Here is a 56,305-nt window from a genome sequence, read left to right as displayed (position 1 = left end):
CCGCAAGCTATCAGTTCTGATTTAATGGCCAGACAAAACCAAGGGAGCCATAAGGCTCCCTTTTTTGTCTGCCTGAGCATCGCGCTCCCCGGCGCCTGAGCTACAGGTTGCAGGTAGCCCGTCCAGGCGAAGCGTCGCCGGGACCAGCCCCCATCCGTCAGATGTAAAAAAGGCAGCCATTCGGCTGCCTTAGTCTCCCCAAATTTTCGACTTCGAAATAACTTAGTTATTGCGAATATAGTCGTCCATCTCGGTTTTCAGGTTATCGGATTTGGTCCCGAAAATCGCCTGAACGCCGGAACCTGCGACAACCACACCCGCAGCGCCCAGTTTCTTCAGGCCAGCCTGATCCACTTTGGCGACGTCGGCTACGCTCACGCGCAGACGGGTGATACAAGCGTCGAGGTTGGTGATGTTTTCTTTACCGCCGAAGGCTGCAATCAGCGCCGGAGCCATTTCACTGGTTGCGCCCGCTTTGGATTCTTCAGTGGTGTCTTCACGACCCGGCGTTTTCAGATCCAGTGCTTTAATCAGCACGCGGAAGATAACGTAGTACACGATCGCATAGCAGATACCGACAATCGGGAACAGCCACAGCTTGCTGCTGTTACCGGACAGAACGATAAAGTCGATCAGACCGTGAGAGAAGGAAGTACCGTCACGCATACCCAGCAGGATACAGATCGGGAACGCCAGGCCAGCCAGAATCGCGTGGATAACGTACAGGATCGGCGCAACGAACATGAAGGAGAACTCGATCGGCTCGGTGATACCGGTCAGGAACGAGGTCAGCGCTGCGGAGATCATGATACCGCCCACTTTGGCGCGGTTTTCTGGTTTAGCAGAGTGCCAGATAGCGATAGCGGCTGCCGGCAGACCGTACATTTTGAACAGGAAGCCACCGGACAGTTTGCCCGCAGTCGGGTCGCCCGCCATGTAACGCGGGATATCGCCGTGGAAGACCTGACCTGCTGCGTTGGTGTATTCGCCAATCTGCATCTGGAAAGGAACGTTCCAGATATGGTGCAGACCGAACGGCACCAGGCAACGCTCGATGAAGCCGTAGATACCGAACGCGACAACCGGGTTCTGGTAAGCAGCCCACTGAGAGAAGGTCTGGATAGCAGTACCGATTGGCGGCCAGATGAAGGACAGGATCACGCCAGTGAAGATAGCGGCCAGACCGGAGATAATCGGTACAAAGCGCTTGCCCGCGAAGAAGCCCAGGTATTCTGGCAGCTTGATGCGGTAGAAGCGGTTGAACATGTACGCAGCGATGGCACCGGAGATGATACCGCCGAGAACACCGGTATCAGCCAGGTGTTTAGCAGCAATTTCTTCAGCCGGTAAGTGCAGTACCAGCGGCGCAACCACAGCCATGGTTTTCACCATGATGCCATAAGCGACGACTGAGGCCAGTGCGGATACGCCATCGTTATTGGTGAAGCCTAACGCCACACCGATAGCGAAGATAAGCGGCATGTTAGCAAAAACAGAACCGCCTGCTTCTGCCATAACATGAGAAACGACGGCTGGCAGCCAGCTGAAGTTTGCGGAACCGACGCCCAGCAGGATACCTGCGATAGGCAGCACGGAAACCGGCAGCATCAGCGATTTACCGACCTTCTGCAGGTTAGCAAATGCATTCTTAAACATAATAAGGAGTGCTCCTGAGTTTTTTGTACTTTTATCTACGTTTTCACGCATCGGTGAGAGGGGAGGAACTCACCAGGGACAGGACATCTAAGTGCCCTTTTTATTTATTACACAGAGTAAAATAATTCCCTGTGATTTTGTTTGACGGCTATCACGTTTCAAAGAGCTATGGCGCAAAAACTGAATAATCTTTACATAAAACATGTCCGCATGTTGCAAGATTAACATTCACCGCCACTTTTACGGCGGTGAACTGTACTCGCTTTAACCATTAATTACGAGCATTAAAATAAGCTCTGAAATCAGGCGGATTGCAGACGGGCGGGATCAATATGGAAGAGCGTCGAGAAGTTCTCGGTGGTCTGCTGCGCCAGCTGTTCAACGCTAACGCCTTTCAGTACCGCCATGTATTCAGCGACGTCACGCACCATCGCCGGCTGGTTCTCTTTACCGCGATGCGGCACCGGCGCCAGATAAGGCGAATCGGTCTCAACCAGCAGCCTGTCCAGCGGGACATAGCGTGCGGCTTCGCGCAGTTGCTCCGCGTTACGGAAGGTCACAATCCCGGAAAACGAGATATAGAAACCCATATCCAACAGCTTTCCTGCCGTCTCCACGTCTTCAGTGAAACAGTGTAGTACACCGCCGCAATCCGTCACTTTTTCTTCCCGCAGGATTGCCAGCGTATCGGCGCGGGCATCGCGGGTATGGACGATCACCGGCTTATTCAGCTCACGGCCAATTTGAATATGGTGACGGAACGACAGCTGCTGCTGCGGTTTGGTTTCTGGCGTATAGAAGTAATCAAGGCCGGTTTCGCCCATCGCCACCACGCCCTCTTCTGCCGCCAGACGGCGCAGCTCTTCAACATCGTACGGTTCATCCTGATTGAGCGGATGCACACCGCAGGAGAAGACCACTTCCGGGCGATTGCCCACCAGCTCACGCATACGATGATAGCCAGGCAGCGTCGTCGCCACCGCCAGGGCAAAACGGACGTCACGCGCGGCGGCTTTCGCCATCACGTCATCCACGTCTTTATGCAGGGATTGATAATCAAGGCCATCGAGATGGCAGTGCGAGTCGACTAAAAACATAATGTCTCTCTTAGAGGTGGGATACCGGCAGCACCGCACCAGGTTGCAGATATTGTTCCCAGCGCAGAAGGCGCTCGGTGAGAATAAGTTCGCGGTTCAGCCCCGTGACGCTTTGCAGCTGTTCACGACAGGCGCAAGCATCGGCGACAATCGCCTGCAGGCGCGCGGCGGACAGCGCTTGCGCCAGCTGGGCGACCAGCGGCAGGCTATCGGCATTGGTCAGCCGCGTAATGCGCTGCTGATATTTGAGGGCATCGAGCAGTAATGACGACAGCCAGTGTAAACGCTGCACGACTGAATCATGGTTCAGCGAGGGCAAAAACGCCAGCCAGTCGCCGCTGTTGAGCGTCACGCCCAGCGCCTGACAAAATTTTTCGCGCGTGGCCCAGGTCTCAGGCGCCAACAGCTCCAGCGCCGCGGCGGGCGCATGATCGGACAAACGCAGCGCCGTCAGCAGCGTATCGCGCGAGGCGCTGTTTTCTCGCTCCAGCCACGCCAGCGCGTACTGTTCGCTCGGCGGCGCCAGATGGAAAAAACGACAGCGGCTACGCAGCGTTGCCAGCAGCCGCGCAGGCTCCTGACAAGCAAGGAAAAACCAGGTATTTTTCGGCGGTTCTTCCAGCGTTTTCAGCAGCGCGTTGGCGGCGGCTTCGGTCAGCAGCGTGGCATCCGCTATCCACACCACCTTTGCGCCGCCCAGGCGAGAATGCTCATACAGCTTTTCGCTCACCTCGCGTACCGCGTCGATGCCTAACGTACTTTTGCCCTTCTCGGGCTGCAGCGCGTAGTAGTCAGGGTGCGTTCCCGCCTGCATCAGCTGACAGCTATGGCATTGCCCGCAGCTTTTATGGCCGTCCGGGTTCTGGCACATCAGAAAACGGGTGATGGCGTAGACCAGCGAGTCAGCCCCCATTCCGCTGCGCGCCTGAACCAGCAGCGCATGGTGACCACGTCCGGCCTGATAGCTCGTGACGAGCTGTTCAAACGGCGGGCGTAACCACGGATACCATTTCATGCCTGCTGCTCCGCTACCCACGCGGTGACCGCGGCGCGGATATCGCGCATCACTTTCTCCAGCGGTTGGGTCGCGTCAACGGTGATAATGCTGTCATCCGCCGCCGCCAGTTCAAGATAGCGCGCGCGGGTGCGGTTAAAGAAGTTCAGCGACTCTTGCTCGATGCGATCGAGATCGCCACGAGCGCGGGCGCGCTTGAGGCCCACTTCCGGCGTCACGTCGAGATAAATGGTCAGATTCGGGCGAAAATCCCCGAGCACCGCGTCGCGCAGGGTCGCCAGCATCGTGCGATCGATACCGCGGCCGCCGCCCTGGTAGGCCTGGGTGGAAAGGTCATGACGATCGCCAATCACCCACTGCCCGCTTGCCAGCGCCGGTTTGATCACCGTTTCAACCAGCTGCACGCGGGCGGCGTAGAACATCAGCACTTCCGCTTTATCGGTAATCACTTCGTCGCCGACCGATTTAATGTCCAGCACCAGGCTGCGCAGCTTTTCCGCCAGCACGGTGCCGCCCGGCTCGCGGGTAAACAGCAGGTCGTTCACGCCGAGGTCGCGCAGTGTTTCCACAACCACATCCCGCGCGGTGGTTTTGCCCGCCCCTTCCAGTCCTTCAATGACGATGTAATTACTGCGCATTTTTATCCTTTAGCACTTTCAGGTAACCCTGCACCGACCGGTTATGGTCTGCAAGATTGGTATTAAACGTATGCCCGCCTTTACCATCGGCCACAAAATACAGATATGGCGTTTTAGCCGGATGCGCGGCCGCATTCAGCGACGCTTCGCCCGGGCAGGCAATCGCCCCCGGCGGCAGACCGGAAATGGTGTAGGTATTATACGCGGTTGGGGTCTCAAGATCTTTACGCGAAATCTTGCCGTCGTAGCTCTCCCCCATCCCGTAGATGACCGTTGGGTCCGTCTGCAGGCGCATGCCGAGGCGTAATCGATTGATAAACACCGACGCCACGCGATCGCGCTCCTCTGGCACCGCCGTCTCTTTTTCAATAATCGACGCCATGGTCACCAGCTGGTTTTTATCCTGATACGGCAGGTTGTCCATGCGGCCTTCCCAGACTTTATCGACCTGGGTCACCATCTTCTGATGCGCGCGTTTGAGGATGGCCACGTCGGTGGTATTGGCGGTATACATCCAGGTATCCGGCCAGAACCAGCCTTCAATCCACTCAGGATTATCCAGCGCCAACGCTTTCGCGACGGTGGCGTAGCTGTCATCGCTGAGCGTGTGCTTGATATAAGGCGCCTCACGCAGCTGCTTCAGGTAATCGCTCAGGCGCATCCCTTCCACGAAGCGCAGCGGGAACTGGGCTTCTTTGCCGCTTGCCAGCAGTTGCAGCATCTCACGGACGGTCATCTGTGGGGTAAAGCGATAGGTACCGGCCTTAAAATGCGAGAGTTCTGGCTCCAGGCGCAGCAGCCACTGGAAAACGCGCGGACGGTTTATCACCTTGTCGGCATACAGCTGGTCGCCCAGCGCCAGGCGACCGGTCCCCGCTTTCAGCGTAAAGACAGTATCTTCTTTAATCAGCAGCGCGCTATCCGCCATCTGACGCACCTTCCACATACCGACGCCAGCGGCAATGCCGAGACCAATCAATACCAACAGAACAAAGCGTAACAGTTTCATCATGCTAATCAGACGACTCACAAATTGGGGCTAAAAATTGGTAAAGCTCGCGGGCTGACCAGTGCAAATCCGCATAGCGTTGAACGGGGACTACCGGCATCAGCGCGTTGCAAATCAGCACTTCATCCGCCTGTTCCAGCGCCGACAGCGGCGCATTCACTTCGACCACGCGATAGGCCGTCGGTGCCAGTTGGGCGATAATAAATTGCCGCATAATACCGTTCACCCCCGCCTGGTCGAGGCGCGGGGTATACACATCGCTGCCGCAGCGCCAGAACAGATTGGCGGCACAGCATTCCGTAAGCCACCCGTCGCTGTCAAGGACAAGGGCCTCATCGGCGTTTGTCTGCTCAAGATGAGAACGAATCAGCACCTGTTCAAGGCGATTGAGGTGTTTAAGCCCGGCCAGGTAAGGATTACGCCCGAGCGGAACCAGGCTCAACGCCAGCGTCGCCCCTGTCTCCTTCCAGCGGGCATAGTGGGCAGGAGCGGCAGAAATGCTGAGAATTCGTGTCGGCTGCTGGCAGTCTGCCGAGCTATAGCCGCGACCACCCGCGCCGCGGGTGAGCGTCACCTTCAGCACCCCGTCCGCATGCGGCAACGCCATGCGCCGCATCTCTTCATCAAGCATCTCCCACGCGTCGAACGGAATTGCCAGCCGAGCGCAGGCCTGCTGTAGCCGCGCGAGATGTGCGGCCAGCAAAGCGATGCGCCCTTCCCTCACCCGCGCCGTTGTAAAACAGCCATCGCCAAACTGTAGCCCACGGTCGGCGACGGGTAAGAGGTCAGAGGCTTTACCGTTGATCAAATACATTTGCGCTCCTGATTTTTAATATAAGGGTATCAGGCGGGGTGAATAATTCACAGCCCGTCCGGACCTTTACGGCACAGAACCGCTCGTTCTGCGTTCGGCGCACCCTACACACAGTCATAACAGGATTAGGTCATTGCCGAGAAATATTTCAGCCACTGATTACAAAACAAACAATTTTACAAAAAAATATTTTACTCTATTCGTTCCCTATAGACATATTCTCCCGAATGCTTCAGAATCGAATTAAATAATTTTAAATTAAAGACATGATTTCATCCATTCAATTTAATCATTAAGTTACCAACCATTCACGCCACCCTCCACATAATTAACACATCAATATAATTATCAGCATGGATTTATTAACCCTAATTTAATATACCTTTTAGATTAAATTAATTGTTGTCAATAACATATTCATTAAATATTCCCGCCGAGTTAATTCGTTTATCAACAACGATTAATCTCATTCACAATTAATACGTCAAAAATGTTATCACTCTTATTAAATATATTAAGAGTGGAAGTATGCTACCTCATGTAATAGGGAATATGTAATGAAAGGAAAATTGGCCGCAGTCGCATTTTTCACCTCTATGGGCATTGCTTCTTCAGTCATGGCTCAGGATGGTACCGTTAATTTTACCGGTAAAATCATCGAAGCCGGTTGCCAGGTTAACAGCACCGTCGCCAACCCGCAGACCGTTGAGCTGGGCGAAGTGGCGAAAACCGCTTTTGCTGCGCCAGGCGATACGGCAGCCACGACCGAATTCACCCTGGTGTTAAGCGGCTGCCCAGCTGATCTGCTGGGCAAACCGGTTTCCGTTAAATACGACGGTAAGCCAGATACCATCAATAACGACTACCTGCAGTTGACCGGCTATGGCACCGCGAGCGTTGCCAAAGGCGTCGCCATCCAGTTGCTGAACGCGGACAGCTCCGCGCTGCCGCTGGGCGCCAAATCCAATGAAGTCACCATCAAAGGAACGGCCGAGGCACCGGCTGACACCAGCCTCGACTTCTTCGCTCGCTATATTGCTACCGAAGCCACCATTAACGGTGGTGACGCGAATGGTTCCGTTAACTTTACGCTGACCTACAACTAATCCTCTGAGTACGGCATGACTCGTTATTAATAATGAATAAAGCCGGGTATTTCCGGCTTTATTTTTCGAGGTATAAGCAATGAATAAATATATTCCAATCGTTGTCGTCTCGTTGCTATCAGCATCCGTGCAGGCAGGCGTTATTGTCGGGGGGACCCGTGTCATTTATAACGGTGAAAAAAAAGAAACCTCGATTAGCGTCAAAAATCCCGACAAGTCATCCTTTTTAATTCAGTCATGGAGCGATGCCGGAGAATCCAGCGCGGATAAATCACCGTTTATGGTCACGCCACCGCTATTTCGCCTGGGCGGCGGGCAAGAAAACACCCTGCGGATTATTCGCACCGGCGGCAATCTTGCCGAAGACCGTGAATCGCTTTACTGGCTGAATATTAAATCGATCCCGGCGACTGAAAAGAAAGATAACGTCAACACCCTGCAAATAGCGGTGAAAACGCGCATCAAATTAATTTATCGCCCGCAGTCTCTGACGCAACAACCGGAAGATCTTACCGGGAAACTCAGCTGGCAGCGCAGCGGCAACAAGCTCACCGTCAGCAACCCTACAGCCTATTACATGAACTTCAGCACGTTAAAGGTCGGCGCCAGTACGGTGAAGGATGCTACCTACGTGGCGCCCATGAGCTCCGCCAGTTTTAGCATCCCCAACGGCGCCAGCGGCGATGTGAGCTGGACGCTGATTAACGACTTTGGCTCCATCGGCAGCGAGCACCGCGCGCGCCTTTAACACCAGCACCGAAAGGAAATCGGGATGAATGCAGACGCATACAAAAAAAGAATGACGCTGAGTCAGATCGCCTGCTTTATTGCCTTACAGTGCGCCTTACCGCTGTGCAGCAGCGCGCTGGCCCGCGAATACTTTAACCCGGCGCTGCTGGGGATTGACGGGCCGGGGAAAGATCTGACCGACCTCTCCGCCTTTGAAGAAGGCGTCGGCCAGATGCCCGGCACCTACCGGGTTAACGTCATGCTCAACAAAACCGCCCTCGGCGTGTATAACGTTGAGTTTGTCACGCAAAAAGACGCCGCAGGAAATACCACGCTGCAACCGTGTCTGAGCGTCGCCACGCTGAAGGAATTTGGCGTTCGCACCGACCAGTTTCCCCGCCTTGCGGGTGACTGCGCCGATCTAAGCGCCATCCCACAGGCGAGAGCGGAATTTATCTTTGAGCGTCAATTGCTGCAGCTTTCGGTGCCACAGGCCGCTGTCAGCAATCACGCTCGCGGCTACGTCGCGCCGGAACGGCTGGATGAAGGCATCAACGCTCTGCTGCTCAACTACAGCTTCAGCGGCGATAACACTGAAGCCCGCCATAGCGGCATGTCGGACTCCGACAGTTACTATTTGAGCCTGCGTCCAGGATTGAACGTGGGCCCGTGGCGTATTCGTAACTACAGCACCTGGAACCGTAGCGACAACGGCGGCAATGCGCAGGAGAGCTGGGATTCGCTCTATACCTACGCGCAGCGCAACATTATCGCGCTTAAAAGCCAATTGACGCTGGGCGACAGCACCGCGCCGTCGGATATGTTCGACAGCGTGCCGTTTCGCGGCGCGCAGTTGGCCTCCGACGACGATATGCTACCGGACAGCCTGCGCGGCTATGCCCCGGTAGTGCGCGGCATCGCCCGAACCAACGCGCAGGTGATCGTCAAACAAAACGGCTACACCATTTACCAGAGCTATGTCTCGCCTGGCGCTTTTGAAATTACCGATATGTACCCAACCGGCAGCTCCGGCGACCTCGACGTCACCATTAAAGAGGCCGACGGCAGCGAGCAGCATCAGACGGTGGCCTTCGCATCCTTGCCGGTGTTGCAGCGTGAAGGACGGTTCAAGTACAGCCTCACCAGCGGCCAGTATCGCCCCTATGACGGCGATATCGACAAAGCGATGTTTACCCAGGGCACCGCGATTTACGGCCTGCCCGCAGGTTTCACGCTCTATGGCGGCGGACAATTCTCTCAACATTATCAGGCGTTGCTCGGCGGCGTGGGGAAAAACTTCGGCGAGCTGGGCGCGGTATCGATTGACGGTACGCAAGCGTGGTCGACGCAGAAAGACCGGGATAAAGAAGGCGGTCAATCCTGGCGCGTGCGCTACAGCAAAAACATCCTTGAAACCGGGACCAACGTCTCTATCGCGGGCTATCGTTACTCCACTTCCGGCTACTACACGCTGTCGGAAGTACTGGACACCTGGCGCGAAGATGAATGGCGCACCAACGATGACCGTCGTCGCAACCGCGCCGAGTTCCAGCTCAACCAGAATATCGGCGAGCACTTTGGATCGCTGTCATTGACCGCCATGAGCGAAGACTACTGGAACAGCGACCGCCAGATGCGCTCTATCGGCGTGGGTTACAGCAATAGCTGGGCAGGCGTGACCTATAACCTGAACTACAGCTATAACCGCAATACCACCGATACCGACAGCGATAAGGTCTACGCCGAAGATCAGATCTTCTCATTAAGCATCAACGTGCCGCTCGACCGCTGGCTCAGCAACAGCTACGCCTCCTACAGCCTGAATGCCAGCAAGCGCGGCGACACCAGCCATAACGTGGGTTTAAACGGTTCGCTACTGGAAGACCGTAACCTCAACTGGAACGTGCAGCAGAGCGAAACCAACCACGGCGAAGGCAGTGGCGGCTACGCCAGCCTGGATTATCAGGGCACTTACGCGCGGCTCAACACCGCCTACAGCTATGACCACGATCAAAAGCGCGTCAACTACGGCATTGAAGGCGGCGTCGTGGCGCATGCGCACGGCGTAACGTTAAGCCAGGCGCTGGGTGAAACCGCTGCATTGGTGGAAGCGCCCGGTGCCGGCGGTGTGACCGTCAGTAACCAAACCGGGGTCAGAACCGATTTTCGCGGCTACACCGTAGTGCCGTACGTCACGCCCTATCGTGAATCAACGGTATCGCTGGACACCGCCACCCTGCCCGACGGCGCCGACGTCGAACTGACCAGCAAAATCATTACGCCAACCCGCGGTGCGATTGTGCGCGCGCATTTTGATACTCGCGTGGGCAAACGGGTGCTGATGACGTTAACGCGCAGTAACGGCGAACCCGTACCATTTGGGGCGATAGTCTCTGATAGTACCGCAGGTAGTGCCATTGTTGGCGACGGTGGGCAAGTTTATTTGACAGGGATGGCTGATAAAACGGCGCTGCAGGTGCGTTGGGGCCAGCAGGATGGTCAACATTGCATGGCTAATTTACAACTTCAGAGCACCGTTCCGGAAAGCGGAATTATTGAGCTGAATTCAGTGTGCCGATAACATAAAAATAAGGATATTAAATTTATGAGAGCACTTTTATTAAGTCTCATCATTACCCATTTAATAGTCAATAATGCAAATGCGCATTACTTTAGCAATATCAACATCCGTGACATGGGCTATGATCTTGATAACTTTACCATCCCAGCCAACGTTGGTGAAAATACTGGGGGATTTCATGATAATAGTTCCATTAGTTATAGCGTAGCAGCTAGCAGTGGCACCACGGCCTATGTTGAACTGTCGATCAACGGTACGCTGCTAAGCGACAACAAAACCTGGGCTACCAGCAATCCAGGTATCGGGATCCAGTATCGTTTCGAGGGAACGGGTGATTATGTACCATCAGTAAGCGAAACCGCACCAACTTATCGTTTGGATATGCCCCACGATCCTGGCGTTACATATTCGTACTTTCATTTGCGCTATCGGCTCGTCAGATTACTGGAAAAAATCCCCGCGGGAAAAATAACCAGCCTGCCGCAAGTCACGTTAATGGCGCATAACCCTGAGGGGGAAGGCACCAGTCTGATATCAGGGATTATCCTTTCAAAAATTACCAGTGATATCAAGGTAACTGCGTGTGGTATTGACGCCCCCACTGAAATCACGCTGCCCACGCTTTATGGTAATACGATCCAAAATGGAGCCCTTAATGTAACAGAAGCGCCTGTCGTAACGTTGACCAATTGCCCCGGTGCTGTTGACCGTATCTCTTACAATTTTTCAGCTGTGTACGGTACTCATAACGCTGCCAATGGTGTGCTCAATACGGTGAGTGGCGATGGTTATGCGCAAAATGTGTATATCCAGATACAAAACGCCGACGGCACGCCTCATAGGGTAAATGGCTCCATCCCAGTGAGCAATTACGATGGCTCCGGCGACTATCCCCTACCCAATTTTAAAGTGGCCTATTTCGTTGACGATGCCAATACCGTCAGGCCTGGCAACGTCAAATCAGCCATTGAACTCAAAGTGACCTACAACTAATAAGGACAATTTATGCACATCGTAAACGGAAACAAAATGGCGCTAAGTCTGCTGGTCTGCGCAGGGTTGTTCTCAGCGGCCAGTCAGGCAGTGAATATCGATATTACAGGTAAGGTTGTCGCTTCCCCCTGCATCGTCAACGGCAATAACGACTCTCTGGCCGTCAGCTTAGGCGAAAATATTCAGGCGGACTCGCTGGCGACTAGCGGCAGCGCCACCACGTGGGCTGACGTGACGCTCAGGCTCACCAGTTGCCCGGCCTCTACGACCTCGTTTAGCGTGGCATTCGCCGGGACCGCCGACACCGACACCAACTACTACAAAAATACCGGCACTGCCACCAATCTGAAGCTGGAACTGACGGACAGCAGCAGCAACAGCGCCTATAAGAATGGGGCAAAGCTAGAAAACGTCGCGATTCCCACCGCCACTCATGCCTATGACCTGGTGATGCGCGCCCGTGCGGTATCGAACGGCAGCGTGATGCCAGGGACCATTGTCGGTCAGGTACAAGCCACCTTTACCTATCAGTAATTCAGGAGAGACAATGGCGCACCGGATAAGCAAACTGCTGCCTGCCCTGGCCTGCCTGTGGGCGGTGAGCGGCCTTCATGCTGTACAGGCTACCGATATTAATCTGAGCGGCACCGTGGTGGCTTCCGCCTGTACGGTGGATACGGGAACCAAAGAACAGACGGTCACCTTTGAACAGGCGCGCGCCGTTGACTACCCAAACGTTGGCGATACCAGCGAATGGCAGGATTTTACGCTGACGCTCTCCGCTTGCCCGCCGTCAACCACCCAGGTCACGGCGCTGTTCAGCGGCGATGCCGATTCCGTTGACACGACCAAGTTCGCCAACGCCCAGGGCAGCGCCAGCGGCATGGCGCTGCAAATTATGACCCGCGACCACCTCAGCGAGATATCACCGGCAGGAAGACTGGTAACGCCCATCGATAGCACCAGCCGCCGGGCGGTGTTCCCGCTCTCGGCGCGCATGTATACCCCGACGGGCGCGGTCACCGCCGGTGAGTTTAAGGCCACCGTTCAGCTCACCTTTACTTACCAGTAGCCGTATTCAAGGCATAAAAAAACGGAGCGCTAAGCGCTCCGTTTTTATTGGCTTTGCGACCAACTACACGCGTTTGAAAATCAGCGAGCCGTTGGTGCCACCGAAGCCGAAGGAGTTACACAGCGTGTACTCCATGCCGCTTACCTGGCGCGCTTCGTGAGGTACGAAGTCCAGGTCGCAACCTTCATCCGGGTTATCCAGGTTGATGGTTGGCGGAACGGCCTGATCGCGCAGCGCGAGGATAGAGTAGATAGATTCTACTGCACCCGCCGCGCCCAGCAGGTGGCCGGTCATGGATTTGGTGGAGCTGACCAGTACGCGGCTGGCGGCGTCGCCGAAGACAGACTTCACGGCCTGCGCTTCTGCTTTATCGCCCGCTGGCGTAGAGGTACCGTGGGCGTTGACGTAGCCAATCTGGCCCGCTTCAATACCCGCGTCACGAATAGCGTTAACCATCGCCAACGCTGCGCCCGCGCCGTTTTCCGGCGGTGACGTCATGTGGTACGCATCGCTGCTCATACCAAAACCAACGATTTCAGCATAGATTTTCGCACCGCGTTTTTTCGCGTGCTCGTACTCTTCGAGTACCACCATGCCCGCGCCGTCACCCAGCACGAAGCCATCGCGATCTTTATCCCACGGACGGCTTGCCGCCTGCGGGTTATCGTTACGCGTAGACAGCGCACGCGCGGCACCAAAGCCACCGACACCCAGCGGGGTACTGGCTTTTTCTGCACCGCCGGCAACCATCGCATCCGCATCGCCATAAGCGATAATACGTGCTGCCTGACCGATGTTATGCACACCAGAAGTACAGGCGGTCGCGATAGAGATGCTTGGCCCACGCAGACCGAACATGATGGTCAGGTGACCCGCCACCATGTTAACAATCGTGGACGGAACGAAGAAGGGGCTGATCTTACGCGGCCCGCCGTTTACCAGCGAACTGTGGTTTTCTTCGATCAAGCCGAGGCCGCCAATACCGGAGCCGATAGCGGCGCCAATACGGTGAGCGTTCTCTTCCGTCACTTCAAGGCCAGAATCCTGCATGGCCTGAACGCCAGCGACAATTCCATATTGAATGAAGGCATCCATCTTGCGCTGTTCTTTGCGCGAGATAATGTCATCACAGTTAAAATCCTTTACTAAGCCAGCAAATTTGGTTGCATAGGCGCTAGTATCGAAATGGTCGATCAGGCTGATGCCACTCTGACCGGCAAGGAGAGCTTTCCAGGTAGACTCTACGGTATTGCCGACAGGAGACAACATGCCCAGTCCGGTCACAACTACACGACGCTTAGACACGTTTGTCCTCCAGGGAGGGATTAAATAGATACTTGTGGGACAAAAGGATAAAACTCAGGCGGTCGAATGACCGCCTGGAGATGTTCACTTACGCCTGGTGACCGTTGATGTAATCAATGGCAGCCTGAACGGTGGTGATTTTCTCAGCTTCTTCGTCCGGAATCTCAGTATCAAACTCTTCTTCCAGAGCCATTACCAGCTCAACGGTGTCAAGAGAATCTGCGCCCAGGTCTTCAACGAAGGAAGCATTGTTGGTCACTTCTTCCTGCTTAACGCCCAGCTGTTCGCCGATGATTTTCTTAACGCGTTCTTCGATAGTGCTCATACTCTTAAATTTCCTATCAAAACTCGCTTTCGCGATGGTTTTCGTAGTGTATAAAATGTTGAAAAATTTGCAACTAAATCCCGGCAGGTCATACCACGATTTTACGCTATTTTGCGGGTTTTTGCCCTCATAACGCAAATGATTTTGCACTAATCATACTCAGACATACGTAGATTGCCCGTTGTCTGAGCACTTTGTGCAAAACACGATCAGACCATGTACATCCCGCCGTTTACGTGCAACGTTTCACCAGTGATGTAACTTGCTTCGTCGGAGGCCAAAAATGCAACCGCACTGGCGATTTCATTTGGAGAGCCGAGGCGCCCCGCAGGAACTGCCGCCAGTGTACCCGCACGCTGCTCATCGGTCAGCGCACGCGTCATGTCCGTTTCAATAAAGCCCGGAGCAACAACGTTCACAGTAATTCCGCGTGACGCAACTTCACGCGCCAGTGATTTACTGAAGCCGATCAGACCTGCTTTCGCCGCAGCGTAGTTAGCCTGACCCGCATTTCCCATGGTACCAACCACAGAACCGATAGTGATGATACGCCCATGACGCTTTTTCATCATAGCGCGCATTACCGCTTTTGACAGACGGAAAACAGATGACAGGTTGGTTTCGAGGATATCGTTCCACTCGTCATCTTTCATGCGCATTAACAGGTTATCACGAGTAATCCCGGCATTATTGACCAGAATGTCGACTTCGCCAAATTCCGCGCGGATATTTCCCAGAACAGATTCAATAGATGCCGGGTCGGTCACATTCAACATCAGACCTTTACCATTGGCACCCAGATAGTCGCTGATCGCCTGCGCGCCGCTTTCGCTGGTCGCAGTGCCGATAACTTTTGCGCCGCGAGCGACGAGAGTTTCAGCGATTGCGCGGCCAATACCGCGGCTTGCACCTGTTACCAGGGCAATTTTTCCTTCAAAGCTCATGCTTTCCTCTTTTATTGCGCAAGTGCCGCTGACAGGGCAGCCGGCTCATTGATGGCCGATGCAGTCAGGGTATCTACAATACGTTTGGTCAGGCCGGTGAGAACTTTACCCGGGCCAACTTCATACAGATGCTCTACGCCCTGGGATGCCATAAACTCAACGGTTTTGGTCCACTGAACCGGGCTGTACAGCTGGCGAACCAGCGCGTCGCGAATCGCGTCGCCGTCGGTTTCGCACTTCACGTCGACGTTGTTCACTACCGGAACGGTCGGCGCGTTAAAGGTGATTTTCTGCAGCTCAACCGCCAGTTTCTCCGCGGCTGGCTTCATCAGCGCGCAGTGAGACGGCACGCTGACCGGCAGCGGCAGCGCACGCTTAGCGCCAGCGGCTTTACATGCGGCACCTGCACGTTCAACCGCTTCTTTATGACCGGCGATAACCACCTGGCCAGGCGAGTTGAAGTTAACCGGAGAAACAACCTGCCCTTCAGCTGATTCTTCACACGCTTTAGCGATAGAGGCATCGTCGAGGCCGATGATCGCCGACATGCCGCCGGTGCCTTCCGGAACCGCTTCCTGCATGAATTTGCCGCGCATCTCAACCAGACGTACCGCGTCAGCGAAAGCAATTACGCCCGCGCAGACCAGCGCGGAGTATTCGCCCAGGCTATGACCGGCCATCAGCGCCGGTGCTTTACCGCCCTGCTGCTGCCATAAACGGTACAGCGCAACGGAAGCCGTCAGCAGCGCAGGCTGAGTCTGCCAGGTTTTGTTTAGCTCTTCAGCAGGACCCTGCTGGGTCAGCGCCCACAGATCATAGCCCAGGGCTGCGGAAGCTTCATGAAAAGTTTCTTCGATAACCGGGTAGGTCGCTGCCAGTTCAGACAGCATGCCTACCGCCTGTGAACCCTGCCCCGGGAACACGAAAGCGAATTGCGTCATGTTTTTTATCCTTATACTTAGAAACGAACCAGCGCAGAGCCCCAGGTGAAACCGCCGCCGAAGGCCTCCAGCAGCACCAGTTGACCGCGCTTAATACGGCCGTCGCGGACAGCTTCGTCAAACGCGCACGGCACGGAAGCGGCCGAGGTATTACCGTGACGGTCAAGGGTCACGACGACGTTGTCCATGGACATGCCGAGCTTTTTCGCCGTCGCGCTGATAATACGTAAGTTCGCCTGGTGCGGCACCAGCCAATCCAGCTCAGAACGGTCGAGGTTGTTAGCTTCCAGCGTTTCATCAACGATGTGCGCCAGCTCGGTCACCGCGACTTTAAAGACTTCGTTACCGGCCATCGTCAGATGGATGGAGTTTTCCGGGTGGACGCGATCGGCGTTCGGCAGCGTCAGCAGCTTACCGTAGCTACCGTCTGCATGCAGATGGGTAGAGATAATCCCCGGCTCTTCGGATGCGCCCAGCACGACGGCGCCCGCGCCGTCACCGAAGATAATGATCGTGCCGCGATCGGTTGGATCGCAAGTACGCGCCAGCGTATCCGCACCGACAACCAGCGCGTATTTCACCGCACCGGACTTCACGTACTGATCGGCCACGCTCAGCGCATAGGTAAAGCCTGCGCATGCCGCAGCGATATCAAATGCCGGCGCGCCTTTCACACCCAGCATGTCCTGAATCTGGCAGGCCGCGCTCGGGAACGCATGGGTAGCGGAAGTGGTCGCAACCACAATCAGCCCCAGTTCGCTTGCCTCGATGCCCGCCATATCCAGCGCGCGTTTGGCCGCTTCGTAACCCAGCGTAGACACGTTTTCATCAGGGCCAGCAATACGGCGCTCACGGATACCTGTACGGGTGACAATCCACTCGTCAGACGTATCAACCATTTTTTCCAGATCGGCGTTAGTCCGCACTTGCTCAGGCAGATAGCTGCCGGTACCAATAATCTTCGTATACATGTACGCTCAGTCACTTTTCGCTAATATAGCCGCCCAATTTGACTCACGGCGCTGCTGGCTTGATTACCTGCCAGATTCCGCTCTGTCAAACCCTGCGGGGTATACGGATTCCAGGCGAGCGGCAATTCGCTGAGGAACTTGTCGCTGCACCGCCTGCACTGCCTGTTCAATGGCGATCGCAAAGGCACGCTGATTAGCAGCGCCGTGGCTCTTAATCACCGTGCCGCGCAATCCTAACAGACAGGCGCCATTATACTGGTCGGGGTTGAGGTGACTGAATCGCCTTGTCAGGCTTTTTTGTAACCAACGCTTTAATAAAATCAGCCACCACGACCGTTTTTTCCCCTCGCTCTGCGATTTCAGCAGCGAAAGGAACATACGCACTACCCCTTCCATCGTCTTTAAGGTGACGTTTCCTGTAAAGCCGTCGCAAACCAGAACGTCGGTTTTGCCCGTTAACAGCTCATTGGCTTCAAGATAGCCGATATAGTTCAGAGAAGAGATTGTTTTTAGCACTAATGAGGCGTCACGAATACTATCATGACCCTTAATCTCTTCTTCGCCGATGTTAAGCAAGGCCACGCGCGGGTTAGCAATCCCTAGCACTTCCTCCGCCATCACCGACCCCATGACGGCAAACTGCACCAGCATGGTACTGTCACAGTCGACGTTAGCGCCGAGATCCAGCACTACCGTCTTGCCCTTCTGCTGATGCGGTAACACCGTCACCAGCGCCGGGCGCTCAATTCCCTGAATGGGCTTGAGCAGCAACTTAGCGAGCCCCATCAGCGCGCCGGTATTTCCTGCACTGACACAGGCTTCAGCCCGCCCTTCTTTCACCATCTCCAGCGCCACACGCATTGAACTACCGCGACTGTGGCGGATAGCATGCGATGGCCGCTCATCACTGGCAATAACCGACTGGGCAGGAATAATCTGCAAACGCGAACGTTGTTCGAAGTCAGCTCTGGCAAGTAATGGCGTAATGTCGTCGGGATTACCGACTAATAGAAGTGAGAGTTGCGGATTAGAACTCAGTGCCTGCAATGCTGCAGGCACCGTCACGGAAGGGCCAAAATCGCCCCCCATGACATCTAACGCCAGGGTTAGACGTGTCAAGGTATCTTCGCCGCCTGGTTCGGTGTTTCCCCGCGTGAACGGGGAAATTCCTCACTAAGCATAATCACGCTTGCGCGTGATTACTTAGCGATTACCTTACGGCCACGGTAGTAACCGTCGGCAGTGATGTGGTGACGCAGGTGTTGTTCACCAGAAGTTTTGTCTACAGACAGGCTGGTGACTGCGGTCAGAGCGTCATGAGAACGACGCATGCCACGTTTGGAACGGGTTGGTTTATTCTGTTGTACGGCCATGGACCTTACTCCTCAATTACTTTTGCTTTAAGCTGGCTAATACGGCAAATGGGTTTGGTTTCTTCGCCTCTTCAGGCAGTTCGCCAAAGACCATGTCCGCCTCGGACACTTCACAGTGTTCAGAATCATGCACCGGAACTACCGGCAAGGAGAGGATGATTTCATCTTCAACCAACGCCAGCAGATCGATTTCACCGAATTCGTTAACCTCAATCGGCTCATACGCTTCCGGGAGTGCCTCAACCTGATCGTCATTCTTGACCGGGCTGAAACAATACTTTGTGTAAACATGATGAGTAAACGGTTTCCCGCAACGCTGACATTCCAACGATACCGTGACCTTCGCATCACCGGTAATGACCGCGAGGCGTTGGTTATCGATAGCGAAGGACATTTCGCATTCCACATCACTGTCTACACTGACTACGGACGCGGCGACGCGCTCCGCCTGATCGGGGGTATAGATACCCTGGTAATCAAGGCGTTTTTGAGCCGTACGAACCGGATCGAGAGTCAGGGGTAATTTTACCTTTTGCATAGGGCGCGCATATTAACTTTGTAACGTCATAGAGTCAAAGAAAAAGGCAGCCTCAGGTTGCCTTTTGCCAATAATTCGCACACATTGCGGCCTATAGTTTAAAATGTCGGAATCTAATTCGCTACAGTCTATTTGAAAAATTATGCCTGATTTGATTCTTGCCTCCACCTCCCCCTATCGCAAACAGCTGCTTGAGAAGCTCGGTATCACCTTCGAATGCGCCGCACCGGAGGTTGATGAACTGCCGCTGCCTGGCGAAACCCCGCGCAGCTTGGTGCTGCGGCTGGCGCAGTTAAAAGCGCAGGCGCTGGCGGAACGCTTTCCGAACCATCTCATTATTGGTTCCGATCAGGTCTGTATGCTGGAAGGCGAAATTACCGGCAAACCGCATACCGAGGAAAATGCGCGCTTACAATTAAAAAAGGCCAGCGGTAATGTGGTGACTTTTTATACCGGGTTGGCGCTGTATAATTCAGCAAATGGTCATCTCCAGACGGAATGTGAACCGTTCGATGTGCATTTTCGCCATCTGAGTGAACAAGAAATCCTCACCTATATTCGCAAAGAAAATCCGCTTAACTGCGCCGGCAGTTTTAAAAGTGAAGGACTGGGCATTGCCCTCTTTGACCGTCTTGAAGGGCGCGACCCGAATACCCTGGTCGGTTTACCGCTAATAGCCTTGTGCAAAATGTTACGGCGGGAAAATCATAATCCGCTGTTAGATTAGCGTCACATCTGGCGTCGCGACGTTCTGTCGGATTACGCGACGCCGGCCTTTCCCCCTATTGTTGCTTATTCCTTCTGCGATCACAGTTTATTTTCCCGGCACCGTTACAATCCCCACTCCATATTGAAACATTGTTTTGATTTAAGGAGTAAGGATGCGTGGCAACCGTAAGATATTATTTATTCTGGCAATGCTAACCGCAATTCAGGCCACTGCCGCTGATGACTGGCAGAAACAAGGGGTGGTTGAAGGCAACCTTCCTGCCAGCTGGCAACAAATGAAAACCCAGATGCAATATCCGGACTCATGGCTTTCCGGGCACTATTCTGATTTTAAGAGCTGGCAGCAGCACGCGCGCCAGGAATTCCGCCAGGCGTTGCTGACGCCGGATGCCACCAAACCGTTCGATGAGCAGATTATCGCCAGCGAAGACCGTGGCAGCTACACCGCTGAAAAACTCGCGCTCAACATTACCGACGATAACCGCATCTCCGCCCTGATGCTCACGCCAAAAACGCCCGGCCCACATCCGGCTATCGTCCTGCTTCATGACCATGGCTCAAAGTTTGATATCGGTAAGGAGAAGCTGATTCGTCCGTGGGGTAATGCCGAGCAGCTCGCCAGCGCCCAGGCGTGGGCCGATAAGTTCTTTACCGGACGTTTTATCGGTGACGAGCTGGCGAAGCGAGGCTACGTGGTGATCGCCATCGACAGCCCCGGCTGGGGCGACCGTGGCCCAATGGTTTACGAACAGCAGCAGGCGCTGGCCAGCAACTATTTCAATCTCGGCCGCTCACTGGCCGGTGAAGTCGCCTATGAGGATATGCGTACCGTCGACTTTGTCGCGTCGTTGAAAGGCGTTGATAGCAAACGCATCGGCGTGCTGGGCTTCTCAATGGGCGGCTTCCGCGCCTGGCAGTTAGCGGCGCTTTCCGAGAAGGTGGCCGCCACGGCGGTGATTTCCTGGTTTGGCACCTATGACGGCCTGATGACGCCGGGTAACAACGTGCTGCGCGGGCAATCGGCCTTTTATATGCTGCATCCGGGAATGCCCGCGAAAATGGATATCCCCGATATTGCCAGCATTGCCGCACCAAAACCGATGCTGATTTTCAGCGGCGGACAGGACAAGCTGTTCCCGGCGAAAGCGGTAAGCGACGCCTTTGCCAAAGTCCACAAAGTGTGGGCCTCGCAAAAAGCCGACGATATGCTGGTGACGAAGAGCTGGCCAGAGCTTGGACACGTCTTTTACCAGCAACAGCAGGAGGAAGTCTTCCCCTGGCTGGATAAATGGTTAAAACCTTAACCTTTTTCCCTCAGCTCACCGCGACGGCGGGCTGAGGGGACGTAGCTTTTTAACGTCGCCCTCAGTACTCTCTTGTCATTGATAACAATGACAACAGGAGTGCATCGTGCGCACCCCATCGCAATCCGCTTCTTCTCTATGGCTGCCGATAACGCTCGCCAGCGTGATCCTGATGATCACCATGGGCATCCGCCAGACCGTGGGTCTGTTCGTCCACCCGATCGTCATGCAAACCTCGATGAGTATTGCCGAAATCAGCATGGCTCTGGCTATCGGCCAGCTAATGTGGGGCGCTTTCCAGCCGCTGTTTGGCGCATGGGCGGATAAACGCGGCGCATTCAGCGTGCTGGTACTCGGGGCAGTGATGATTGCGCTGGGGCAGTTGGGCACGCTGTGGGCCGCCTCGTTCCTGCCGTTAACGCTAGCCCAGGGGCTTCTCAGCCCGGCAGGCGCAGCGGCAGGCAGCTTTTCCGTCCTGATTGGCGTCGTGGCCAGCCGGCTGCCCACGGATAAAGGCTCAATGGCCAGCGGACTGATTAACGCCGGCGGCTCCGTTGGCCAGTTTATCTTTGCGCCGCTGGTACAATTGATTATTGGCCTGCGTGGGATGGCCTCCGGGCTGGTCTTTCTGGCAATGGCCGCGCTGGCCACCATTTTCCCGTCATGGCTGTTGTGCCGCGGCGCAAAGCGTCAGGCGGCAGCGCCCACCGTCCATGTTGCCGCCGATGCGGGATTAAAGCAGCAGATCGCCCTCGCCTTTCGCAATCCCAGCTACTTGCTGCTGCACGCAGGCTTTCTAACCTGCGGTTTTCACGTGGCGTTTCTGACAACCCACCTGCCTACAGAAGCGGCCCTGTGCGGCCACGACGCCACGGTGCCCGCCATCAGCCTGTCGTTGATTGGACTGTGCAATATTGTCGGCAGCATCGTGGCTGGGTTTCTCGGCAAGCGCTATCGGATGAAGTACATTCTGGCGGTACTTTACGCCTCGCGCGCGGTGATGATCGCCCTCTTCCTGCTGTCGTCAAAGTCCGAGACGGCTTTTTATCTCTTTGCTTGCGCCATCGGTTTTACCTGGCTGGCCACCGTACCGCCCACCGCGGGTATCATCGGCAAGCTGTTTGGCACGCGCTACCTGGCCACGCTGTTTGGCTTTACGCTGTTTAGCCATCAGATCGGCGCCTTCTTCGGTGCGTGGCTGGGTGGCGTAGCGATGCAATATGAAGGCAGCCTGACGTGGGTGTGGTATGCAGATATCGCGCTGGCGCTGCTGGCGGCACTGGTGAATCTGCCGATTAAAGAGAAAAGCGTTGCCGTTCGCCTTCGCGAAGCGGCATAAAAAAACGGGCCGCATGGCCCGTTTTTGCTTACTTCTGGTTGCGTAGCACCTGGAGACAGCGCTTGAGCTGGTCATCCATCGGCGCTTCCACGCGCATCACTTCGCCGGTCCCCGGGTGGGTAAACTTCAGCGCCGCCGCGTGCAAAAACAGACGATTCAGCCCGGTACCCGCCAGTTGCTTATCAAACTCGCGGTCGCCGTAGCGATCGTCAAAAGCGATCGGGTGCCCCGCATGCTGGGTATGCACGCGGATCTGGTGCGTACGTCCGGTCACCGGGCTACAGCGCACCAGCGTGGCGAACGCGTAACGTTCTTCTATTTTAAAGCGGGTTTCCGATGGCTTGCCTTCCTGGCTGACGCGTACGATACGCTCACCGCTCTGCAGAATATTTTTCAGCAGCGGGGCTTGTACAGCCTTCACGTGGGACTGCCACTGCCCGCGCACCAGCGCCAGGTAGTCTTTCTGCATCCCCTTCTCGCGCAACTGCTCATGCAGCGAACGCAGCGCCGAACGCTTCTTCGCCACCAGCAGCACGCCGGAGGTATCGCGGTCAAGACGGTGGACCAGCTCCAGGAAGCGTGCTTCCGGGCGCAGGGCGCGCAGCCCTTCAATCACGCCGAAACTTAAGCCGCTACCGCCATGTACCGCCGTGCCGGAGGGCTTGTTCAGCACGAGGATGTGATCGTCTTCGTACAGGATCACGTCGCTCAGCGCAGCCACTTTTTGCAGATGCGGCGAAACCGCGTCCTCTTCACGCTCGGCGACGCGCACCGGCGGGATTCGCACCTCATCGCCGGCTTCCAGCTTGTATTCAGGCTTAATGCGCTTTTTATTTACCCGCACCTCGCCCTTACGCAAGATGCGATAAATCATACTCTTCGGTACCCCTTTTAGCTGGGTACGCAAAAAGTTGTCGATTCGTTGCCCGGCTTCGTCAGCGCTGATGGCAACCATTTTTACAGTCGGAGTCTCAGTTTTCATGGTGCGCGATTCTAAATATCCAGGCTCATTAGCGCCACTCATTTTTCTATGCTTATATTTATCATACCCCGTTTACCGCTGTTGCTTTTCCCAGCGAGCTGTTTGTTATTAGAACAATCTCAACGGACTGGTGAAGAAACTGTGAGTAACCGGGTGATAAAAGGTGAAAGTCAACTTGCTATAACCGGGTTACCAAGGAATAATGAAACTGTTTTCCGTGGTGAACCTGGAATAACAAGGATATATACACCAAATCATTCAAGCGGCATCAAGGCGGCAAGCGAGTGAGCCCGCAGGAACGTACCCGAGTACGTGACTAAGGTGAGCGAGTTCAGCCAACGCCGAGGCAGCCTGAAAGATGAAGTGTATGACGGAATGACCAGTTTTGTCTGTTCGATCATCCACGCAGCAATGGCGTAAGACGTATTGATCCCTCAGACAGTTAGCGGGCTGCGAGTTGCAGTCCTTACCGGTACATATACTGTACGAATTTTAGATGGCAGAAAAATAACGCAACGGGAAACATCCGTGCCAATCTCTACCTTCTGAAAGATGACGAGTATAAATGGAATCTTCTCTGGAGAGTTATCCCAGGCTGTTCCCCTAATAATTGCGCTGTGTTTCCGTTTGAAACACAGGCTACCGACACTCTGCGCCTCTTAAGCGAGCGACAACCGTGAGGTTGGCGACGTGAATAGTCACGAGGCCATCGGTTTACCCCGGAAAGGCAACACTCTGCTCGCAGCTTAGTCGTCAATGTAAGAATAATGAGTAAGTTACGATGAAAAGAATGTTAATCAACGCAACTCAGCAGGAAGAGTTGCGTGTCGCCCTCGTTGATGGGCAGCGTCTGTACGATCTGGATATTGAAAGCCCAGGACACGAACAGAAAAAAGCGAACATCTACAAAGGCAAAATTACCCGTATTGAACCGAGTCTCGAAGCCGCATTTGTTGATTACGGCGCCGAGCGTCATGGTTTCCTCCCCCTCAAAGAAATCGCTCGCGAATATTTCCCAGCCAACTACAGCTCTCACGGTCGTCCAAACATCAAAGATGTGCTGCGTGAAGGCCAGGAAGTCATCGTCCAGATTGATAAAGAAGAACGCGGCAATAAAGGCGCTGCGCTGACGACCTTTATCAGCCTCGCGGGTAGCTACCTGGTGCTGATGCCGAACAACCCGCGTGCGGGCGGTATCTCTCGCCGTATCGAAGGCGACGATCGCACCGAACTGAAAGAAGCGCTGGCTAGCCTCGAGCTACCGGACGGCATGGGCTTAATCGTGCGTACCGCGGGCGTCGGCAAATCAGCCGAAGCGCTGCAGTGGGACTTAAGCTTCCGTCTGAAGCACTGGGAAGCTATTCAGAAAGCCGCTGAAAGCCGCCCTGCTCCGTTCCTGATTCACCAGGAAAGCAACGTGATCGTGCGTGCCTTCCGCGACTATCTGCGCCAGGATATTGGCGAAATCCTCATCGACAACCCGAAAGTGATGGAAATGGCGCGTCAGCACATTTCTGCGCTGGGCCGTCCGGATTTCAGCAGCAAAATCAAACTGTACACCGGTGAAATCCCGCTGTTCAGCCACTACCAGATTGAATCGCAGATCGAGTCCGCGTTCCAGCGTGAAGTGCGTCTGCCTTCCGGCGGTTCTATCGTTATCGATAGCACCGAAGCGCTGACCGCTATCGACATCAACTCCGCGCGTGCAACCCGCGGCGGCGATATCGAAGAAACCGCGTTCAACACCAACCTCGAAGCGGCTGATGAAATTGCTCGCCAGCTGCGTCTGCGCGACCTTGGTGGCCTGATCGTTATCGACTTTATCGATATGACCCCGGTTCGCCACCAGCGTGCGGTAGAAAATCGTCTGCGCGAGGCCGTCCGTCAGGACCGTGCGCGTATCCAGATTAGCCACATTTCCCGCTTTGGCCTGCTGGAGATGTCTCGCCAGCGTCTGAGCCCGTCGCTGGGCGAATCCAGCCACCACGTCTGCCCGCGCTGCTCCGGCACCGGCACCGTGCGTGACAACGAATCGCTGTCGCTCTCCATTCTGCGTCTGATTGAAGAAGAAGCGCTGAAAGAGAACACCAAAGAAGTCCACGCCATTGTTCCGGTGCCGATTGCCTCTTACCTGCTGAACGAAAAACGTGCTGCGGTAAGCGCCATTGAATCCCGCCAGGGCGGCGTGCGTTGCATCATCGTCCCGAACGACGAGATGGAAACCCCGCACTACTCCGTGCTGCGCGTGCGTAAAGGCGAAGAAACCACCACGCTGAGCTACCTGCTGCCGAAGCTGCACGAAGAAGCCATGGCGCTGCCGGTTGAAGAAGAGTTTGTTGAGCGTAAGCTGCCTGAGCAGCCGGCGCTGGCGACCTTCGTGATGCCGGAAGTGCCTGAGCCTACCGCAGAGAAAGCCGCGCCAGCTGCCGCTCAGCCGAAAGCCGCTGCAGTTGCCGCGCCGGCGGCTCCAGGCCTGCTCTCTCGTTTCTTTGCTGCGCTGAAAAGCCTGTTTGCCGGTAGCCCGGAGAAAGCGGTTGAAGCACAGCCGGAGAAACAAGAAGCAAAACCTGAGCGTCAGCAGGAACGCCGCAAGCCGCGTCAGAATAACCGTCGCGACCGTAACGAGCGTAGCGATCGTCGTAATGACCGCAACGAGCGCAATGACCGTAACGAAAACGCCGAAGGCCGCGAACCGCGTGAAAGCCGTGAAGGTCGCGACGATAACCGTCGTAACCGTCGCGAGAAACCGCAGCAGTCTGAAGCACGCGAAAACCGCCAGCAGAACGTCGTGGATGACGCGGAGAAATCCCGCTCACGTGACGAACAGCAGCAGCCACGCCGTGAACGTAACCGCCGCCGTAGCGACGATAAACGTCAGCAGCCGCAGGAAGCGAAACCGCAGGTTCGTGAAGAACAGGCCGTTGCCGCACCGGAAGCCGCACAGGAAGAACGCGTACAGACTATGCCGCGCCGCAAACCGCGTCAGCTGGCACAGAAAGTCCGCATCGAAACCCCTGAGCAGACTGCCGCTCGTGAACTGATTGCGGATGAACCGCAGCAGCAGGAAGCGCCGCGTACCGCGCTGGCGAAAGTCGATCTGCCGGCGGTTGTTGATGCGCCAGTACAGGGCGAGCAGGATGAAAATACGGAAGGTCGTGATAACAACGGCATGCCGCGTCGTTCCCGCCGTTCTCCGCGTCATCTGCGCGTGAGCGGTCAGCGTCGTCGTCGTTACCGTGACGAGCGTTACCCGACCCAGTCACCGATGCCGCTGACCGTCGCCTGTGCGTCGCCAGAACTGGCTTCCGGTAAAGTATGGATTACCTATCCGATCGCTCAGGTTCAGACCGAAGCGGAAGCACCGGTAGAGCAGGAAGTAACAGAACAGCCAATCGTAGCGCAAGCTGCTGAACAGGCGGTCGTTGCCGAGCCAGCAGTTGTTGAAACCGTCGTTGAAGCGCCTGAAGTTGCCTCCCCGGCAGCCGTCGCCGAAACGGTTATCGTGGCGCAGGAAACGGCGCCAGCGCAGGAAGAAGCTCCAGCGTCGGCAGTGGAAGAAGCGCCTGCCGCAGTGGTTGAAGAAACCGTTGCACAAGAGGTGGTTGTCGATGAAGCACCGGTTGTCGCTGAAGAAGTGAAAGCCGAGGCCGAAACGCCGGTTGTTGAAACCGCGCCAGTGGTTGAGGCCGCGCCGGTGATTGACAGTGCGCCTGTGGCAGAAGAACCGGTTGTTGAAGAGGCTCCGGTCGAGGAAACGCCAGTGGTTGTCGCGCCAGTCGTTGCTGAACCGGTTGTGACCGCACCGGCACCGGCTGCGAAATCTTCCGATGCCAACCGTGCCTCAGCGCCGATGACCCGAGCGCCGGCACCGGCATACGTGCCAGAAGCACCGCGCCACAGCGACTGGGTTCGTCCGTCCTTTAACTTCGACGGTAAAGGTTCCGCTGGCGGCCATAGTGCGACGCACACGGCTACCGCTGAACCTACCCGCCCGCAGTCGGTTGAATAAACCGCCAGCGTGAAGTAAAAAATCGGCCCAAGTGGCCGATTTTTTTTACCTGACGCGATGCGTTTATCCATTCTGCTCGGGCTGCCGCATCCCGGCGATTTGCGGCATGACCTCGCGCATCAGATCGAGAAACTTACGCAGCCGGGTCGGATAATAACGCGCCCATGGATAAACCAGATGAACCGGCAGCGGCGTCGTCTGCCACTCCGGTAGCAGCTCCACTAACGTGCCATTGGCCAACTCCTCCTCCACCGTCCAGCTTGAAACCACCGCGGCCCCCACGTTCGCGAGCGCGGCATTTTTTGCCACATACAGGCTGTCGGTGCTCAGCCGCGCGGCAATACTCACGCTCTCCGTCTGGCCGAGAGTCGGATGATGTAGCACCACTTCGTGCTGATAGAAGGTACTGATTGCAATCCATGGAAGCGCCGAGAGCTGTTCAGGTGTCGTCACCTGAGGATAGCGCGCCACAACCTGCGGTGAAGCGACAATACAGCGCGGCACCTCCGCCAGAAGCACCGACACCGTCGCCGGATCCACCTCCGCGCCAACGCGAATCGCGCAATCAACGTTGTCGCTGATAAAGTCCACCGCCCTGTCGTGCAGCATCCACTCGACGGAGAGCTGCGGGTAGCGCGCGAGGAAGCCCACCAACGGCATCAGTAATTGCTGCTGGCCGAAAGCATGCGGAGCACGTACACGTAACGTGCCCACCGGCTGTTCGTCGGTCAACTGTAAGGCATCCTCCAGCGCCAGCCAGCTATCCACCACCTGACGCGCATGCTGGTAGCAGCGCTCGCCGTCGTCGGTCAGCTTCATTGCGTGCGTTGAACGCAGCAGCAGCTTGGCCCCCAGCATCTCCTCAAGGGACTGCAATCGGCGGCTAATGGTTGCCTGGGTGGTCTCAAGCTGGCGCGCGGCGGCAGACAACGAGCCTGCCTCAACGATACGGATAAACGTGCGCATCAGTTCAACGCGATCTATACGCTCTGCTCTTTTCATCAACTCATTGCCTATACGTGAAACGTATAACTGTTTTACCACCGCGACGGCTACCGCGCCACCGCGAAGACGCAGAGAATAGCGGCATACACCGTTGAGGATGAAACCATGAACACTGATAACCTTTCTTCCCGGGCCACCAGCCTGCTGATCTTTGTCCTGGCGCTCGGCGCCGGGTTCAGCGTTGCCGCCATCTATTACGCCCAGCCGCTGCTGCCGCTGATGGGTTCAACCCTGAATCTGAGCGTGGAAGGTATGGGGCTGATTCCCACCCTGACTCAGGCTGGCTATGCGCTGGGGATCCTGTTTTTACTGCCGTTAGGCGACCGTTACGACCGCCGCACGCTGATTCTGCTGAAAAGCCTGACGCTGGCGGTTTTATTACTGCTTTATAGCCTGACTCAGCAATTTCCTTCCCTGCTGGCGATCAGTTTGCTGATCGGTATGGCCGCCACCATGGCGCAGGACATCGTTCCCGCCGCCGCCATTCTTGCCCCGGCGGGGAAACAGGGGAAAATGGTTGGCACGGTGATGACCGGCCTGCTGCTGGGGATCCTGCTGTCGCGTACCGTAAGCGGCGTGGTCGGTGAACTGTTTGGCTGGCGCGTAATGTACCAGGCCGCAGCCGTCAGCATTGCGCTGATTGGCCTGCTGCTGTGGCGCGTGCTGCCGCACTTCGCCGCTCACTCCGAACTGCGTTATCCGGCACTCATGGTGTCGATGGTGCACCTCTGGCGTCGCTACCCAACGCTGCGTCGCGCCGCCATGGCTCAGGGCTTTCTCTCAATCGCCTTCAGCGCCTTCTGGTCAACGCTGGCGGTCATGCTGGCCGAGCACTATCACATGGGGAGTGCGGTGGCGGGTGGCTTTGGTATCGCTGGTGCGGCAGGTGCGCTGGCGGCGCCGCTGGCTGGCGGTCTGGCGGATAAAGTTGGTGCGGAGAAAGTAACCCAGTTGGGTGCGCTGCTGGTCAGCATCTCGTTTGCGCTGATGTTCCTGCTGCCGGTTCTGCCGCCGATGGCGCAGATGGCGCTGATTGCACTGTCCGCCGTTGGCTTCGACCTGGGTCTGCAATCAAGCCTGGTCGCGCACCAGAATCTGGTGTACAGCCTGGAACCGCAAGCCCGCGGTCGCCTCAACGCCCTGCTGTTTACCGGCGTATTTATCGGCATGGCGCTGGGTTCAGTCCTCGGGACGCAGGTTTATTCGCTGGCCGGTTGGGAAGGCGTGGTGGCGTTAGCCACAGTAGCCGGTCTGGTCGCACTGGCGATTCGCGTCAGCGAAACCTACCGCTTACGTAGCGCTGCGCTGAACGTACAGTAAGGCAATAAAAAAAGCCCGCGACGGGGTAATGACGCGGGCGATAAAAACATACCCAGTTTCTACAGATATGTTTAAAACTACATGTTGTTATTTATTCAGTTGGAACAAAGACATGCCCTGCATGTCGGTAAAGGCTTTATAGGCGGCCTGCAGGGCCGTTTGCTGCATCGTGTAGTTCGAGATGGTCGAGTTCCAGTCGACGTCCACCAGATTGCTCATCTGCTGCGTCTGCGCCAGCGCCCGGTCATCCCCCAACGAATCCAGCTTATCCAGCTCATTGAGCTGGGTGCCCAGTTCAGCACGTACGGTCAGCACGTTATTAAGCGAATTACTCAGGCTACGGTTGGTTTTATCAATCGCCGCCAGCGCCGTGTCCTGGGCCGTTTCATCACCTTCAACCGGGGTTTTCAGCGCGGCAATTGCCGAATCTAACGCCGTGAAAACGTTGGTATCGGCATCCGGTTTGGCGTTGCTGGTCGCATTATCAAAGATCAGGTTGCCTGTGTGGCCAATAACCATGGTGCGTGAAGAATCGACCTGCTGTTCCACGTTGAGCGTGCCGCCAACGTACTTGCCGGTATCATCAAAAGGCGGCGTATCCGTTTTATAACCGGCGAATATATAACGCCCGTTACCGTCGGTGCTGTTCGCCAGGTTAAGAAGCTGGTCGCGGATACCCTGCAGGTCGGTGGCCAGTGAATTGCGGTCATCGTCGCTCAGCGTGCCGTTACCGGCATAAACGATCTTCTCCTGCGCCGACTGGATCGCAGTTGTCACCTGCGACAGCGTGCTTTCTTCAATCGACACGCGCTGAGTCGCGAAGGTCCGCGCGGTGGCGTACTGGCTATTCTGCGCCTGCGCCTGAGACAGCACCACGGCCTGCGAGGCAGCAACCGGGTCGTCCGAAGCGCGGTTAACTCGCTTGCCGGTAGACATCTGTTCACCGTACTTCAACCATGCAGACTGAGAGTCGGTAATGCCTCTCATATTCTGCTGGTACATCATGATGGTACTAACGCGCATAGCTCTCCCCTTCCTTAACGGATATTAATTAATGCGTCGAAGAGCGTGCTTGCCGTCTGCAGTACCTGCGCATTAGCCAGATAGTACTGCTGAAAAAGCTGCAGGTTGCCGTACTCTTCATCAAGGTTAACCCCGGAGATAGACTGCTGCTGGTTGCTCAGCTGCGTCACCACGTTCGCCTGAGTGGTACTGCTGCTCTTCAGGGTCGCGGTTTGGGTGCCGATATTACTGACCATCGCGGCATAGGCATCGTTAAAGGTCTTTGAGCCGCCGACTACCTTGCTGTTTTGCAGATCCAGCAGCTTCTGCCCGTTACGGTTATCGCTTTCACCCACGCTCGTGCCGGTGGTGGTATCGGCGAGGCCCATCGCAATTTGTGACTCACTGGTGATCGCCACTTTCATGTTCACAATGGTGTTGCTCACCGGTTTCACGGTAAAGCTGTCGCCCGTGTTGGCCGCGCCGTTGCTGTTATCAACGCTGACCGACAGGCCATCGAACTGCAGCGAACCATCGGTAGCGGTCTGGAAGTTCACGTTGGTGTTATCGGAAAGGCGCGTTACCTGCCAGCCGCTGTCGGTTTTGGTGATGCGATAATCGGTAGCCTGCACAGCAGATGAATCGGTCATCGTTGCCGTCAGCTCGGCTTTACCGGCGTTTTTGCCGTTGGCAACGACAGAGGGATCGCCGAAGTCGAAGAAGTCGACGTTGGTATTACCATCGGCATCAATACCCCCACGATGCACCTGGTTAAAAGCATCGGCAAACGCCAGCGCCATCTGGTTCAGGCTATTGCGGGTCTGGTCAAGGTCCTGCGAACGGAAGGTCAGCAGGCCGCCCAGCGAACCGGTGGTCAGCAGCTTTTCTGGGATCTCCACATTGCCGGCAACGTTATCCACATAGGCCACGGTGGTGCGCGACGGATCGGCCTTGCTCGGCACCGCGGCCAGCTGGTTCGATTTGGTTCCCGCCACCAGGGTATACCCATTGGCCATGGTGATGTTATAGGTGCTGCCGTCCTGTACGTTGACCTCAACGCCCACCAGCTTGTTAAGCTCACTCACCAGTTGGTCGCGCTGATCCAGCAGGTCGTTTGGCGATGCGCCCGCGCCTACGCCGGTCAGGCGAGAAATCTTATCGTTGAGACTGGCAATCTGTGAGGTGTAGTTATTGATCTGATCGACGGTCGAGGTAATCGACAGGTTAACCTGCTTATCCTGATCGCGCAGATACTGATCCGCCACCTTGAACTGGTTCACCACACCCGCGGCTTTGCCGAGTACGGTCTGACGCGCCGCCGGGTCTTCGGCGTTGCTCACCAGCGTTTGCAGACTGCTGAAGAAATCCTGCACCGTGGTTGAGATATTGTTGGTTGAGCTGGAGAGCATATTGTCAATTTTCGACACCTGCTCATAGCGAGTGGTCAAGCCGCTGCTCTGGTTCTGCGCCGCGCGCAGCTGATTGGTAATGAAGGCGTTGTATTCGCGCTGTACGCCAGACACGTAAACGCCATTACCTACCCAACCGCCCGCGCCCAGCGTGCTGTTGGCAGAAGCCAGCACCGTGGTCTGACGGGTGTAGCCGGTAACGTTGTAGCTCGCGATGTTGTTACTGGTCGTATTCAGCGCCGACTGGGCTGCGCTCAACCCGCTCATCGCACTGTTAATTAAACTGGACATGAACGCTCCTTCTTAAGGCCATGGTATTACTTATCGGATGGCGGATGGCAAACTTGAGATAAATCAGAACAGATTTTCGATATCATTTCGGTATGCGTTGCTGACCTTATCGCTCATCGATTTCAGCTGTTGAATCATGCTGGTCAGCTTGCGCGCATACTGCGGATCGGTAGCGTATCCAGCATTCTGCAACGCCTGTGCGCCCTGCTCCGCCGTGGCCGCCGACGTCACCGCCGCATAGCGTGGGTTGCGGGTCAGCAGGCCGACGTAGTCCGACAGCGCCTCCAGATACGAGCCGTAGACGCGGAACTTCGCCTTCACCTTCTTCGCCTCGCCATTCTCAAATTCGGTGGTGGTGATTTCCGTCACCTTCCCCTTCCAGTCACCGGATGCTTTCACCCCAAACAGGTTAAAGCTCGGTTCGCCGTTTTCACGGCGGATCTGCCGCTGACCCCAGCCGGACTCCAGCGCCGCCTGCGCCAGAATCAGGTGGTGTGGGATACCGCTCTGTTCGCTCGCCAGCCGCGCGGGCAGCGACAGCTGGGCAAGGAAATCTTTGCTGTCGCCGGACAACGGCGTATCGCTGTTGTCCGGCGCTTTCGGCAACGCCTTACGCACCATCTGCGTCAGAGCGGCGTTCTGGTAGCTGGTCACCGTCTGCATATCAAACTTCATCGGTACCTGACCGACGTTATCCGCCGGTTCCTGCTGCTGCGCCGACAGCTGTTTGACCATCTCCTCTGCCAGGCCAAGGCCTTTCCCGGCAGTCATCTGCTGGGCGATTTGCTGGTCATACATACTGGTGTAAAGCCGCGTCTGGTCACTGCTGAACAATCCGTCCTTCGGCAGCGTTTCGCGCATGCTTTTCAGCATCATCTGCACGAACATGCCCTCCACCTGTCGGGCAACGGGACGCAGATTCGCCTGCGGATCCTGCCCCGCTTTGGTCTTCAGTTCATTCAGTGACTGCGCGTCCCACGCGGCGCTCGCCAGTAATTTGCTGTCGGTTAGCATCAGACAATCTCCACCTTAGCGCGCAGACAACCCGCGCTTTGCATCGCCTGGATAATCGACATCAGCTCCATCGGCGTCGCGCCTAAGGCGTTCAGTGCGCGTACCACGTTATTCAGATTGGCGCTGGCGCGAACGCTTTGCAGCGAGCCACCGCTCTGGCGCAGATCGATTTGGGTTTGCGGCGTCACCACGGTTTGCCCACCGGCAAACGGCGTATCCGGCTGGCTGACCTGCGCCGAACGGTTGACGGAAACGGAGAGGTTGCCCTGAGCTACCGCGCAGGTATCGAGCGTTACTTCCCGGTTCATTACCACCGAGCCGGTACGCGAGTTGATAATGATCTTCGCATCCTGCGGCGGCATGCCCACTTCCAGATTCTGGATATCCGCCAGCAGACGTACCTGCCCGCTGCCGCCAACCGGCGCGCGCACCTGCACGGTACGGGCATCCAGCGCGGTGGCGTTGCCCAGGCTGCTGCGACGGTTAATGGTGTCGGCGATCTGCTGCGCCATGGTGAAATCATCGTCGTTCAATTGCAGATTAATGGTGTTGCCCGCGCCAAACTGGCTCGGCAATTCGCGCTCAATGGTCGCGCCGCCGGTGATTCGCCCGCCGTTAAGCTGGTTCACCTGCACGCTGCTGCCGCCCGCCGACGCGCCCGCGCCGCCGACCAGAATGTTACCCTGAGCCAGGGCGTAGATCTGGCTGTCGACGCCTTTCAGCGGCGTCATCAGCAGCGTACCGCCGCGCAGGCTTTTGGCGTTCCCCATGGAAGACACCACCACATCGATGGTCTGTCCCTGACGCCCAAAAGCCGGCAGCTGCGCGGTCACCATTACCGCCGCCACGTTTTTCAACTGCATGTTGGTCCCCGCCGGAACGGTAATCCCCAGTTGGGACAGCATGTTGTTCAGGCTCTGGGTGGTGAACGGCGTCTGCGTGGTCTGGTCGCCCGTGCCATCAAGGCCCACGACCAGGCCGTAACCGATCAGCGAGTTTTCCCTGACCCCTTGCACGCTGGTCAGATCGCGGATGCGTTCGGCGTTCGCCAGCCCGGTGACCAGCACCAGCGCCAGAGTAAGCAGAGTTTTAAACATGGTTCACCTCATTACATCGGCGATAAATTAAGGAAGAAACGCTGCAGCCAGCCCATATTCTGCGCTTCATTGATATAGCCGTTGCCCACGTATTCGATACGCGCATCCGCCACCTGCGTCGACGGCACTGTGTTGCTGCCGCTGATGGTGCGCGGGTTAACGACCCCGGAGAAACGGATAAATTCGGTGCCCTGATTAATCGCGATTTGCTTCTCGCCCACCACGTGCAGGTTGCCGTTGGCCAGAACCTGATCGACGGTCACGGTCAGCGTGCCGCTAAAGGTATTGCTGGCATTAGCGCCGCCCTTGCCGTTGAAGGAGTTGCCGCCAGACGCTTCCACATCCGCGCGCTCATTACCAAACAGCCCCTGGAGGTAGCGCGGCACGGTGTCGAAGCCGAAGTTGGTTTTGCCATCACGACTCGCATTTGCCGAGGAGCTTTTGCTCGCGCTGACGTTTTCCTGCAGCACGATGGTCAGCGTATCGCCGATATTGCGCGGACGACGGTCTTCAAACAGCGGCTGATAGCCGTAGTTAATAGGCTGAGCGGTCTGGAATATCGAACCGTTCGCCACCGGCACCGGGCCGGGAATCGGTTGTGCGGTCGTCGCCCCTTCAACCAACGGTTTCGAGGGGATCCATGCGCACCCCACCACGCTGAGCGCGACGAGGGTTAAAAGCGGATAGCGAAACGCTGCAGATTTTTGCATTGCTTTCTTCTTCTGAATCTCGGGAACATCCCGGCGTCGCATCGCCTCGCCAGGCGACGCGACGCCGAGGCCTTGCCTTTACAGCTGCGTCAGTTTTTGCAGCATCTGGTCAGTCGTCGATACCGCTTTACTGTTGATCTCGTACGCGCGCTGCACCTGAATCATGTTGACCAGTTCTTCCGCCACGTTGACGTTAGAGGTTTCAACATAACCCTGGTACAGCAGACCCGCGCCGTTCAGACCCGGCGTAGTGTCGTTCGGCGCGCCTGATGCCTGGGTTTCGATGTACAGGTTTTCCCCGATACTCTCGAGACCGGTGTCATTCATAAAGGTCGACAGGTTCAGTTGTCCCACCTGAACCGGGTTTGCCTGGCCCTGCTGGGTAACACTGACAATCCCGTCACGGCCAATGGTGATGCTGATGGCGTTGGCCGGAATGGTGATGGCGGGCTGTACCTGATAGCCGCTGGCGGTCACCAGTTGGCCGTTCTGGTCAACCTGGAACGAACCGTCGCGGGTGTAGGCGGAGGAACCGTCCGGCAGCAGGATCTGGAAGAACCCGTCGCCTTTGATCGCCACGTCTTTACTGTTGTTGGTCTGCGACAGGTTGCCCTGGCTATGCAGACGCTCGGTCGCCACGGGACGTACCCCGGTACCAATCTGCAGGCCGGAAGGCAGTGTCGTTTGTTCGGATGATTGCGCACCCGGCTGGCGAACGGTTTGATAGAGCAAGTCTTCAAACACCGCGCGCTGGCGCTTAAAACCATTGGTACTGACGTTCGCCAGGTTGTTGGCGATAACGTCCATATTGGTTTGCTGCGCGTCCAGACCGGTTTTGGCGATCCATAATGAACTGATCATAATTTTCCTTAGCTCATTGACAGCAACTGGTTAGCTTTCTGCGTGTTTTCATCCACGCTGCTGATAACCTTCATCTGCATTTCAAAGCGGCGTGAACTGGCGATCATGTCCGCCATCGCCGCCACGGGTTTAACGTTACTGCCTTCCAGCACACCGGACTGCAGGCGCAGCGTTGGGTCCGCCTGGAGGGCCGGCCCACGCGTTGCCACGGTCTGCGGCGTCAGGTGAAACAGGCCGTCATCGCCACGCGCGACTTCGGTGCCATTGGCCTTCACCATCTTCAGCTTGCCGACCGGCGACACCGTGTTCGGCGGGTCGCCCGGCGTCAGCGCCGAAATGGTCCCGTCGGCGGCAATCGTTACCTGCGAGCCTTCCGGCACGTTCAGCGGACCGGCCTCGCCAATCACCGGGTTACCCTGAATGGTCAACTGCCCGGTGGCGCTCACCTGAATATTGCCGTTACGGGTATATCCTTCGGTACCGTCTGCCGAGCGCACCGCCAGCCAGCCATCCTGCTGAACCGCCACGTCCAGCGGACGCGCGGTATAGTCCAGCTGGCCAGGGGTCATATCCGCGCCCGGCGTGGTGGCGGCGACCAGCGTACGGGTCTCGACGCTCGGGCCGACCACCGGCACCGCACGCATTGCCGTCAGCTGCGCGCGAAAGCCCGGCGTAGAGGTATTGGCAAGGTTGCTCGCCGTGACCGACTGCTGCTGCATGGTCTGGCTGGCGGCGCCCATTGCCGTATATATGGCGTGATCCATAACGTCACCCTGTTACGATTAACGCAGGTTAACCAGCGTGTTGAGGATCTGATCCTGGGTCTTGATGGTCTGCGCGTTCGACTGGTAGTTACGCTGCGCGACGATCATGTTCACCAGCTCTTTGCTGAGGTCGACGTTGGAGGCTTCCAGCGCGCCGTTGGTCAGTGAACCGAAGTTACCGGTGCCCGCGGTGCCCAGCAGCGCGACGCCCGATGACTGCGTTGCCGACCAGACGTTATCGCCCTCTGACTGCAGACCTTCGTTGTTGGCGAAATTCGCCAGCACAATCTGCCCCAGCAGTTGGCTCTGCTGGTTGGAGTAGTTACCCACCACCGTACCGTCTTCGTTGATCTGGTAGCTCACCAGGTTGCCCGGCGCGAAGCCGTTCTGGGTGGTGGCGACGATATCGTTCGAGCCGGTGTTCTGCTGCATGGAGTTGAGGAAGCTCAGGGAGAAGGTGCTACCCGCGGAACCGTTCAGTCCCGCCAGGGCGACGTCAATTTGCGGCGTCGCGTTGGCCGTGCCATTCAGCGTCCAGGTGCTCGGCGTAGTGGTCGTATCTTCTGTATAGTTGGTCACACCTGTCAGCGTACCGCTTGAAGAAAACTCCATCTGAGCCGCTTTCACCGGATTGGCACCGCTGACGCTGGAGTCCAGCGTCCAGACGTCCCATTTGTTGTTATCCGTCTTCACGTAGTAGACGTTCATGTCATGGGAGTTACCCAGACTGTCGTACACGGTCACGGTACCCTTTTTGTTATAGGTATCCGGATCGGTCGGATTGAAAGGCTTCGTCGTCTGATCAATTTTGTCATCCGTGGAGTTCAGGTTCATCTGCATCGCCGCGGTGGTGGTCGTTTTCGCCGACATCAGCGTATTCGGGATCGTCAGCGCCACCGGGTTCGCCCCCTGCTGGATGGTCGCCGGGTTACCGGTTGCCGGATAGCCGGTGACGCTCAGCCCCTGCATGTTGACCAGATTGCGGTTCTCATCAAGCTTGAACTGGCCGTTACGGCTGTAGTAAACGGAACCGTTGCTGTCGACCAGACGGAAAAAACCGTTCTGGCTAATCGCCACGTCCAGCGCGCGTCCGGTACCGGTGGTGGTGCCGTCGGTAAAGTCCTGGGTAATCCCCGCAACTTTTACCCCCAGCCCCACTTTGGAACCGGCAAACATATCGGCAAACGATGCGGTCCCGGATTTAAACCCGTAGGTCGCGGAGTTGGCGATGTTGTTGCCGATAACATCGAGGTTGGTGGCAGCAGCGTTTAATCCGCTTACCGCTTGTGAAAAGGCCATAACGTCTCTCCTGAAATAGTTAGAGGCTTAAATAATCTGGCGAACCTGATCCAGCGTGGTGGTGCCATAGGTACCCAAATCCAGTTTGTTGCCATCGCTGCCCAGCGTAACGCCCTGCACCAGGGCGAACTGCAGCGGCTGAACCACCAGCTGCGTGGTGCCCTGGCTGGCGGCGAAGTTGATGTTGTAAGCGCCGTCCGGTGCCGCCGTGCCGTCATCCATCTTGCCGTCCCAGGTATAGGTATGAACGCCGGCGGTCTGCGCCCCCAGATTTAACGTCCGGACCACTTTGCCGGTCCCGTCGACGATGGTGGCGGTAACCTTCTCGGCGGACTGCGTCAGCTCAATGCCAAACGGCGTGGTATCCACGCTGGTCTCATCGCTGCTGTTTTTGCCAGCCAGAATGGTGCTGCCGGGAATCATGACGCCGTGGCCCACCAGGGCGCTGGCCTGCAGCGACTGGCCGCTATTAATCTGTCCGGAGATAGACCCCAGCGTGGTGTTGAGCTTCTCAATGCCACTGAGAGTGCTGATCTGTGCCAGTTGCGAAGTCAGTTCGTTGTTTTGTAACGGGTTAGTCGGATCCTGGTTTTTCAGCTGCGCAACCAACAGCGTCAGAAAGCTGCTCTGCAGGTCGGACGAACTGTTGGTGCCGGAGCTGCTGATCGACGATGAGGTCGAACTGCTACTGCTGGTATCATTGATATTGGCTACGACAGACATCGGTTACCTCCCTTATTGCCCAAGCGTCAGCGTTTTGAGCATCATGCTCTTCACGGTATTCAGTACCTCGACGTTTGCCTGATAGCTGCGCGACGCCGACATGGTGTTCACCATCTCGCCCACGACGTCGACGTTAGGCATGCGCACATAGCCTTTCGCATCCGCCAGCGGATTCCCCGGCTGGTAGACCAGCTTGTCCGGCTCCTGGCTTTCAACGACATCAGCGACTTTCACGCCACCGGTCGCCGCGCCCATCGGCGCATCCACCTGAAAAACAACCTGCTTAGCACGATACGGCTGGCCATCCGGCCCGGCGACGCTGTCGGCGTTGGCGAGGTTACTCGCGGCCACGTTCAATCGCTTGGACTGCGCGGTCAGCGCGGAACCTGCAACATCGAAGATATTGAGTAGTGCCATGGATTAGTTCCCCTGCAGGACACTCAGCATGCCCTTAATCTGTCCGCCCAGAACCGTGAGGCCGGTCTGGTACTGGAGGCTGTTATCGGCGAACTGCGTACGCTCCCGGTCCATATCGACGGTGTTGCCATCCATCGCGGGCTGATCGGGAATGCGGTACAGCAGATCGGTATTCGGCGCGGAAAGCGCCTGGGCAGGAATATGACGTTCGGAGGTCAGCGTCAGCGCAACGCCGCTGCCTTCCGCGCGCCCGCGTGACATCACCTTTTTCAGTTCACTGGAAAAATCCATATCGCGCGCCTGATACCCCGGGGTATCGGCGTTAGCGATATTGGCAGCGAGAATCTCCTGGCGCTCTGCGCGCAGGTTTAATGCCTCTTGCTGAAAACGTAATGCGGCGTCGAGTTTATCGAGCATGTCTCCTCCGCTAATGACAAAGTTTCAGCCAACAGCTTAATTCTCCTTATGCGCGCGTCATCGACGGAATAAGCGCAATATGCGTCGCTATTTGTTGCGTTGATGTCATCGCAAGTTGAGTAAAATGCGTGCATTCGCCATCCACAGGAGCGTTCAATGCGTCAGCTCATTGTCCCATTCACCGCTGCGATACTGGCCTTTAGCCCGCTTGCTCAGGCGGCTGATATTCAGTCGCAGCTGACCGCGTTCTTTCGCGAACGGCTGACTGGCTTTAGCGATGAGGTCAGCGTGAAGCTGCGCAATACGCAGAATCAGCAGCTTAGCTGTGACGCACCCACGTTCAGCACGCCGGGTAACTCGCGGCTATGGGGAAATCTGACGGTGGTGGCCCAGTGCGGAAATGCGAAACAGTATTTACAGGTGACCGTGCAGGCGGTAGGCGATTACGTTGTCGCCGCGGCGCCCATCGTGCGCGGATCGCCGATTGAGTCGCAGAGCGTCACGTTAATGCGTGGGCGGCTCGATCAGCTACCGCCGCGTACCATGTTGAATTTGTCGCAGGCCGAGGATGCCATCAGTCTGCGCGACGTTGCCATCGGCCAGCCGATTCAGCTATCGATGGTGCGCCAGTCGTGGCGGGTGAAAGCAGGACAGAAAGTGATGGTCGTCGCCCAGGGGGAAGGCTTTAGCATCAACAGCGAGGGGCAGGCGTTAAACAACGCCGCGGTGGCCCAGAACGCCCGCGTGAGAATGCCTTCTGGTCAGGTGGTGAGCGGTCAGGTGAGCGCTGATGGGAATATTCTGATTAATCTATAAACTTCTTAAAGAATATGTGTCGCTTGCCGATAGATAATTAACAATTAATGAGAGTCGGCGCCTGCGCCATACCAAAGCCTCCAATGAGGAAAGCATTATGAGCATCGATCGTACATCATCTCTGAAAGCGGTAACGCCGGTACAACATCGCGAAACGCCGGAGACCAGTGCACAAAAAGTACGTGCCGAGAAAACCGAAACCGCCACCAGCGCCAGCGTGACGTTAAGCAATGCGCAGACCGCACTGACCCGTTCAAGCAGCGGCGATATTAATATGGCGCGCGTCGAGGAACTGAAAACCGCCATTCGTAACGGCGAGTTAAAAATGGATACCGGTAAGATTGCCGACGCGCTGATTCAAGACACGCAAGATTATCTACAGAGTAAATAAGCGCATGAGCAGTTTGTCAGCCATTCTGGACCAAATGACCAGCATCCTTCACTCTCTTAAAGAAGTGATGGATGCTGAGCAACAACAGCTCTCTGCAGGCAGCGTTAACGGCCTGCGGCTTGCCAGCATTACTGAAGAGAAAAGCTCTCTGCTGGCGACCTTAGACTACCTGGAAAAACAGCGTCGCGTGGAACAGGACGCCCGACAAAGCACCGATAATGAAGATATCGGCAGTCGCTGGCAGACCATTACGGAAACCACGCAGCAGCTGCGTCGGTTAAATCAGCATAATGGCTGGCTGCTTGAAGGACAGATTGTCCGCAACCAGCAGGCGCTCGATGTGCTGAAGCCTTTTCAGGAGACGGGACTGTACGGAAAGGATGGGCAGGCAGCAGGCAGCAGCCTTACCCGTAGCGCGAAGAAGTTCTCTGTCTGAACACGGGCGGGGCCACAGAACGTGCCCCGCGAAGTGTATTTCGTTTACGCCGTCCGGCGTACAAACTCTTTAATTCTGAAGCCCAGAATGGCCAGCGCGGCAAAATAAGCCACCACGCCCACCACCACCACGCCCATCAGACGCAACAGACGGAAAGGCATCGTACCCTGCGACCACTCCGGCATGACGTGCATCATACCGAGCAGCGCCGCCGCCATCACCAGCACCGACACCACCAGACGCACTAAGAACATGCGCCAGCCCGGCTGCGGAGTGAAGATTTTCTGCTTACGCAGCTGCCAGTACAGCAGCGCGGCGTTCAGACAGGCCGCCAGACCAATCGACAGCGACAGCCCGGCGTGCTTCAGCGGGCCGATAAACGCCAGGTTCATCAGCTGGGTCATAATCAGCGTGACGATAGCAATTTTCACCGGTGTTTTAATGTCCTGACGCGAATAGAAGCCCGGCGCCAGAACTTTAACGACGATGAGCCCCATCAGGCCAACGGAGTAAGCCACCAGCGCGCGCTGGGTCATCGCGGCATCAAAGGCGGTAAATTTACCGTACTGGAACAGCGCCACGGTCAGCGGCTTGGCCAGAATACCCAACGCCACCGCGCTCGGCAGCGCCAGCAGGAAACACAGGCGCAGGCCCCAGTCCATCAGGCGACAGTATTCGTCGTGGTTGCCGCTGGCAAAGCTTTTCGACAGCGACGGCAGCAGGATAGTCCCCAGCGCCACGCCCAGCACGCCTGACGGGAACTCCATCAGACGATCGGCGTAATACATCCACGATACCGAACCGGAAACGAGAAACGAGGCAAAAATGGTGTTGATGATCAGCGAGATCTGGCTCACCGAGACGCCGAGAATTGCCGGCCCCATCTGTTTCACCACCCGCACCGCGCCCGCGTCTTTAAAGTTGATGCGCGGCAGCACCAGCATGCCGATTTTTTTCAGATGCGGAAGCTGATAGGCCAGTTGCAGCACGCCGCCGACGGTCACCGCCCACGCCAGCGCCAGCACCGGCGGATGGAAATGCGGCGCGGCGAACAGCGCGAAGCCAATCATGCTGATATTAAGGAAGGTTGGCGCAAAGGCTGGCACCGAGAAGCGGTTCCAGGTATTCAGGATCGCCCCGACCAGCGAGGCGAGTGAAATCAACAGAATATACGGGAAGGTAATACGCAGTAGCTGGGTGGTCAGCGTGAACTTGTCAGCGGTGTCGGCAAAGCCCGGCGCGGTAATGGTGATCACCCACGGCGCGGCCAGCATCCCCAGCACGGTAACAATCGCCAGCGCCAGCGTGAGTAACCCGGATACATAGGCAACAAATACCCGCGTGGCCTCTTCGCCTTGCTTGCTTTTGTATTCGGCCAGAATCGGCACAAACGCCTGGGAAAACGCCCCTTCGGCAAAAATTCGACGCAGCAGGTTCGGTAGCTTAAACGCCACGAAAAAGGCGTCGGTGGCCATTCCTGCCCCAAATACCCTCGCCACAATCGCGTCGCGCGCAAATCCCAGCACGCGCGAAAACATGGTCATCGAGCTGACGGCTGCCAGCGATTTTAATAGGTTCATGACTTTGTGATTCCACAACCCGCAAACAAAACGCCCGGTAGACGGGCGCGAAAAAGTGGCGTTAGTCTACCGGGTTCGGGATGAATTGCTACTGCCAGTTGTTACAGCTGGTTATTCGCGGATTGCCTCATGCCACAGCCCTTCCACGATACGCTGGGCCATAATCGCCTGCTCCCCCGCCGTTTCCGGAACCGTCTGATTTTGCACGCATTCAATAAAATGATGCGCACAGCCGACAAACCCACGCTGTTCGAGGGTCGTTTGCCAGCCGGGAATCGGCCGCGTCACGACGCCAGCGCCACGCTCTTCACGCCATTCGCGCATATCGGTGACCTCATAGAGCCCGCCGTCCGCCACCGTCTGCACCGACTCACGCTGGCTGCCTGCGCGGCGATGCATACTGGTGGTAATCTGTAGGCCTGGCTGGCTGAAGTGGTGCTCGGCATAGAACATGCAGCCTTCATCGGTGGTTTGCAGCACGCCATCGCTGAGTTTGGCCTTACCGCCCGCCAGCCACAGCGCGGTATCCACCACGTGCAGATAGTCATCCAGCAGGGTAAATCGCAGATCGTGCGGGCCGACGCTGTCGCTACGATGTTTATCCATCCGCAGCGAGGCCATTTCACCCGCCTGTTTTTTCAGCTCACGGTACAGTGGCGAAAAGCGGCGGTTGAAACCCACCATCAGGGTCAACTTTTTGCGCGCCGCCAGCGCCACCAGCCGTTCCGCATCATCAAGCTTATCGGCCAACGGTTTGTCCACGCAGACGTGCACGCCTGCGTTCAGCAACTCGCTGACCACCGCATAGTGAGACGCCGTGGAACTGTGCACAAATACCGCGTCGCACTGGGCGGCCAGCGCCGCCAGCGAATCGGCGTAAGGCATGCGGTAGGTTTCGCACACCTTCAGCGCCTTTTCTTTACCCGGCGACCAGGCGGCCTGTAGCGTCCAGTCTGTTGCCGCGCTCACCACCGGCAACCATGCCTTCTGCGCAATACCGCCCAGGCCGACCACACCAATGCGAATTTTAGCCATGCTGATTACTCCCCAAGGTGCGCCAGCAGTGAATCCAGACGCTGTTTCAGTTCCGCAACTTCGCCTTCCAGCGCTTCAACCCGGTCGCGCAGATCGCTATCAGCCGCTGGCGCACTGCTCTGAGCCGCTACCGACTGCAAATCAACTTCACCGCTAAACAGATGCATATAGCGGCTTTCCCGCTTGCCTGGTTCACGCGGCAGACGCACAACAAACGGGCCGTCTTCGCGGTTCGCCAGACGTTCCAGGGTACTCTCCACCTCGGCCATGTCGGCAAATTCATGCATGCGCTGCGCGCGACCACGCAATTCACCTGGCGTCTGCGCGCCGCGCAGCAGCAGTGTCGTCACCAGCGCGACTTCGGCAGAAGAGAGTTTCAGATCGCCAAACTCCGAGTTGCAAAAACGCTGTTCGTACTTGGTGACGCGGTTACCAAACCCACTGACCGTACGCAAATAGTGGCGCTTGACCAGGGTATCGAGCTGATCCTGAACTTCCGCTTCGCTGAGCGTCATCACCGGCTCGCGATTGGTTTTCTGATTACAGGCCGTCGCTACGGCGTTGATCGACAGCGGATACTGCTCCGGCGTCGTCACCTGCTTTTCCAGCAGGCAGCCGATCACGCGAGCTTCCAGAGGCGTTAATTGGTATTTCATGGTGATTCCTTAGCGGCCAGGCGTCCATTGTGGGGTGGTTAAGGCGGTCAGTACGTGATCGCGCCATTCACCGTCAATCAGTAAATAGTCCTTCGCATAACCCTCTTTTTCGAAGCCGAGACGCGCCAGCAGATTCCCGCTGCGCTGATTATGCGGCATATAGTTCGCCATAATACGGTGAATATGCTGCGTGCGCTGCATATAACGAATGGCGGCGGTCAGCGCTTCGTACATCATCCCCTGCCCCTGCCACTTCTGGCCGATGGAGTAGCCGAGATAACACGCATGGAACGACCCGCGCACCACGTTGGAGAAGTTGGCGACGCCGATGATCTCTTTTTCCTCAGGGTCAAGCAGCGCGAAATAAAAGGCGGTTCCCTGCTTGTGGAACTCGTTAATCATCGACAGGCGCGCCTGCCATCCTGAGGGATAGCAGTGGCTGTCATCGCGAATGGGTTCCCAGGGTTTTAAAAACTGTCGATTCTCGGCGTAATAATCCGCCAGACGCCACGCATCCCGGTCGTGAATCAACCGCACAACCAACCGATCCGTGGTCAACCGAACTTTCGGCACGTTACTGCGATAGCCAAACATCTCACTACTCCTGTACCCAAACTATACCCTGATCGTTTAACTATACCTGCCCGACGGCAGCCAATGAAAACAACACGCTGTCTTTTTGCATTGTGATAAAAAAGGACCACCGCTGGCAATACGAGAAAAGGTGAGATCGCGCGGAAAATGAAGATGTTTTGTCTTAACGGACGACAGGCGCTAAGCAGTTGAGAAATGAGATAAAACGCAGAGGTTATTTTTTATCGGTTCCAGCAGGTGAATTTATGCCATTAACAGACAAATATTTCCCCGCGTGGTTTGCGAGAATTGGTCATTATTTTCTCAATAGGTTTGTATCATGGGTGAAATTAGCGTTACCAAACTCTTAGTGGTCGTCGTGCTTTTTGTTCTGGTGTTCGGCACCAAAAAACTCGGTTCCCTCGGGGCGGACCTGGGCACGGCGTTAAAGGGCTTTAAAAAGGCGATGAACGACGTGCACGCCGACACGGATGCCGACTTTACCGCAGAGAAGAAAACGGCAGAGAATAAGCCGCACGACCAAGCCTGAAGCCCGCAAAATCAGCGAGTAGCGTTCACCATTTTGCCCCATCCGCGGCACTTTCAGTATTTTCCGCTGTCAGATTGTTACTGACAGCGTATGCTGCTTATTGTCAGGATGCATACAACGCTTTACGTTGAGGAACCCCATGAAAAAATTGTTAGTCATTGCCGCCCTGATCGTTAGCGGCCTGGTTGTTGGCTGTAATCAGCTTACGCAATATTCGGTCAGCGAGCAGGAGATTAATCAGGCGTTGCAAAAACGCAATAATTTCTCCAAAGATATCGGGGTCCCGGGCGTGGCAGACGCCCATATCGTCCTCAACAATTTGACCAGCGCCATTGGCCGTGAAGAGCCGAATAAAGTGAGCCTGAGCGGTGACGCGAAGCTGGATCTGAACTCCCTGTTCGGCAGCCAGAAAGCCAACATAGCCCTCAAGCTGAAGGCCTTACCGGTGTTTAATCAGGAGCAAGGCGCCATCTACCTGCAGGAGATGGAAGTGGTGGATGCTAAAGTCACGCCGGAGAAAATGCAGTCGGTGGTGCAAACGTTGATTCCGTATCTTAATCAGTCGCTGCGCACCTACTTCAACAAGCAGCCGGCCTACGTGCTGAAAGAAGATGCCAGCAAGGGTGAAGCGCTGGCGAAGAAATTCGCGAAAGGCATTGAAGTGAAGCCAGGCGAAATCATTATCCCGTTCACCAACTAATCCCTTGTTGTTTATGCCCGATGGTGCCATGTCATCGGGCATTATTTTTTACGGAAAAGGATGCAAAGGAAAACGTTTCCGCTTATCCTTAGTGCCCGGCAAAAATGACTGATATCCCACCAGCCGGAGCCTTACATGACCGCATTACCGCAAGTTCTGAAAATTCGCCGCCCAGACGACTGGCATATCCATCTTCGCGACGGCGAGATGTTGAAAACGGTTGTTCCGTATACCAGCGAGCTGTATGGCCGCGCGATTATTATGCCGAACCTGGTTCCGCCAATTACCACCGTCGATGCGGCTATCGCCTATCGCCAGCGCATCCTCGACGCGGTGCCTGCCGGGCACGACTTCACTCCGCTGATGACCTGCTATTTGACCGATACGCTGGATCCAAACGAACTGGAGCGCGGTTTTAACGAAGGCGTATTCACCGCCGCGAAGCTGTATCCGGCTAACGCTACCACCAACTCCAGCCACGGCGTCACCAGCACCGATGCGATTATGCCCGTGCTGGAGCGCATGGAGAAGCTGGGCATGCCGCTGCTGGTGCACGGCGAAGTGACCCATGCAGAAATCGATATTTTCGACCGCGAGGCGCGCTTTATCGACAGCGTGATGGAGCCGCTACGCCAGCGCCTTCAGGGCCTGAAAGTGGTGTTCGAACACATCACCACCAAAGATGCCGCCGAGTATGTGCGCGACGGCAATGACCTGCTGGCCGCCACCATCACGCCACAGCATCTGATGTTCAACCGCAACCATATGCTGGTCGGCGGCGTGCGTCCGCATCTGTACTGCCTGCCGATTCTGAAACGCAACGTTCACCAGCAGGCGCTGCGCGAACTGGTTGCCAACGGCTTTACCCGCGCCTTCCTCGGCACTGATTCCGCGCCGCACGCCCGTCACCGTAAAGAAGCCAGCTGCGGCTGTGCGGGTTGCTTTAATGCGCCGACCGCGCTGGGCAGCTACGCCACCGTGTTTGAAGAGATGAACGCGCTTGAGCATTTCGAAGCGTTCTGCTCGCTGAACGGCCCGCGCTTCTACGGCCTGCCGGTTAACGACAGCTACGTTGAGCTGGTGCGTGAAGAGAGTCAGGTCGCGGAAAGCATCGCCCTGAGTGATGATACCTTAGTGCCGTTCCTCGCCGGAGAAACGCTGCGCTGGACGGTGAAAAAATAAAATCGCGCCCCCTGTTGTAAACTCCTGAATATGACTGTATAAATATACAGTATATTACACAGGGGGCAATTATGCGTATTGAAGTCACTATTGCAAAAACCACCGCGCTGCCGGCAGGCGCCTTAGACGCGCTGGCAGACGAACTTTCCCGCCGTATCAACAACCAATTTCCAGACAGCGGTGGCGCCGTTAGCGTGCGCTATGCTGCCAGCAATAACCTTTCCGTGATCGGTGGCATTAAAGAAGATAAAGACCGCATCAGCGAAATCCTCCAGGAAACCTGGGAAAGCGCCGACGACTGGTTCATCACCGACTAAATATTCCCTCATTGTGTTTTTTTGCCGGGTCGCCCCGGCTTTTTTTATTCCCGCGCTTGTTTTTCTGTGATCAATCCCCACTTTTTACATTAGCGGTAAAAAATTGCGCGACATGGTTGTTTATTGCGCAAATAGCCGACTAACTCAGGAATTTGTGTTGCTTTTGATTTCAATTCTCGAGTATTTATTGAAGTGTTGTATACTGATAAAGCTTCACAAAAAATTGCATTAGACCTCGAGAGTTGTTGCCTTTTAACACGTAAATAAGGGGTTATGATGGAAAAGAATAATGAAGTCATCCAGACCCATCCCCTCGTCGGATGGGACATCAGCACCGTAGATAGCTATGATGCGCTGATGTTGCGCCTGCACTACCAAGACCCCAATCAATCGAGCAATAAAGAAGCAGAAGTTGGCCAAACGCTATGGCTGACGACCGATGTCGCACGTCAGTTTATTTCCATACTGGAAGCCGGGATTGCCAAAATTGAGTCTGGCGATTACCAGGTCAACGAGTATCGCCGGCATTAACGCCGATACTTTTCTCGTCGTAATGGCAAACAGGCACCCTCGGGTGCCTTAATTATTTTCACGCTTGTATAACAACTGCAGCTTAATTTACTCTACCAGACACAGATTTCGCGCCTCATTATCGAGTCAGGAAAGACTATGCAATACGATCTCATTATTGTTGGCAGCGGCTCCGTCGGTGCCGCAGCCGGTTATTACGCCCGTAAAGCGGGTTTAAACGTCCTGATGACCGACGCCCATATGCCGCCCCACCAGCAGGGTAGCCACCACGGCGACACGCGTCTGATGCGCCACGCCTACGGCGAGGGTGAGAAATATGTGCCGCTGGTACTGCGTGCGCAAGCGCTGTGGGACGAGCTGTCCGCCGTCAGCGGCGAAGAGCTGTTCGAACGCAGCGGCGTGGTGAATCTTGGCCCCGCCAACTCCACCTTCCTGCAGACCGTCGCCCAGAGCGCCGCGCAGTTTAACCTGCCGGTAGAGCGGCTGGACGCCAGCGCGTTGATGGCCCGCTGGCCCGAAATCACCGTGCCCGCCGACTATCAGGCCATTTTTGAACCCGGCTCCGGCGTACTGAAAAGCGAACTGGCGGTAAAAACGCTGATCGCGATGGCGAAAGACGCGGGTTGCGCCCAGCTGTTTAACTGCCCGGTCACCGCCATCCACAGCGATGCCGATGGCGTAACGATTGAAACGTCTGAAGGCCGCTGGCAAGGTAAAAAACTGCTGCTGACCGCCGGTACCTGGGTGAAACAGTTCTACCCTGAACTGCCGATTCAGCCGGTACGTAAGGTTTTTGCCTGGTTCCAGGCCGATGGCCGCTATAGCCGTAAGAATAACTTCCCGGCGTTTACCGGCGAGTTGCCTGACGGCGATCAGTTCTACGGTTTCCCGGCGGTTGAAAACGAATTGAAAATTGGCAAACACAACGGCGGGCAGCTAATCAACAGCCCGGAAGAGCGCAAAGCGTTCGGTTCGGTCGCCAGCGACGGCTCAGAAGCGTTCGGCTTCCTGCGCCAGATTTTGCCCGGCATCGGCGGCTGTCTGTACGGCGCAGCCTGTACCTACGATAACTCGCCGGATGAAGACTTTATTATCGACACCCTGCCCGGCCAGCCCGACGTGCTGTTTATCGGCGGTCTGAGCGGCCATGGCTTTAAGTTCGCTACCGTACTGGGCGAAATTGCCGCCCAATTTGCGCAGCAGCAGACGCCAGCGTTCGATTTAAGCCCCTTCGCGCTGGCCCGTTTTAACCACTAAAAATGAACGGCCCCGACAATGCGGGGCCGTTCTACAGAGAATGATATGCGTCGTCTGTTTTACTACCTGATCAACAACATTCGCGAGCACCTGATGCTTTATCTGATGCTCTGGCTGCTGCTGGCCCTCGCCGATATCGCCTATCTCTATTTCAGCTAGTTGTTTTGCCCTTCCGGGTCAGGAATGCCTAAACGCGTATTCAAACGACCGCGCGACTTATTAAATATCTTATTGCCGTTTTCGCGGCCCGCACGTCGCTGACGTTGTTCCTCTTCCGGCAGCTTGTGTTCCTGCTGGCAGGCTTCGCTGCAGCAGCCTTCAAACTTCTCGGCGCAGGCCGGGCACTGAATAAACAGCAGGTGGCAGCCGTCGTTCAGGCAGTTGGTGTGGCTGTCGCACAGCGTGCCGCATTGGTGGCAGTGGGCAATCACCTCATCGGAGATACGCTCGCCCATGCGCTCGTCGAAGACGAAGTTTTTGCCGATAAAGCGTACCGGTAAGCCTTGCTCGCGGGCGCGACGCGCGTATTCAATAATACCGCCTTCAATATGCCACACCTGCTTGAAGCCGTTGTGCTTCATCCAGGCGCTGGCTTTCTCGCAGCGAATACCACCGGTGCAGTACATGACGATTTTTTTATCTTTATGTTCCTGCATCATTTCCACGGCCTTCGGCAACTGCTCGCGGAAAGTATCTGCCGGAATTTCCAGCGCCTGCTCAAAATGGCCCACTTCATATTCGTAGTGGTTGCGCATATCGATAAATACCGCGTCCGGATCGTCCAGCATGGCGTTAACTTCTGCCGCTTTCAGGTAGTCGCCGACGTCGCTGGCATCGAAGGTAGGATCGTCAATCCCGTCCGCGACGATACGATCGCGGACCTTCATGCGCAGCACCCAGAAGGATTTACCATCGTCATCAAGGGCGATATTCAGACGCAGGTCTTTAAGCGCCGGATCAAAGCTGTACAGCCGTTCGCGCAGCTTTTCCACGAGGCTGGCCGGGACGCTGATCTGGGCGTTAATGCCCTCGTGGGCGAGATAGATACGGCCAAAGACCTTGAGCTCCGTTAGCGCAACATACAGCGCATCCCGGGTGGCCTTGGGATCGACGATGGTGAAGTATTTATAGAATGAGATAGTGGTGCGTGGCTCGGTTTCTGCCAGCATCTGCGCTTTCAGCGTCTCATTCGAAATGCGGTTATGCAACACTGGCATGGTGTTCTTATCCTGCAAAATAGAATGGATGGTCTTAATCGGGGCGCATGATATAGCAATCATCGTTAATTTACATCCCCACATTTTGCGCTACATTTTCATCACCAATAATAATACCGCGCAAAATCTCTGGCTAAATTATCGCCGGTCGTGGCCCCGGCATTTTGGTTGACGGAAAAATAGTGCGACAATAGAACCAGTTGCTCGTAAAAACAGGAAACACATGACCCAGTTACCCAAGTTCACCGCTGCGCTGCTGCATCCTCGCTACTGGCCATCATGGCTGGGCATTGGTCTGCTCTGGCTGATCGTTCAACTGCCCTATCCGGTTATCTACCGTCTCGGCAACGCGATGGGTCGACTGGCATTGCGGCTGATGAAGCGCCGCGCAAAAATTGCCTACCGTAATCTGGAGCTTTGCTTCCCGGAGATGAGCGAAGCAGAACGTCATCGGATGGTGGTGAAGAATTTTGAGTCCGTGGGCATGGGCGTGATGGAGACCGGCATCGCCTGGTTCTGGCCAACGAAGCGTATTAACCGCTGGATGGACGCCAGCGGCCTTGAGCACATTCGCGCCGTACAGGATTCTGGTCGCGGCGTTTTGCTGATCGGTATTCACTTCCTGACGCTCGAAATGGGCGCCCGGATGTTTGGTATCCACAACCCCGGCATCGGCGTCTATCGCCCAAACGACAACCCGGTTCTCGACTGGCTGCAAACCTGGGGTCGCATGCGTTCGAATAAAAGCATGCTCGATCGTAAAGACCTCAAAGGGATGGTCAGAGCGTTGAAAAACGGCGAGATCATCTGGTACGCGCCGGATCACGACTACGGCCCGCGCGCCAGCGTGTTCGCCCCGCTGTTTGCGGTGAAAGACGCAGCGACCACTTCCGGTACCTGGATGCTGGCGAAGATGTCTAAAGCCTGCGTTGTGCCGTTTGTGCCGCGCCGCAAACCGGACGGTAAAGGCTACGAGTTGATTATCCTTGAGCCGGAGTGCAATCCGCCGCTGGACGACGCGGAAACGACTGCCGCATGGATGAACACCATCGTCGAGAAATGCATCCTGATGGCGCCCGAGCAGTATATGTGGCTGCATCGGCGCTTTAAGACGCGTCCGGAAGGTGTCCCCTCCCGCTACTGATCGCAACGCGCAGCCCAGGCTGCGCGTTTTGTTTTAGCTTTAAAAGCTACCCACATTGCGGTGATATGAACACGGGCGCATAATTAGCAGGCTTATAAATACACTCTCTTTGGCGATATTGCCTGCGGAACCCTATGCTACCCTCAGATGCCCCCATAAACTGGAAGCGTAACCTCGCTGTCGTCTGGCTCGGCTGTTTTTTAACCGGCGCTGCATTCAGCCTGGTGATGCCGTTCCTTCCCCTGTACGTTGAGCAACTTGGCGTGACTGGCCACAGCGCGCTGAATATGTGGTCTGGCCTGGTCTTCAGTATCACCTTTCTGTTTTCCGCCATCGCCTCCCCGCTGTGGGGCGGTTTAGCCGACCGTAAAGGCCGCAAAATCATGCTGCTGCGTTCGGCACTGGGCATGGCCATCGTCATGCTGCTGATGGGGCTGGCGCAGAATATCTGGCAATTTTTAATCCTGCGCGCGCTGCTGGGGCTGCTGGGCGGTTTTATTCCTAACGCCAACGCGCTGATTGCCACTCAAATCCCACGCCATAAAAGCGGCTGGGCGCTGGGGACGCTCTCGACGGGCGCGGTCAGCGGCGCGCTGCTTGGGCCGCTCGCCGGTGGTTTCCTGGCCGATAACTATGGGCTGCGTCCGGTCTTCTTTATGACCGCAACGGTACTGTTTATCTGCTTCGTCCTGACCCTGTTCTTTATCCGCGAGCAGTTCACGCCGGTCTCCAAAAAGGAGATGCTGCACGTTAAAGAGGTATTCGGCTCGCTGAAAAACCGCGAGCTGGTGCTTAGCCTGTTCGTCACCACCTTAATTATTCAAGTCGCCACTGGTTCAATTGCGCCAATCCTCACGCTCTACGTGCGCGATCTGGCGGGGAATATCAGCAACATCGCCTTTATCAGCGGCATGATAGCCTCAGTCCCCGGCGTGGCGGCGCTGATTTGCGCACCGCGCCTGGGGAAACTTGGTGACCGCATCGGCCCGGAGAAAATTCTTATCGTCGCGCTGATTGTTTCGGTGCTGCTGCTGATTCCGATGTCATTTGTGCAAAACCCGCTACAGCTGGGTATTCTGCGCTTCCTGTTGGGGGCCGCCGACGGCGCGCTCCTTCCGGCGGTACAAACGCTGTTGGTCTATAACTCCAGCAACCAGATTGCCGGGCGTATTTTCAGCTACAACCAGTCGTTCCGCGATATCGGCAACGTGACCGGGCCACTGATTGGCGCCGCCGTATCGGCCAACTATGGCTTCCGCGCGGTGTTCTGCGTGACCGCCGTCGTGGTGCTGTTTAACGCCGTTTATACCGGTTTCAGCCTACGCCGTAACCCGGAACCCTCTCGCCCCTAGCCCTCTCGCCCTGCGGTTTGCGTGAAAACATCGCGCAGGGCGTGTACAACCGAAAACTTCAGCTATTATTTCCCTAAATACCACGTCAAATTGCAGGGAGAAAGAGATGACCTTATACGCCACGCTCGAAGAAGAGTTAAGCAAAATACATCCATATATATCAATCAGATATAAAAACACATCTAAAAGCACTACCAGTTAGTACCGTCATAATCAACTATCACAGACTCACAGATGACCTTCGTGCCGTTCCAATCATCCCTATAGATACTCGTATCGATACCAACGCCTGGCTGTAGCTCGTAGCCAGTGTCCTTCACAAACTTCTGGTACTTCCCTGATTCTCTCCGCTCGTAACAATGTACCCCACTGTACACAAATCCTGCGGAACTTTGGGGTACTATCCACGCCCCATAGGACGCAAAGGTACTCGCGTGATCTATCACCTTGTACTCAAATTCTGATCCCGTATAACGGCCTGTATGCCCTTCTGAGGTACTGATCTTCCCAAATGGTGGATTGCCATAGGCAACATCATAAAAACGGTCTGGTGAGTACTGTAGTGCGTCACCAGTGATCCATTCTGCCTCTGGTAATACCCTCTTCCCTATCATTACGTACTCTGGGTTAAGTTCTACACATGTGATGTGAGTGGGTTTGTTTCTTAGGTACTGGTAGTAGCTGAGTCTACCGATACCTGCACATAGTTCGAAACACTGACCAGTACAGCCAGCATCCAAAATGAAATCCCATGCCAAGTACTCTGGCGTAAAAAAGGCACCTGTGGCCCCGATACCATCACCACGATAGTTATTAAAGATAAATTCTTTCTCGTCTTGCGTTAGTTGCTTATCAGAATGTACTAACTCCATCACTTTGTTGTGGTTTGTAGATTCCTTTTTTGTAATTCTTGCCATAAAATACTCCGTACAATTTGTGTACGGATATTTATGGGAAGATTCATATGAGTTTAATTAATGTTGATTTCTCTGGGTTATCGGAACCTGCGACAAAGCTTATTGAAAAGGTGAGCGATGCTATTGGTGTCCTTTACGAACCAAGAAAAATTAAGAAGATTGCAGAGGCAAAATCAGAAGTACAAAAAATAGAACTAAAGACAAATCTAGCATTAACAGAGTTAGAAGAGAGGGCTTTTAAACGAACTATGCGTTCAGAAGCTCGTAAGCAACAGAACATAGATAGCATAACTATAAAAGCAGCAGCAGAAATTAAGGACCATGATCAAAATAACATTGAACAACTTGACGAGGATTGGATTGTTAATTTTTTCAAGCACTGTGAAGATATCAGTGATGAGCAGATGCAAACTCTATGGTCAAGAGTACTGAGTGGCGAATCAATAAAAAGCGGAAGTTTCTCCAAGAGAACTATAAACTTCCTATCTTCTCTAGATAGAAGAGATGCAGAACTCATTACAAGCTTAGGGACAACGGTTTGGAATAGAGAATACAACCCTCTACCCTTAATATTCGATTTTGATAATGAAGCACTAGAAAAAATTGGTTTGAACTATGCTGCAATAAGGCACCTAGAGTCTATTGGTGTAATTACGGTAGGCCAATTACATTTTAGTGTACAATTTGGTCAAAATGAAGGTGCTCTATTTTACTTTGGCAAACCTGTTACATTAAAAATCAACACAGCAAAAAATAAAAATAAGTTTTTACCAAAGAAAGAAAACAGCGTCGATGTAGGATTAGTACTATTAACTAACATTGGGAAAGAGTTAATACATATATGCGGCTCTCAGCCAAATGAAGATTATTTTCATTATGCATTGAATAATTTAATGAATGATCATGAAGTATACACTACCATAAGACTAATAAATTCAAATGGTTAAACAATACCAATATCACTGAAAGTGGCATATATGATACATTAAGAAATCGATGGAGTCCCTAAGCTAAATGAACGTAAAAGAACTAATAGCTAAATTTCGTTTATCACATATTATGTGTATTAGTATTGGTGTACTAATACCAATCTATAGTGATGTACTATTTCTACATGAGTTCACTAGTAGTACCGTTTCTGCAATTATGGATACTGTAGTAGCGGCCTCAGTTATATTTGCAGCCTGGAGTGTACGTAACTGGACTAAAGAAAAGATCAATGGTCAAGGCTTTCAACATGCTGAAAAAATACTTTCAAACCTACATCAGTCCTATGTGATGCTTTCAACGATTATGTTCTGCTTAGATGAGTTCCACAAAGATTATATTATCTACAAAACAATTTCTGAACACGACGAAAAGAATATGGGAAATGAATCAAAACGATTAATTGCAGAAAGCAATAAATTAAATATAAAATTAAGTGAAATTGTTGCAGATCTATATTCACTGAGATCATGGAGTATGGAATGTACTCAGGAAAGTGAATACTCAAAATATATCAATGGGGCTGAGGAAGTTAGGAATAGATGTCACTTGCTATTATCAGTTGTACACCCACGAGCCAATGATAATATGAGAGAACAATGGTATAAGACATTTAGAAATATTAGAATGGAATTTGATGAAATTAGAAGTTTATATTTAAATCTTGAAATTAGATTCCAAGAGGTATTTAAAAGCGAAAGTACACTTAAAAATTAAAAAGGATAAAAATGAAAGCAATTCTAGTAATGATACCTTTGCTTCTATCTGGTTGTGCGATGGTTCAATACAATGACGGTGATACCGTTAGCCTTCAATCAGATGGATGGTATGGGTTAGATTCACTGCAAAAAACAGCAAATGAAGC

59 protein-coding genes (1 of these 59 running past the window's edge) are annotated in these 56,305 nt (G+C 55.3%); 26 read left to right on the top strand and 33 right to left on the bottom strand.

Features of this window, described 5'->3' with window-relative positions; genetic code table 11:
- Positions 1–20 carry the 3' portion of a ferric-rhodotorulic acid/ferric-coprogen receptor FhuE gene (gene fhuE, locus K7B04_RS14785; protein WP_223802356.1) on the top strand. 2,158 nt of this gene lie to the left of the window's left edge, so only the last 20 of its 2,178 coding nucleotides appear in the window; its start codon lies beyond the left edge, outside the window; the stop codon is at positions 18–20.
- Positions 21–222: 202 nt separating this feature from the next.
- Here fhuE and ptsG read toward each other — a convergent pair whose 3' ends face one another.
- The 6 genes from ptsG to pabC form a co-directional block, all read right to left on the bottom strand.
- Positions 223–1,656 (bottom strand): PTS glucose transporter subunit IIBC, encoded by a 1,434-nt coding sequence (gene ptsG / locus K7B04_RS14780; RefSeq protein WP_064549167.1) that lies wholly within the window; start codon positions 1,654–1,656, stop codon positions 223–225.
- Between the two features lie 302 nt (positions 1,657–1,958).
- Complete coding sequence (locus K7B04_RS14775) at positions 1,959–2,753, bottom strand: metal-dependent hydrolase (protein WP_065356304.1); 795 nt, start codon at positions 2,751–2,753, stop codon at positions 1,959–1,961.
- A 10-nt stretch (positions 2,754–2,763) separates the two neighbouring features.
- On the bottom strand, positions 2,764–3,768 hold the full coding sequence (holB, locus tag K7B04_RS14770) for a DNA polymerase III subunit delta' (protein ID WP_223802355.1): 1,005 nt from the start codon (positions 3,766–3,768) through the stop codon (positions 2,764–2,766).
- Positions 3,765–4,406, bottom strand: a complete 642-nt coding sequence (gene tmk, locus K7B04_RS14765; RefSeq protein ID WP_223802354.1) for a dTMP kinase — start codon at positions 4,404–4,406, stop codon at positions 3,765–3,767. The genes holB and tmk overlap by 4 nt, the downstream gene beginning before the upstream one ends.
- Positions 4,396–5,418: a cell division protein YceG gene (gene yceG, locus K7B04_RS14760; protein ID WP_223802353.1), complete on the bottom strand. Its 1,023-nt coding sequence runs from the start codon at positions 5,416–5,418 to the stop codon at positions 4,396–4,398. Before yceG ends, tmk begins: the two co-directional genes overlap by 11 nt.
- Position 5,419: 1 nt before the next feature.
- Complete coding sequence (gene pabC / locus K7B04_RS14755; protein WP_223802352.1) at positions 5,420–6,229, bottom strand: aminodeoxychorismate lyase; 810 nt, start codon at positions 6,227–6,229, stop codon at positions 5,420–5,422.
- A 557-nt stretch (positions 6,230–6,786) separates the two neighbouring features.
- Between pabC and K7B04_RS14750 the strand changes: the two genes are divergently transcribed.
- From K7B04_RS14750 to K7B04_RS14725, 6 genes are all read left to right on the top strand, one after another.
- Entirely contained in the window at positions 6,787–7,335 is a 549-nt protein-coding gene (locus K7B04_RS14750) for a fimbrial protein (protein WP_167576186.1), read from the top strand.
- Positions 7,336–7,414: 79 nt separating this feature from the next.
- A complete protein-coding gene (locus K7B04_RS14745; protein ID WP_223802351.1) occupies positions 7,415–8,083 on the top strand; it encodes a fimbria/pilus periplasmic chaperone in 669 nt (222 codons plus the stop codon).
- Positions 8,084–8,107: 24 nt separating this feature from the next.
- Complete coding sequence (locus tag K7B04_RS14740) at positions 8,108–10,645, top strand: fimbria/pilus outer membrane usher protein (protein WP_223802350.1); 2,538 nt, start codon at positions 8,108–8,110, stop codon at positions 10,643–10,645.
- A gap of 24 nt (positions 10,646–10,669) precedes the next feature.
- Positions 10,670–11,638: a fimbrial protein gene (locus K7B04_RS14735; RefSeq protein ID WP_223802349.1), complete on the top strand. Its 969-nt coding sequence runs from the start codon at positions 10,670–10,672 to the stop codon at positions 11,636–11,638.
- A 12-nt stretch (positions 11,639–11,650) separates the two neighbouring features.
- On the top strand, positions 11,651–12,172 hold the full coding sequence (locus K7B04_RS14730; protein WP_223802348.1) for a fimbrial protein: 522 nt from the start codon (positions 11,651–11,653) through the stop codon (positions 12,170–12,172).
- Between the two features lie 13 nt (positions 12,173–12,185).
- Positions 12,186–12,710 (top strand): fimbrial protein, encoded by a 525-nt coding sequence (locus K7B04_RS14725; protein ID WP_223802347.1) that lies wholly within the window; start codon positions 12,186–12,188, stop codon positions 12,708–12,710.
- A 63-nt stretch (positions 12,711–12,773) separates the two neighbouring features.
- Here the strand turns inward: K7B04_RS14725 and fabF are convergent, their stop codons facing one another.
- The 8 genes from fabF to yceD form a co-directional block, all read right to left on the bottom strand.
- A complete protein-coding gene (gene fabF, locus K7B04_RS14720; RefSeq protein ID WP_167576191.1) occupies positions 12,774–14,015 on the bottom strand; it encodes a beta-ketoacyl-ACP synthase II in 1,242 nt (413 codons plus the stop codon).
- Positions 14,016–14,103: 88 nt separating this feature from the next.
- Positions 14,104–14,340, bottom strand: a complete 237-nt coding sequence (acpP, locus tag K7B04_RS14715; RefSeq protein WP_000103754.1) for an acyl carrier protein — start codon at positions 14,338–14,340, stop codon at positions 14,104–14,106.
- Between the two features lie 209 nt (positions 14,341–14,549).
- Complete coding sequence (fabG, locus tag K7B04_RS14710; RefSeq protein WP_064549143.1) at positions 14,550–15,284, bottom strand: 3-oxoacyl-ACP reductase FabG; 735 nt, start codon at positions 15,282–15,284, stop codon at positions 14,550–14,552.
- Between the two features lie 11 nt (positions 15,285–15,295).
- Entirely contained in the window at positions 15,296–16,225 is a 930-nt protein-coding gene (gene fabD / locus K7B04_RS14705) for an ACP S-malonyltransferase (RefSeq protein WP_163448098.1), read from the bottom strand.
- A gap of 17 nt (positions 16,226–16,242) precedes the next feature.
- Positions 16,243–17,196 carry a beta-ketoacyl-ACP synthase III gene (locus tag K7B04_RS14700; protein ID WP_163448099.1) on the bottom strand — a complete coding sequence of 318 codons (954 nt, stop codon included), beginning with the start codon at positions 17,194–17,196 and terminating at the stop codon, positions 16,243–16,245.
- A gap of 63 nt (positions 17,197–17,259) precedes the next feature.
- Positions 17,260–18,315: a phosphate acyltransferase PlsX gene (plsX, locus tag K7B04_RS14695; protein ID WP_163448100.1), complete on the bottom strand. Its 1,056-nt coding sequence runs from the start codon at positions 18,313–18,315 to the stop codon at positions 17,260–17,262.
- Positions 18,316–18,395: 80 nt separating this feature from the next.
- A complete protein-coding gene (rpmF, locus tag K7B04_RS14690; RefSeq protein WP_064549135.1) occupies positions 18,396–18,569 on the bottom strand; it encodes a 50S ribosomal protein L32 in 174 nt (57 codons plus the stop codon).
- 16 nt (positions 18,570–18,585) lie between these two features.
- Positions 18,586–19,107: a 23S rRNA accumulation protein YceD gene (gene yceD, locus K7B04_RS14685; RefSeq protein ID WP_064549133.1), complete on the bottom strand. Its 522-nt coding sequence runs from the start codon at positions 19,105–19,107 to the stop codon at positions 18,586–18,588.
- A gap of 142 nt (positions 19,108–19,249) precedes the next feature.
- On the opposite strand from yceD, the gene K7B04_RS14680 reads away from it, so the two are divergent.
- The 3 genes from K7B04_RS14680 to K7B04_RS14670 all read left to right on the top strand — a co-directional run bounded on the left by K7B04_RS14680 (position 19,250) and on the right by K7B04_RS14670 (position 22,479).
- A complete protein-coding gene (locus K7B04_RS14680) occupies positions 19,250–19,834 on the top strand; it encodes a nucleoside triphosphate pyrophosphatase (RefSeq protein ID WP_167576192.1) in 585 nt (194 codons plus the stop codon).
- 190 nt (positions 19,835–20,024) lie between these two features.
- Positions 20,025–21,140, top strand: a complete 1,116-nt coding sequence (locus tag K7B04_RS14675; protein WP_223804171.1) for an alpha/beta fold hydrolase — start codon at positions 20,025–20,027, stop codon at positions 21,138–21,140.
- A gap of 106 nt (positions 21,141–21,246) precedes the next feature.
- The gene (locus K7B04_RS14670) at positions 21,247–22,479 is read left to right on the top strand and encodes an MFS transporter (RefSeq protein WP_223802346.1); all 1,233 of its coding nucleotides are present in this window, start codon (positions 21,247–21,249) and stop codon (positions 22,477–22,479) included.
- A gap of 28 nt (positions 22,480–22,507) precedes the next feature.
- Here K7B04_RS14670 and rluC read toward each other — a convergent pair whose 3' ends face one another.
- The gene (rluC, locus tag K7B04_RS14665) at positions 22,508–23,461 is read right to left on the bottom strand and encodes a 23S rRNA pseudouridine(955/2504/2580) synthase RluC (protein WP_167576194.1); all 954 of its coding nucleotides are present in this window, start codon (positions 23,459–23,461) and stop codon (positions 22,508–22,510) included.
- 781 nt (positions 23,462–24,242) lie between these two features.
- Here rluC and rne point away from each other — a divergent pair.
- Positions 24,243–27,470, top strand: coding sequence for a ribonuclease E (gene rne / locus K7B04_RS14660; protein ID WP_223802345.1), 3,228 nt, complete (start codon positions 24,243–24,245; stop codon positions 27,468–27,470).
- 63 nt (positions 27,471–27,533) lie between these two features.
- Here the strand turns inward: rne and K7B04_RS14655 are convergent, their stop codons facing one another.
- The gene (locus K7B04_RS14655) at positions 27,534–28,472 is read right to left on the bottom strand and encodes a LysR family transcriptional regulator (RefSeq protein WP_223802344.1); all 939 of its coding nucleotides are present in this window, start codon (positions 28,470–28,472) and stop codon (positions 27,534–27,536) included.
- Positions 28,473–28,580: 108 nt separating this feature from the next.
- On the opposite strand from K7B04_RS14655, the gene K7B04_RS14650 reads away from it, so the two are divergent.
- Positions 28,581–29,795, top strand: a complete 1,215-nt coding sequence (locus K7B04_RS14650; RefSeq protein ID WP_163448106.1) for an MFS transporter — start codon at positions 28,581–28,583, stop codon at positions 29,793–29,795.
- An 87-nt stretch (positions 29,796–29,882) separates the two neighbouring features.
- Here the strand turns inward: K7B04_RS14650 and flgL are convergent, their stop codons facing one another.
- The 11 genes from flgL to flgB form a co-directional block, all read right to left on the bottom strand.
- Complete coding sequence (gene flgL / locus K7B04_RS14645; RefSeq protein ID WP_163448107.1) at positions 29,883–30,818, bottom strand: flagellar hook-associated protein FlgL; 936 nt, start codon at positions 30,816–30,818, stop codon at positions 29,883–29,885.
- A 14-nt stretch (positions 30,819–30,832) separates the two neighbouring features.
- Positions 30,833–32,497: a flagellar hook-associated protein FlgK gene (flgK, locus tag K7B04_RS14640; RefSeq protein WP_223802343.1), complete on the bottom strand. Its 1,665-nt coding sequence runs from the start codon at positions 32,495–32,497 to the stop codon at positions 30,833–30,835.
- A gap of 63 nt (positions 32,498–32,560) precedes the next feature.
- Positions 32,561–33,511, bottom strand: a complete 951-nt coding sequence (gene flgJ, locus K7B04_RS14635; protein WP_163448109.1) for a flagellar assembly peptidoglycan hydrolase FlgJ — start codon at positions 33,509–33,511, stop codon at positions 32,561–32,563.
- Positions 33,511–34,608 carry a flagellar basal body P-ring protein FlgI gene (locus tag K7B04_RS14630; RefSeq protein WP_163448110.1) on the bottom strand — a complete coding sequence of 366 codons (1,098 nt, stop codon included), beginning with the start codon at positions 34,606–34,608 and terminating at the stop codon, positions 33,511–33,513. Before K7B04_RS14630 ends, flgJ begins: the two co-directional genes overlap by 1 nt.
- An 11-nt stretch (positions 34,609–34,619) precedes the next feature.
- The gene (gene flgH, locus K7B04_RS14625) at positions 34,620–35,318 is read right to left on the bottom strand and encodes a flagellar basal body L-ring protein FlgH (RefSeq protein ID WP_163448111.1); all 699 of its coding nucleotides are present in this window, start codon (positions 35,316–35,318) and stop codon (positions 34,620–34,622) included.
- A 78-nt stretch (positions 35,319–35,396) separates the two neighbouring features.
- A complete protein-coding gene (gene flgG / locus K7B04_RS14620) occupies positions 35,397–36,179 on the bottom strand; it encodes a flagellar basal-body rod protein FlgG (RefSeq protein ID WP_035894201.1) in 783 nt (260 codons plus the stop codon).
- 8 nt (positions 36,180–36,187) lie between these two features.
- Complete coding sequence (locus K7B04_RS14615; RefSeq protein WP_163448112.1) at positions 36,188–36,943, bottom strand: flagellar basal body rod protein FlgF; 756 nt, start codon at positions 36,941–36,943, stop codon at positions 36,188–36,190.
- 18 nt (positions 36,944–36,961) lie between these two features.
- Positions 36,962–38,242: a flagellar hook protein FlgE gene (gene flgE / locus K7B04_RS14610; protein WP_163448113.1), complete on the bottom strand. Its 1,281-nt coding sequence runs from the start codon at positions 38,240–38,242 to the stop codon at positions 36,962–36,964.
- Between the two features lie 27 nt (positions 38,243–38,269).
- A complete protein-coding gene (gene flgD, locus K7B04_RS14605; RefSeq protein ID WP_223802342.1) occupies positions 38,270–38,965 on the bottom strand; it encodes a flagellar hook assembly protein FlgD in 696 nt (231 codons plus the stop codon).
- A gap of 12 nt (positions 38,966–38,977) precedes the next feature.
- Positions 38,978–39,382 carry a flagellar basal body rod protein FlgC gene (flgC, locus tag K7B04_RS14600; protein ID WP_163448115.1) on the bottom strand — a complete coding sequence of 135 codons (405 nt, stop codon included), beginning with the start codon at positions 39,380–39,382 and terminating at the stop codon, positions 38,978–38,980.
- 3 nt (positions 39,383–39,385) lie between these two features.
- Entirely contained in the window at positions 39,386–39,799 is a 414-nt protein-coding gene (flgB, locus tag K7B04_RS14595; RefSeq protein ID WP_163448116.1) for a flagellar basal body rod protein FlgB, read from the bottom strand.
- Positions 39,800–39,955: 156 nt separating this feature from the next.
- Between flgB and flgA the strand changes: the two genes are divergently transcribed.
- The 3 genes from flgA to flgN all read left to right on the top strand — a co-directional run bounded on the left by flgA (position 39,956) and on the right by flgN (position 41,442).
- The gene (gene flgA, locus K7B04_RS14590; RefSeq protein WP_223802341.1) at positions 39,956–40,615 is read left to right on the top strand and encodes a flagellar basal body P-ring formation chaperone FlgA; all 660 of its coding nucleotides are present in this window, start codon (positions 39,956–39,958) and stop codon (positions 40,613–40,615) included.
- Between the two features lie 97 nt (positions 40,616–40,712).
- A complete protein-coding gene (gene flgM, locus K7B04_RS14585; RefSeq protein ID WP_064549088.1) occupies positions 40,713–41,006 on the top strand; it encodes a flagellar biosynthesis anti-sigma factor FlgM in 294 nt (97 codons plus the stop codon).
- A 4-nt stretch (positions 41,007–41,010) separates the two neighbouring features.
- Entirely contained in the window at positions 41,011–41,442 is a 432-nt protein-coding gene (gene flgN, locus K7B04_RS14580; RefSeq protein WP_163448118.1) for a flagella biosynthesis chaperone FlgN, read from the top strand.
- Between the two features lie 44 nt (positions 41,443–41,486).
- Here flgN and murJ read toward each other — a convergent pair whose 3' ends face one another.
- The 4 genes from murJ to rimJ all read right to left on the bottom strand — a co-directional run bounded on the left by murJ (position 41,487) and on the right by rimJ (position 45,307).
- Positions 41,487–43,022, bottom strand: coding sequence for a murein biosynthesis integral membrane protein MurJ (gene murJ / locus K7B04_RS14575; RefSeq protein WP_163448119.1), 1,536 nt, complete (start codon positions 43,020–43,022; stop codon positions 41,487–41,489).
- Positions 43,023–43,133: 111 nt separating this feature from the next.
- Positions 43,134–44,057 (bottom strand): Gfo/Idh/MocA family oxidoreductase, encoded by a 924-nt coding sequence (locus K7B04_RS14570; protein WP_223802340.1) that lies wholly within the window; start codon positions 44,055–44,057, stop codon positions 43,134–43,136.
- Between the two features lie 5 nt (positions 44,058–44,062).
- The gene (locus K7B04_RS14565; protein WP_163448121.1) at positions 44,063–44,713 is read right to left on the bottom strand and encodes a YceH family protein; all 651 of its coding nucleotides are present in this window, start codon (positions 44,711–44,713) and stop codon (positions 44,063–44,065) included.
- Positions 44,714–44,722: 9 nt separating this feature from the next.
- A complete protein-coding gene (gene rimJ, locus K7B04_RS14560) occupies positions 44,723–45,307 on the bottom strand; it encodes a ribosomal protein S5-alanine N-acetyltransferase (RefSeq protein ID WP_064549078.1) in 585 nt (194 codons plus the stop codon).
- 319 nt (positions 45,308–45,626) lie between these two features.
- Between rimJ and tatA the strand changes: the two genes are divergently transcribed.
- From tatA to K7B04_RS14525, 7 genes are all read left to right on the top strand, one after another.
- On the top strand, positions 45,627–45,836 hold the full coding sequence (gene tatA, locus K7B04_RS14555; protein WP_163448122.1) for a twin-arginine translocase TatA/TatE family subunit: 210 nt from the start codon (positions 45,627–45,629) through the stop codon (positions 45,834–45,836).
- Between the two features lie 139 nt (positions 45,837–45,975).
- Positions 45,976–46,536 carry a lipoprotein gene (locus K7B04_RS14550; RefSeq protein ID WP_163448123.1) on the top strand — a complete coding sequence of 187 codons (561 nt, stop codon included), beginning with the start codon at positions 45,976–45,978 and terminating at the stop codon, positions 46,534–46,536.
- 135 nt (positions 46,537–46,671) lie between these two features.
- A complete protein-coding gene (gene pyrC, locus K7B04_RS14545; RefSeq protein WP_223802339.1) occupies positions 46,672–47,718 on the top strand; it encodes a dihydroorotase in 1,047 nt (348 codons plus the stop codon).
- 71 nt (positions 47,719–47,789) lie between these two features.
- On the top strand, positions 47,790–48,035 hold the full coding sequence (gene dinI / locus K7B04_RS14540) for a DNA damage-inducible protein I (protein ID WP_064549069.1): 246 nt from the start codon (positions 47,790–47,792) through the stop codon (positions 48,033–48,035).
- Positions 48,036–48,311: 276 nt separating this feature from the next.
- On the top strand, positions 48,312–48,566 hold the full coding sequence (gene bssS / locus K7B04_RS14535; RefSeq protein WP_064549067.1) for a biofilm formation regulator BssS: 255 nt from the start codon (positions 48,312–48,314) through the stop codon (positions 48,564–48,566).
- Positions 48,567–48,704: 138 nt separating this feature from the next.
- Positions 48,705–49,823, top strand: a complete 1,119-nt coding sequence (solA, locus tag K7B04_RS14530; protein WP_223802338.1) for an N-methyl-L-tryptophan oxidase — start codon at positions 48,705–48,707, stop codon at positions 49,821–49,823.
- A 45-nt stretch (positions 49,824–49,868) separates the two neighbouring features.
- Positions 49,869–49,982, top strand: coding sequence for a DUF2770 family protein (locus K7B04_RS14525; RefSeq protein ID WP_065356368.1), 114 nt, complete (start codon positions 49,869–49,871; stop codon positions 49,980–49,982).
- Here the strand turns inward: K7B04_RS14525 and K7B04_RS14520 are convergent.
- Positions 49,979–51,040 carry a rhodanese-related sulfurtransferase gene (locus K7B04_RS14520; RefSeq protein WP_223802337.1) on the bottom strand — a complete coding sequence of 354 codons (1,062 nt, stop codon included), beginning with the start codon at positions 51,038–51,040 and terminating at the stop codon, positions 49,979–49,981. The two genes, K7B04_RS14525 and K7B04_RS14520, sit on opposite strands and share 4 nt — an antisense overlap.
- Before the next feature lie 223 nt (positions 51,041–51,263).
- Here K7B04_RS14520 and K7B04_RS14515 point away from each other — a divergent pair, with 223 nt between their 5' ends.
- Positions 51,264–52,184 (top strand): Kdo(2)-lipid IV(A) acyltransferase, encoded by a 921-nt coding sequence (locus tag K7B04_RS14515; protein ID WP_163448127.1) that lies wholly within the window; start codon positions 51,264–51,266, stop codon positions 52,182–52,184.
- A 134-nt stretch (positions 52,185–52,318) separates the two neighbouring features.
- Entirely contained in the window at positions 52,319–53,536 is a 1,218-nt protein-coding gene (gene mdtG, locus K7B04_RS14510; protein WP_167576206.1) for a multidrug efflux MFS transporter MdtG, read from the top strand.
- Positions 53,537–53,727: 191 nt separating this feature from the next.
- Here the strand turns inward: mdtG and K7B04_RS14505 are convergent, their stop codons facing one another.
- Positions 53,728–54,453, bottom strand: coding sequence for a methyltransferase (locus tag K7B04_RS14505; RefSeq protein WP_223802336.1), 726 nt, complete (start codon positions 54,451–54,453; stop codon positions 53,728–53,730).
- A 47-nt stretch (positions 54,454–54,500) separates the two neighbouring features.
- Between K7B04_RS14505 and K7B04_RS14500 the strand changes: the two genes are divergently transcribed.
- Both K7B04_RS14500 and K7B04_RS14495 read left to right on the top strand, forming a co-directional pair.
- Positions 54,501–55,400 (top strand): DUF2806 domain-containing protein, encoded by a 900-nt coding sequence (locus K7B04_RS14500; RefSeq protein WP_223802335.1) that lies wholly within the window; start codon positions 54,501–54,503, stop codon positions 55,398–55,400.
- 67 nt (positions 55,401–55,467) lie between these two features.
- Positions 55,468–56,157 (top strand): hypothetical protein, encoded by a 690-nt coding sequence (locus K7B04_RS14495; RefSeq protein ID WP_223802334.1) that lies wholly within the window; start codon positions 55,468–55,470, stop codon positions 56,155–56,157.
- Positions 56,158–56,305: the final 148 nt, after the last annotated feature.

Source organism: Kluyvera sp. CRP, assembly GCF_019930565.1.
Lineage (GTDB): Bacteria > Pseudomonadota > Gammaproteobacteria > Enterobacterales > Enterobacteriaceae > Kluyvera > Kluyvera georgiana_A.
This window is presented reverse-complemented; position numbering and strand designations above follow the sequence as displayed.

Excerpts from the sequence above, each read along its gene's own strand:
- pabC (WP_223802352.1), bottom strand. The coding sequence starts at position 6,229 with ATGTATTTGATCAACGGTAAAGCCTCTGACCTCTTACCCGTCGCCGAC.
- K7B04_RS14630 (WP_163448110.1), bottom strand. The coding sequence starts at position 34,608 with ATGTTTAAAACTCTGCTTACTCTGGCGCTGGTGCTGGTCACCGGGCTG.
- K7B04_RS14730 (WP_223802348.1), top strand. The coding sequence starts at position 11,651 with ATGCACATCGTAAACGGAAACAAAATGGCGCTAAGTCTGCTGGTCTGC.
- flgA (WP_223802341.1), top strand. The coding sequence starts at position 39,956 with ATGCGTCAGCTCATTGTCCCATTCACCGCTGCGATACTGGCCTTTAGC.
- K7B04_RS14700 (WP_163448099.1), bottom strand. The coding sequence starts at position 17,196 with ATGTATACGAAGATTATTGGTACCGGCAGCTATCTGCCTGAGCAAGTG.
- flgC (WP_163448115.1), bottom strand. The coding sequence starts at position 39,382 with ATGGCACTACTCAATATCTTCGATGTTGCAGGTTCCGCGCTGACCGCG.
- tatA (WP_163448122.1), top strand. The coding sequence starts at position 45,627 with ATGGGTGAAATTAGCGTTACCAAACTCTTAGTGGTCGTCGTGCTTTTT.
- fabD (WP_163448098.1), bottom strand. The coding sequence starts at position 16,225 with ATGACGCAATTCGCTTTCGTGTTCCCGGGGCAGGGTTCACAGGCGGTA.
- ptsG (WP_064549167.1), bottom strand. The coding sequence starts at position 1,656 with ATGTTTAAGAATGCATTTGCTAACCTGCAGAAGGTCGGTAAATCGCTG.
- K7B04_RS14570 (WP_223802340.1), bottom strand. The coding sequence starts at position 44,057 with ATGGCTAAAATTCGCATTGGTGTGGTCGGCCTGGGCGGTATTGCGCAG.
- flgD (WP_223802342.1), bottom strand. The coding sequence starts at position 38,965 with ATGTCTGTCGTAGCCAATATCAATGATACCAGCAGTAGCAGTTCGACC.
- K7B04_RS14650 (WP_163448106.1), top strand. The coding sequence starts at position 28,581 with ATGAACACTGATAACCTTTCTTCCCGGGCCACCAGCCTGCTGATCTTT.
- K7B04_RS14745 (WP_223802351.1), top strand. The coding sequence starts at position 7,415 with ATGAATAAATATATTCCAATCGTTGTCGTCTCGTTGCTATCAGCATCC.
- K7B04_RS14525 (WP_065356368.1), top strand. The coding sequence starts at position 49,869 with ATGCGTCGTCTGTTTTACTACCTGATCAACAACATTCGCGAGCACCTG.
- K7B04_RS14505 (WP_223802336.1), bottom strand. The coding sequence starts at position 54,453 with ATGGCAAGAATTACAAAAAAGGAATCTACAAACCACAACAAAGTGATG.
- K7B04_RS14680 (WP_167576192.1), top strand. The coding sequence starts at position 19,250 with ATGCCTGATTTGATTCTTGCCTCCACCTCCCCCTATCGCAAACAGCTG.
- rpmF (WP_064549135.1), bottom strand. The coding sequence starts at position 18,569 with ATGGCCGTACAACAGAATAAACCAACCCGTTCCAAACGTGGCATGCGT.
- flgG (WP_035894201.1), bottom strand. The coding sequence starts at position 36,179 with ATGATCAGTTCATTATGGATCGCCAAAACCGGTCTGGACGCGCAGCAA.
- rimJ (WP_064549078.1), bottom strand. The coding sequence starts at position 45,307 with ATGTTTGGCTATCGCAGTAACGTGCCGAAAGTTCGGTTGACCACGGAT.
- flgK (WP_223802343.1), bottom strand. The coding sequence starts at position 32,497 with ATGTCCAGTTTAATTAACAGTGCGATGAGCGGGTTGAGCGCAGCCCAG.
- mdtG (WP_167576206.1), top strand. The coding sequence starts at position 52,319 with ATGCTACCCTCAGATGCCCCCATAAACTGGAAGCGTAACCTCGCTGTC.
- yceG (WP_223802353.1), bottom strand. The coding sequence starts at position 5,418 with ATGATGAAACTGTTACGCTTTGTTCTGTTGGTATTGATTGGTCTCGGC.
- rluC (WP_167576194.1), bottom strand. The coding sequence starts at position 23,461 with ATGAAAACTGAGACTCCGACTGTAAAAATGGTTGCCATCAGCGCTGAC.
- K7B04_RS14735 (WP_223802349.1), top strand. The coding sequence starts at position 10,670 with ATGAGAGCACTTTTATTAAGTCTCATCATTACCCATTTAATAGTCAAT.
- bssS (WP_064549067.1), top strand. The coding sequence starts at position 48,312 with ATGGAAAAGAATAATGAAGTCATCCAGACCCATCCCCTCGTCGGATGG.
- acpP (WP_000103754.1), bottom strand. The coding sequence starts at position 14,340 with ATGAGCACTATCGAAGAACGCGTTAAGAAAATCATCGGCGAACAGCTG.
- K7B04_RS14725 (WP_223802347.1), top strand. The coding sequence starts at position 12,186 with ATGGCGCACCGGATAAGCAAACTGCTGCCTGCCCTGGCCTGCCTGTGG.
- pyrC (WP_223802339.1), top strand. The coding sequence starts at position 46,672 with ATGACCGCATTACCGCAAGTTCTGAAAATTCGCCGCCCAGACGACTGG.
- K7B04_RS14750 (WP_167576186.1), top strand. The coding sequence starts at position 6,787 with ATGAAAGGAAAATTGGCCGCAGTCGCATTTTTCACCTCTATGGGCATT.
- flgE (WP_163448113.1), bottom strand. The coding sequence starts at position 38,242 with ATGGCCTTTTCACAAGCGGTAAGCGGATTAAACGCTGCTGCCACCAAC.
- K7B04_RS14500 (WP_223802335.1), top strand. The coding sequence starts at position 54,501 with ATGAGTTTAATTAATGTTGATTTCTCTGGGTTATCGGAACCTGCGACA.
- flgN (WP_163448118.1), top strand. The coding sequence starts at position 41,011 with ATGAGCAGTTTGTCAGCCATTCTGGACCAAATGACCAGCATCCTTCAC.
- yceD (WP_064549133.1), bottom strand. The coding sequence starts at position 19,107 with ATGCAAAAGGTAAAATTACCCCTGACTCTCGATCCGGTTCGTACGGCT.
- K7B04_RS14495 (WP_223802334.1), top strand. The coding sequence starts at position 55,468 with ATGAACGTAAAAGAACTAATAGCTAAATTTCGTTTATCACATATTATG.
- K7B04_RS14515 (WP_163448127.1), top strand. The coding sequence starts at position 51,264 with ATGACCCAGTTACCCAAGTTCACCGCTGCGCTGCTGCATCCTCGCTAC.
- fabG (WP_064549143.1), bottom strand. The coding sequence starts at position 15,284 with ATGAGCTTTGAAGGAAAAATTGCCCTGGTAACAGGTGCAAGCCGCGGT.
- K7B04_RS14675 (WP_223804171.1), top strand. The coding sequence starts at position 20,025 with ATGCTAACCGCAATTCAGGCCACTGCCGCTGATGACTGGCAGAAACAA.
- K7B04_RS14550 (WP_163448123.1), top strand. The coding sequence starts at position 45,976 with ATGAAAAAATTGTTAGTCATTGCCGCCCTGATCGTTAGCGGCCTGGTT.
- K7B04_RS14775 (WP_065356304.1), bottom strand. The coding sequence starts at position 2,753 with ATGTTTTTAGTCGACTCGCACTGCCATCTCGATGGCCTTGATTATCAA.
- holB (WP_223802355.1), bottom strand. The coding sequence starts at position 3,768 with ATGAAATGGTATCCGTGGTTACGCCCGCCGTTTGAACAGCTCGTCACG.
- K7B04_RS14565 (WP_163448121.1), bottom strand. The coding sequence starts at position 44,713 with ATGAAATACCAATTAACGCCTCTGGAAGCTCGCGTGATCGGCTGCCTG.
- dinI (WP_064549069.1), top strand. The coding sequence starts at position 47,790 with ATGCGTATTGAAGTCACTATTGCAAAAACCACCGCGCTGCCGGCAGGC.
- flgJ (WP_163448109.1), bottom strand. The coding sequence starts at position 33,511 with ATGCTAACCGACAGCAAATTACTGGCGAGCGCCGCGTGGGACGCGCAG.
- flgL (WP_163448107.1), bottom strand. The coding sequence starts at position 30,818 with ATGCGCGTTAGTACCATCATGATGTACCAGCAGAATATGAGAGGCATT.
- flgM (WP_064549088.1), top strand. The coding sequence starts at position 40,713 with ATGAGCATCGATCGTACATCATCTCTGAAAGCGGTAACGCCGGTACAA.
- tmk (WP_223802354.1), bottom strand. The coding sequence starts at position 4,406 with ATGCGCAGTAATTACATCGTCATTGAAGGACTGGAAGGGGCGGGCAAA.
- solA (WP_223802338.1), top strand. The coding sequence starts at position 48,705 with ATGCAATACGATCTCATTATTGTTGGCAGCGGCTCCGTCGGTGCCGCA.
- murJ (WP_163448119.1), bottom strand. The coding sequence starts at position 43,022 with ATGAACCTATTAAAATCGCTGGCAGCCGTCAGCTCGATGACCATGTTT.
- K7B04_RS14615 (WP_163448112.1), bottom strand. The coding sequence starts at position 36,943 with ATGGATCACGCCATATATACGGCAATGGGCGCCGCCAGCCAGACCATG.
- K7B04_RS14655 (WP_223802344.1), bottom strand. The coding sequence starts at position 28,472 with ATGAAAAGAGCAGAGCGTATAGATCGCGTTGAACTGATGCGCACGTTT.
- rne (WP_223802345.1), top strand. The coding sequence starts at position 24,243 with ATGAAAAGAATGTTAATCAACGCAACTCAGCAGGAAGAGTTGCGTGTC.
- flgB (WP_163448116.1), bottom strand. The coding sequence starts at position 39,799 with ATGCTCGATAAACTCGACGCCGCATTACGTTTTCAGCAAGAGGCATTA.
- K7B04_RS14520 (WP_223802337.1), bottom strand. The coding sequence starts at position 51,040 with ATGCCAGTGTTGCATAACCGCATTTCGAATGAGACGCTGAAAGCGCAG.
- K7B04_RS14740 (WP_223802350.1), top strand. The coding sequence starts at position 8,108 with ATGAATGCAGACGCATACAAAAAAAGAATGACGCTGAGTCAGATCGCC.
- flgH (WP_163448111.1), bottom strand. The coding sequence starts at position 35,318 with ATGCAAAAATCTGCAGCGTTTCGCTATCCGCTTTTAACCCTCGTCGCG.